This is a genomic window from Niallia laureatilytica (assembly GCF_046613985.1).
GTDB lineage: Bacteria > Bacillota > Bacilli > Bacillales > Cytobacillaceae > Niallia.
Map to the genome: position 1 here is coordinate 1 of NZ_JBKKHP010000001.1, position 57,671 is coordinate 57,671.

Consider the following 57,671-nt stretch of genomic DNA (forward strand, 5'->3'; position numbering starts at 1 on the left):
CTACCGCAGCCTTTTTCTTCATATTGTATTTCGGTAATAAAGGCACACCTGTCCTTATCATCGACAGTTTGCTTGGGAAGCTGGGAATAGCTGCAGTTGCTTTCGTTTTTCTGGCATCGTTTGCATGGTGGTCTAAATCATGGGCACCATTCATCCCATTAGTCGTCTATGTTCCAACATTTGCTGTCGAGTTTTTTCCCCTTTCAGTGGAGGAAAAAGCATTATATTCATCCATTATATTTGTTTTGCTTGCTGTAACGTATTTTCTGATTGTCTTTCTAAAAAGCAGAAAAGAAAAAGCAAAGACAGCATAAATTTAAACTGTAAAATGAGATGGCTAGGTAAGACGATCTAGCAGTGAAGCGACTTGACACTGCTTCCGCCAATAAAGCGGATAGTAATAATATTCCTTTTTTATCCCGAGAAAAAATTAAACTGTAAACACCTTTAAAAAGGTGTTTTTTTTAAAAACAACAATTGAATATTTATTAATAATATTGTATAAATATTATATAAAGAAACGTACTAAGGAGAATAACGATGGAATTCCATATATCCAATGAACTTCCGACATTTGAACAGTTTGCACAGCTCCATGAAGACAGCGGACTGCTTCAAAATAAAAAAGGAAATTATACACGAGAACAATTATTTGAAGCAGCGAAAGGCAGCTGGTTTTATACAGCGATTTATCATAATAATACATTAACAGCTTTCGGCAGAATGATTTCAGACGGAGTATATCAGGCACTTATATGTGATGTGATGGTAAGTCCTGATATGCAAGGACAAGGTTTGGGCAAAAAAGTCATAGAAGAGCTTTTACAAAAATGTAAGGACAGCGGGATTCAAACTGTTCAGCTTTTTTCGGCAAAAGGCAAGCATTCTTTTTATAAAAAATTAGGCTTTCAAGAACGAGATACAGATGCGCCTGGAATGACGATGTTAATTTAAAATCATATGAAAATATTGTAAAGTTTAACTAAATTATGCATATCAATCCTTAAATTGGTAACGATAGGGTTATACATATTAAGGAGTTGAAATGGATGGAAGAGAAGATGAATGAACCGACTGGCGAAGACTTGTTAACAAATCGCCAAGGTCATCCTGTAACAGACAACCAAAATGTAAGAACCGTTGGCAACCGAGGGCCAACCACATTGGAGAACTATGATTTTTTAGAAAAGATTACGCATTTTGACCGCGAAAAAATCCCTGAAAGGGTTGTTCATGCAAGAGGTGCTGGTGCACATGGTTATTTTGAGTCATACGGCACTGTTGGTGATGAACCTATTTCTAAATACACACGTGCAAAGATTTTCCAAGAAAAAGGCAAGCAGACACCGCTGTTTATCCGTTTTTCCACTGTAGTTCATGGAGTCCATTCTCCAGAGACATTGAGAGATCCACGTGGGTTTGCCATTAAGTTTTATACAGAAGATGGCAACTGGGATTTAGTCGGGAATAATTTAAAGATTTTCTTTATCCGCGATCCGCTTAAATTCCCAGATATGGTTCATTCCTTCCGACCAGATCCTGTTTCAGGATTGTCTGATCCTGAAAGAATGTTTGACTTCCTTGCATTGACACCAGAATCGATGCATATGATTACCTTTGTATTTTCACCATGGGGTATTCCTGCCAATTACCGGCAAATGCAAGGCTCTGGAGTGCATGCTTATAAATGGGTGAATGCAGAAGGCAAAGCTGTGCTTGTAAAATATCATTGGGAGCCTAAACAAGGTATCAGAAACTTAACGCAAAAAGAAGCAGATGAAGTTCAAGCGAAAAATTACAGCCATGCAACACAGGATTTATATGAAGCAATTGAAAAAGGCGATTATCCTGAATGGGAGCTTTATGTGCAAATCATGGAGGATGGAGAGCACCCAGAATTGGATTTTGATCCGCTTGATCCTACAAAGCTTTGGTATAAAGAGGACTACCCTTGGCTTCCAGTCGGCAAAATGGTCTTGAACAAAAATCCAGAGAACTACTTCACAGAAGTGGAACAATCGGCTTTTGGAACAGGCGTAATCGTCGACGGAATGGACTTTTCCGATGATAAGCTCCTGCAAGGCAGAACTTTCTCTTACTCCGATACACAGCGACACAGAGTGGGAACAAATTATCTGCAATTACCTATCAACAGACCGAAAAAACATGTTGCTACTAATCAAGAAGGCGGACAAATGGACTTCCGAACAGAATTCGGCAAACACCAAAATCCGCATATTAATTATGAGCCTTCTGTAATCGGCGGCTTAAAAGAAGCAGAAAATCCAGGCAAAGAGCATGAACCATATGTGGAAGGCAATGTAAAAAGGGAAAAAATCTCTCGTGAAAATAACTTTGGACAAGCTGGCGAAACTTACCGAAGATTTACAGATTTTGAAAGAGATGAGCTTATAAGCAACTTATCCTCCGCACTTGCAGCTTGCCGTACAGAAATTCAAGAGAAAATGATCGACATGTGTACAAAGTGTGATGAAGATTACGGAAAACGGATTGCAGAAGCAATCCAAAAAATAACAGAAACAAGAGTTGATCAAATGGAAGATGCTGTGCAAACAGCAGAAGATGTGTCACATCCTTCTGATCCTTATTAATATCATTGCCTGCTGTGTTTATGACAGCAGGCTTTTTCAATGTGTTGTTTTGTTGACATAATTCCAAATATATGGTATTAAATAATCGTTAGCACTCTGAAGCTTAAAGTGCTAAACTGGACTACATATTATTCTTACTTTTGAAAGGAGCTATTATTTAATGGTCGAAACAAAAGAATTTAAAGCCGAATCGAAAAGGCTGCTCGAAATGATGATTAACTCTATCTACTCACAAAGAGAGGTTTTCTTAAGAGAGCTGATTTCCAATGCCAGTGATGCAATTGATAAAATCTATTACAGAGCATTGTCAGATGAAGCCATTACCTTCCATAAAGAAGATTATTATATAAAGATAAAAGCAGATAAGCAAAATCGGACATTGACGATTACGGATACAGGCATCGGGATGACGAAGGAAGAATTGGAGAATAACTTAGGAACAATTGCTAAAAGCGGTTCTCTGGCCTTTAAAAATGCAAATGAGCTGAAAGACGGCCATGATATTATCGGCCAATTTGGAGTAGGTTTTTATGCGGCGTTTATGGTAGCAGATGTTGTCACAGTTACATCAAAATCCCTTGACAGTGACACTGCCTACAAGTGGCAATCAAAGGGTGCGGATGGCTACACAATCGAGGAAACGGCAAAAGAACAGGTTGGAACGGAAATTGTCTTATCATTGAAGGAAAACAGTGAAGATGACCAATACGACGAATTTTTAGAAGATTACCGTTTAAAGCAAATCATCAAAAAATATTCAGACTTTATCCGCTATCCAATAAAAATGGATGTGACTACATCTGCTCCAAAAGAAGGAACAGAGGATGAGTTCGATGAGTTTGTCGAAGAGCAAACTATCAACAGCATGGTGCCAATTTGGAGAAAAAACAAAAGTGAGCTTACAGACGAGGATTACCAGCGTTTCTATGAGGACAAACGTTATGGTTTTGACAAGCCTTTGTCACATCTGCATGTAAGTGTAGATGGATCGATTCGCTATAATGCTATTTTGTATATTCCAGAAAAGACTCCGTTTGACTATTACTCTAAAGAGTACGAAAAAGGACTTGAACTATATTCCAATGGCGTCTTAATCATGGAGAAGTGTGCCGATCTGCTCCCTGATTATTTCAGCTTTGTGAAAGGACTCGTAGATTCTGAGGATTTATCCTTGAATATATCACGAGAAATGCTGCAGCATGACAGACAGCTGAAAAAAATCGAAAAAAATATTACTAAAAAAATTAAAAGTCAATTAAAAGCGCTGCTAAAGGATGAGAGAGAACAATACGAAGCATTTTTCGAATCATTCGGAAGACAGCTTAAATATGGCGTGTACAGTGACTTTGGTGCCAACAAAGAAATGCTGCAGGATTTACTGCTGTTCTATTCTTCCACAGAGAAGAAGCTCGTATCCTTAGATGAATATCTATCGAGAATGCCAGAGGAGCAAAAATACATTTACTATGCAACGGGAGATTCTATCGACAGAATAAGCAAGCTTCCACAAACAGAAGCAGTAGCGGAAAAAGGCTATGAAATACTTTACTTCACAGATGATATTGATGAATTTTCCATCAAGATGCTGCGTGTTTTTAATGACAAAGAATTTAAATCCGTTTCTGCAAGTGATCTTGGGATTGATGAGGATAATAAAGACACAGCAGATGCTGAGGAAGAAAACAAACCATTGTTAGACTTTATGAAGGAAGCTCTTAGCGGCAAGGTCAAGGATGTTAAAATATCTACACGCCTTAAGTCTCATCCAGTCTGTTTATCAACAAGCGGCGAATTGACGATTGAAATGGAAAAGGTTCTTAACTTGATGCCCGACAGCCAAGGCGTCCAGGCAGAAAAGGTGCTTGAAATTAACAAGAACCACACTGTCTTTCAATCATTAAAAACAGCGTTAGAAGCAGATAAAGAGAAGCTTAGCCTTTATACGAATCTGCTGTATAATCAAGCATTGCTGATTGAAGGACTTCCAATTGAAGACCCAGTTGACTTCACTAATAATATTTGCAAAATCATGGATTAATATAAAGTTAAAAGCAGCCTGTCTTGCAGGCTGTTTTTAATGCATTAAATATTGACAAAATATTATTTTTGTGATATGATTAAATATTTTATATTTGACTGAATTCCCTGAATATACCATAATGAAATAGTAAAATAACGGTAAAGGGGAGAAAACAAGTGACTGTAAATTGGAATTTAAGAGCATTAGAGATTAATCTTGGCGGCTTTACTATTTTTCCTACACTGATTTGGAATGAAAAGACGGCGATATTAGTCGATACTGGGATGCCAGGCTTGCTTCCTGTATTTAAAAATGAAATGTCAAAACTAGATGTTCCTTTTGAAAGGCTGTCAGCAATTATCCTAACACATCAAGACCTAGACCATATCGGCAGTCTGCCTGAATTGACAACAGTAAACCCTAATTTGTCTGTATTTGCTCATGAAGTGGAAAAACCTTATATAGAAGGAGAACTCCCCCTTATTAAGATGAACGGTGAAAATATGACAGCAGAAAAATGGGCGGCTATTCCAGATGCTTTGAAGCCGTTTTATGAAAACCCGCCATCAGCGAAAGTGACAAATACTCTTGAAGACGGTGCTGAGGTAGAGGGATTTCCTGGCATTGAAGTCATTGCTACACCTGGTCATACACCTGGCCATGTGAGCCTTTATGTGAAACAAACAAAAACATTGATTGCTGGTGATGCACTGACTTGTTCGGACGGCAACTTACTAGGACCAGCACCTCAGCATACATTGAATATGGATGAAGCACTAGCATCTGTTGCAAAACTTTTAAACTATGATATTGAAACAGTCATCTGCTATCATGGCGGTATCGTATCAGGAAAAATATTGCAACAATTAACAGAAATTATAGGTAAGTAAAAAAACAGGACAGGAAAACATGTTTTCCTGTCCTGTTTTTATGTTATTGATATTTTTGCAGCGGTTTATCGGCAGGGCCTTCCAGCACTTCGCCATCATAAGAGAATCTCGAGCCGTGACACGGGCAATCCCATGATTTTTCCCCATTATTCCAAGCGACCTCACAGCCAAGATGGGTGCAGGTTGTATCAACCATATGAACATTGCCATCAGTGTCTTTATAACAGCCGATTTTTTTTCCGTTTATGCGGAGAATGGATGCTTCATCTGGAGACAATTCCTCCTCATCGCTGGCAGGTTTCAGCTTTCCGCCAATAAGATGCTTTGCAACATCTAAATTTATGCTGATGAATTTTCGCAAAGATGGGTCAGAATAAAAACGGGAAGGAGCATACAACTCCTCGTATGGATTTTGTTTACCTTCAACCATATCAACAAGCAACAAAGCTGCTGCTATCCCGTTTGTAATGCCCCATTTCCGATAGCCTGTGGCTACATAAATCGAGTCATGCCCCTTTTTAATAAGTCCTACATATGGGATCTTATCAAGTGTAATCAAGTCTTGTGCCGACCATTCATAATATACCTTTTCACTGTTAAGAACCTCTCGTCCAAACGCTTTAAGTGCTTCATAATGCTTAGTAGTATCTTCATCCTGTCCCGTTTTATGGCTGTCTCCGCTAATTAAAATTAATCTTTTGCCGTCATGTGACACCGGACGGAGCGATCTTGAAGGAGTATCAGCACTGTAGTACATACCGCCAGGATATTTATCTGCTTCCTCCACAGCAACGACATAAGATCTTTTTGGATACATACGGGCAAAATAAAAGCCATTTGCATCATAAAAGGGAAAGTGAGAGGCGCTGATTACCTTATCTGCATGTACCTTGTAGCCGTCCCTAGTAACTACTGCTTTTTTCTCCTGTTGTTCCTCCACATCTGTTGCTGTTGTCTGTTCAAATATTGTTACATTATCCATTTTATCTAGTAATTCTTTGAAAAACAGAAGTGGGTGGAATTGATACTGATTTTTCATTACTAATGCGGCCTTCACTTCAATTGGAAAAGGTATGGACTCACGCAGTTCACAATCTATGCCAATTTCTTTGTAGGCAGCATGCTCTTTCATTACCTTATTTTCATATTCATCAGATACTGCATAAAGGATAGCATCATGTTTCTCTAGTCCACAGTCGATATTTAATTGTTCAGCTGCTGTTTTTATAAATTCCATGGCGTTATGATTTGCTTCATAATAGAGCTTCGCTTTTTTTAATCCCATGTTTTGCTTCAATTCATCATAAATAAGTCCATGCTGCGCCGTAATTTTTGCTGTCGTGTATCCTGTTGTTCCACTCATCAAGCTATCAGCTTCCAGCAGTGTGACACGACGTCCTTTTTTTCCAAGTAAATAGGCGGCAGTTAAACCAGTAATACCTCCGCCGACAATACAAATCTCTGTTTCATGATCGTTAGTGAGCTTAGGAAAGGAAGGAAGTTTAACTGTATCCCTCCATAATGATTCATGCTTGTCCATAACCATCCATCTCCTTACTATGTCTTTTCCTTCTATGTTTCCCAAAATAGGAAATAAAAAACATTAATATCCTACCAGGAAATAAGTCGTATTCCTTGAAAGCTATACTGCTCCAAGTTATAGTAAAATAGCACTATTTTAGATTCATTATTTAAAGTTGATTAAATTAGAACGATAAACGACTAGACAAAGAGATGAACAGGAGGAAATGAATCGTGGTTTGTGATGTTTGTAAACCGAGTACTAAAGGCTATAGTGTCTTCTTTCCAGATGCTCACTCAATGAACGTGCTCCTTAAATATTTAAAGGGCAGCTCGCCTGATGCATTCAAAATCGTGAATACTTGCACAGTCTGGCTACTAGAACCAGTCTTTTTTTCTTTTGTCGATTACGCAGCTGTACACCTCGGCGAATACGGAATAACAGCTGCGGAAGCTGATATATGGAATCCGGATAAAAATAAGAGCAGAAAAAAACCAATTCATCTATTCACAGAAGAAAGGGAGGCTGCTTGGATAGATCAGGTTATAGAAGAAAACAGGATTATCACACATTATCAGCCAATTGTCCGGATAGAAGACAGCAAACCGATAATTTATGGACATGAGCTGTTATCAAGAGGACTTGATGAATACGGGGCAATAATTCCTCCTAATAAACTGTTTGAGGCAGCGAGCTTGCGCAACCGCGTATTTTCATTAGATCGAGCTTGCCGTCTCCAATCTGTCCGCAATGCAGGCGTTGTAAAAGATAAGCTTGTTTTTATTAACTTTATCCCGACAGCTATTTATGTACCGGAGCACTGTCTTGCAAGTACATTTGCTTTAATTAAGGAACTTGGTGTGAAGCCATCACAAGTAGTATTTGAAGTAGTTGAAACAGATGACGTGCAAAATCTCGATCATTTAAAGTCTATTCTTGCTTATTATCGAAAACATGGTTTTAAGTATGCACTTGACGATGTGGGAACAGGCTATAACCAGATAGACAAATTGGAAAAAATGGAACCTGACGTTGTGAAGCTTGCGATTGAATATGTAAATGGTGTGAGCAAAGATTCACAGAAGCAACAGTTAGCACAAGAGGTGCTAATTCGCAGCAAAAGAATCGGTGCGCTCGCGCTCGCTGAAGGTGTTGAGCATATGGAAGACTTTCACTTTCTACAGGAAATGGGTTATGATCTGTTTCAAGGTTATTTATTTTCAAAACCTGCACAAAAACCGATGAGTGACACAGAGCTGATAGAAACGTTAAAGGAGCATGAGAATATATTGACATTAACTTCATAATATGATTAAATAAAATCCAAATATTATATTTCAAAACTTATCCAGAGAGGTGGAGGGAACTGGCCCTATGAAACCTCGGCAGCGGGTTCATCTTACGAGATGAATACTGTGCCAATTCCAAGGACGCGATTATTCGGTCTTACAGATAAGAGGAAGAAATGCATGGTTGCACGAACTAAGTGTATGAATGATACAGTCCTCTTCTGTCAAGAAGAGGACTTTTTTATTTCCTTCCTATAAAAGACGAAAATCGAATAGTAACAGGAGGCAGAAATAATGGGGTTTGACAACGCTCAATATAGTGACGAAAAAGACTTGCTGATTGAAAAGCTGATTGGACTCGGTATATATAAGAAGGAATCACTGCACCTTTTTGAATTATCGGTCTCAGAGCTAGAAGAAGTGTATGAGAAAGCAGCTTGTGACAATCAGTGTTAAATATGCCAGGCATATCTGTTTCAACTTGTGCCTATAAAATAGTAGAATGGAACAGGATTAATAAAAAGGCTGGTGCCCAAAAATGAACAGGATGGCAAAATATATAACAGCAATCCTAATATGCATATTGATCGGATTATCTTCCAGATATACAGCCTTTTATCCGCAAGTGATCCAATCCCATCTTGGGGATGTGATCTGGGCTAGTATGATTTATTTTGGTTTAAGGCTCTTTGTTAAGAAAAATCATTATCTATTTTCCATCCTGCTCGCACTGTTATTTTGCTGGCTGATTGAATTTAGTCAATTATATCAAGGAGATTGGCTGGTTGAATTCCGTAATACATTGCTTGGTGGACTTATCCTTGGCAAGGGTTTTCTGTGGATTGATTTACTTCGTTACACAATCGGAGTAGCACTGGCATATTTGGTGGATCGGAATCTTTTGCAAAAGCAAGCTGCCTAGTTGATTCTTTTAAAAATTTGGCAGTTATTTTCTGATTTGTGTTTTCATTATTTTACGATATAATAGTGATTGAGTTTTTTAACAGTCAAAGGCATTATGCCGCTTAATATTAGATCGGAGAGGTTGTAGCCCCCCTCTTAAAAAAAACTAAGAAGAAGCAGCACTTCTATCTTGGAGTGCTGTTTTTTTTTGGTAATTGGGCATTAGTTGTAATGGTAGAAAGGGAGTATTTTTAATTATGTTAAGAGATGAAAAAGCAGTTGTTGTATTCAGCGGAGGCCAGGACAGCACTACATGCCTGTTTTGGGCTTTAGAAACATTCAAAGAGGTAGAAGCTGTTACCTTTAATTATAATCAAAGACACAAAGCAGAAATTCAATGTGCAATTGATATTGCTGCAGAGGTTGGTGTGAAACATCATATTCTAGATATGGAATTATTAAATCAGCTGGCACCGAACGCATTGACTCGAAGTGATATTGAAGTGAAAGAAGGCGAAAATGGGGAGCTTCCTTCTACATTTGTTCCAGGCAGAAATCTTGTCTTCTTGTCTTTTGCGGCTATTTTAGCAAGCCAAATTGGTGCAAAGCATATCATTACAGGCGTTTGTGAAACAGATTTCAGCGGATATCCTGATTGCCGTGATTCCTTCATTAAATCCCTTAATGTAACACTTAATCTTTCCATGGACACATCCTTTGTCATTCATACACCTTTAATGTGGCTGGATAAGGCGGAAACTTGGAAGCTTGCAGACGATTTAGGCAGACTGGACTATGTGAGAGAAAAGACGTTGACATGCTATGAAGGAGTAATCGGAGACGGCTGTGGAGAATGTCCTTCATGCTTGCTTAGAAAAGCAGGACTAGATAAATATCTTGAAGGAAAGAAAGAGGCACATGTATAATGGACACTAATTTCTTCGGCTTTCGAATTGTGGAGAACCTGCAGAAAATCGGCCAGGACATAAAAAAAGAAGAGTTGAATTATCATCAGAAAAGAGTGCTAATCTCCAAGGAATTTACTTTCGATGCTGCACACCATCTTCACTGTTATGAAGGAAAATGCAAAAATCTACATGGGCACACATATAAAGTTATTCTAGCAGTGAGCGGTTTAACAAATGATATCGGACTTGTCATTGACTTTGGTGATCTGAAAAACATTTGGAAGGAAAAAATAGAAGTATATCTCGACCACCGCTATCTAAATGAAACACTGCCGCATATGAATACAACTGCAGAAAACATGGTTGTGTGGATGTATGAAAAATTAAATGAAGAATTAAAACAATACAATAATGACAGCCAAAAGCTGAGAGTAGAGTATATCAAGCTATATGAGACACCTACGAGTTTTGCAGAAGCAAGAAGGGAATGGATGGGATGAGCAAAATACCGGTGCTAGAGATTTTCGGGCCGACAATCCAAGGAGAAGGGATGGTTGTGGGCAGGAAAACAATGTTTATCCGCACTGCCGGGTGCGATTATCGCTGTTCGTGGTGCGATTCTGCTTTCACATGGGATGGCACAGGAAAAGATGATATTATCCAAATGACAGCAGAGGAAATTTGGGAACGATTATCTGAATTAGGCGGAGATCGCTTCGACCATGTCACTATTTCAGGGGGAAATCCAGCCCTACTGACAAACCTTCGCCATTTCATTGAGCTGGCAAAGCAAAAAAATATCCAGTTGGCTTTAGAAACACAGGGAAGCAAATGGCAAGACTGGTTTGAGCAAATTGATGATCTGACCATTTCGCCTAAGCCGCCAAGCTCTGGAATGAAAACAAATTTTGCCATTTTAGATGACATCATCACGAAATTGTCAGATGCAAACAGCTTGTTCAGTTTGAAGGTGGTTGTTTTTGATGAAGCAGACTATGAATATGCTATTCATGTTCATCAACGCTACCCAAATGTGCCTTTTTATTTGCAAGTAGGCAATGATGACATTACAAATGGCAATAATGAAGAATTGCTGCAAAAGCTGTTAACGAAATATGAATGGCTGATTGACCTCACTATGAACACGAGTGAAATGAATGACGTTCGCGTTCTTCCGCAGCTTCATGCATTGGTTTGGGGAAATAAAAGAGGCGTTTAGACTATAAATATCTAGTTTTACTGATAAATATAAGGTTCAATATAACTATTAATATGGACAAATTTCCTTTTTTGGACACAATATTATCTTACTATCGGAGGAATTTGTAGAATATAATCGAAAAAAAGCGGGAAACGATGTATAATAAATTATTAGAATAGTAGATTCTAACAAGAGGGAGGATCTGATAAGTAATGGAATGGACTTTAGCCATTTTATTTATTGCTGCAGTGGTGCTGTTATTTGCTTCCACAATCAGAAGCCGTAAAACAGCAAAAGCAGAACAAAGGGAAATCGATATGATTCACCTTTCTGTTACGGAAGAGCTGACACAGCTGCAGACACAAGTTCGCAATCTAGAGCTCGATATAGAGATCATTGAAAAAGAATCTGGCGTTCGATTAGCATTAGCTGATCGCGTTAAATTAAGAGAAGTTTTAGACTTGCACCGTCGCAAATATTCCATTGAAACAATTGCCGGCCAAAAAAAGCTGTCAGTTGAACAAGTGGAAAAAATGCTTGCTCCTTATATTATGGAGAAAGAAGAAAGGAGATCTGTTGTAAATGAAGCCTAGTACCATAAGCAGTTTTGCAGCAGGTTTACTTTTAGCGGCAGCCATTAGCAGTGTTGCCTATTATGTGACTAAGGAAGATACACCAAAAGCAGCAGAACCTGCAACAACTGCTGTGACAGAGGATACAAATACAGAAGCGGTTAAAACACCGACTGTTGAAGAGATGGAAGAACTACTCGCTTCTTCCGGCTATGTTGTACAAACAAAAGAAGAAGCTGAAAAGACAGAAACGCAATGGCAGGAAAAAGTCGATGCTGCTAAAAAATCAGCAAGTGAAGATACAGAGAGCAATGGTGATGTTGTCTATCGCACTAGCATTTATGTATCAAACGGGATGACAAGTATTGATGTTGGAAACGCCTTGAAAGATGCTGATATCATTAAAATGAGCGGCTTCGAATTTTCTAAAGAAGTAGAAAAAAAAGGTGTCGAAAAATACTTGAAGCCTGGCTCATATAAAATCGACAGCTCCATGTCTACAAATAAAATTATATCTACTATTTTCCAAAAACAATAAAAGCAAAAAAATCACTTATGCATACAGCATAAGTGATTTTTTTATTGCCATAGGTGGGAAGCCAAACCGTTTTCGTTCCATTCCATAAAATGCTAGGAGGAAGCTTTATTATGGAAGGTGAAAAGATGAAAAGAAATAAAAGGAGCAGGGGATTTTGCCTGCCAGGCGGTTATCGATACTGTGGCCCAGGCTGCAGCGGCCCAGGAGCGCCAATCAACTACGTAGATTCATGCTGTAAAAAACATGATGATTGTGTAGCAAGATACGGCTCAAGCTGCAGATGTGACGAGCTGTTAATTGAATGCGTGCAAAGAAAAACGAATGAAAGAACACACGAAGGAAGCACTGCCAGACTTATCTCTGGCTTCATGAAACTGCGCACTGATTTGAATTGTGCAAAGCCAAGACGGACACAACGCCGAAGATAACGGCGTTGTGTTATTTTTGAATTGGAAAAGAAAACATTTCCTGTAAATGCTGCTTATCCCGGTAAGAGCGATAAGCAACAAGGATTTGGTCATCCATCGAAGCATCCAACTGAAGAATATAGTCACTTTTTTTCTCTAAATAATAATGTATTCCCTCTGCCTCTAAAACATAAAAATGATAAAAATCTCCTAATAAGAATTGAGTGGCTTTTTTTGTATCTTGATGTGTTTCAATATAGTCTGCTAAGCCGATGACAGATATAGTTGCACCTTCTTTGTTTGCAAGTATGCTGTTGCGTACCGTTTCTGCTGTCTGCGTCAATGTATTTTTAGCTTTAGCGAACATAGTTCCTAAAATATTACTCATTGTCTGCCTCCAAAAATAATAGTAGTAAGGATAGTATGCACGCTATAAATTACTGTTATCCTTGCAGCAAGCAGTTTAAAGCGGAAACAAAAAAAGGGCCTTACATAGCCCTTTTTTTAAGAAAAATTAAATGTAAATAAAACGAAAGCAAATGCTGCGACCCAAATAATAGGAATTAAGTTAATAATAATGGCAGTTTTTTTTCGTTTGTTTCTGAATATCCACGAAAGAATCGTACAGACAATAAAGGCAACTGGATACAAGCTGACAATTAAGACAAATAGAATATTATAAAAGCTGAATCCTCCATCAAAGCTCATAAAAGAAAGTCCCCATATCGGCAGCCAAGGTATGAGACATAGTAAATAAATAACTTGTAAAATGACCAAATAAATTTTCATATTTCCCCCTGTGTTTTTATGTCTATTACTCCTCATTATAGGAAGGAGCGCGGTGTTTCACATCATTCAAAAGGCTCGTGTTTCAAACAGCCCTAACATGCCTTAAGACTCTAGTATGATTACGATTTGTTGATAGGCTTGATGGGTGGAACGCACACCTTCTGAGAAGACTTTTTATTTTTTTCATCTAGTGCATCATACGGCTTGAGCTGCTTTTGTTTTGCGTGCTCGTTTTAGATGGATCAAGATATCCTCTTGAGTGCCTTTTTTTAGAAATGGCCAAAAATTTTAGCAGCTAAAGCTAGCTGTTGGAAGTACTCACTATATGCTGTATTCTATCGTAGCTTATAATAATTAGGTAAAATAGTCTATATAATTCCATGAAAAATTGGTATGTTACAGGTAAGTAAGTCCTGTAACATACCAGTATTTGATTATGCGCTCCACAATACTTCTGTTAATTTGCTGTCAAACAGGTTTGTGTCAATATTACAGGTTTCAGCATTTATTCCATACTGCCAGCCGTATGCCAACGATCCTTCAGGTGCGTCGACATCAAAATCAGGTGCTTCTTGTTCTGTGGTGATACCGATGCTTGGCGATGCTGACCAAATAAAGGTATCATCCTTTACTTCTTGTTTATTTTGAGCAGCTTCGTTGAAGGAATCTACTAAATCACTGCCATTGTCAAACACGCCATATATGGCTGGCTCGAAATTAGAAGCAGTTATTTCATCATACCACCCTTCAATAAAGGCAGCATCGACTGGGTAAGTCGGTTCAATATCTGCAAATATTGCTACTCCATCTGGTGTTCCTAATTCATTTGCAAGATCAATCGCTTCCTTCGCTTCATTGACTCCATTATCATATCCTGTTGCATCAGTAAAGCCGTTGTGTATAAGCAAAACGTCTGCATCCTTTTCATGAATTAAGTCGATTTGCTCATTTGTTAAACCAGCAGAAACCCCTTCATTGTGGCCCAAATAGCGGGCTACCACTTTAGGATTACCGAAGTTCTCATTCACACAAGCATAGAATTCATCTGTAGATGCACTGGCAGAGTCTATGCCCCAAATATAGGCAGGTTTTTCCTTTGAAGAACTTGCATTATTATTAGCTGATTCTTCCTCGCTTCCTGCATTTTCGTTATCGTTATTCTCCTTGCTGTCGTTTTCTGCGTTTGTCTCTTTGCCTGATGTTGTAATACCATTTGTAACTTCGACATTAACTTGAAGCTGAATATTGTTTATCAGATTATTTTCAATGGTTGTTGGCCCAGTACTGTTTACCTCATTGTTGATTGTATTATTTAAAGTACCTGTTAAGCTGCCGTTTAAGAGACTCTCCAGTTTATTTGTCAGTTTCACTTCTGCTTCATCGCTGATAGAGTTAGTTATATTGTTTTTAATATTTGCGTCTTTATTTTCCACTTCATTCTGAATCGAACTCTCAATTTCCGCTTTAGCTTGGCCGCTTACATTGTTTTCAATATTATTAGAAACTGAAAGACTAGAGCTGCTTTCTGCTTCGTTTTGTTGCTCTGACTCAGTTGCAGAGCTATTATTAGCCTTTGTTTCAGAGCTATCAGCCACTGCAGCACTATTAGAATTTTCATATATAAATGCACCGATGCCCATTAACAAAATCAATAAAGCTGAAGCTGTAATGATTAAATATCTTTTCCAATTCATCGTATCACACCTTCCTTTATCCCTCTTAACTACAATATGTTGAATTACAACCATTTGTTCGGGCTTGTCCAGGAAGAAAGTTATCGATTATTCACAAAGCCTCTCGTATAGGATAAAGCGAAAGGGGGAAGCTAAAAAAAATATCTAGTAGGTGAAAAAAATGCTGTTTTCTATTTTTTTCTTTTTTGCATGGCTAATCACGGCCATCTTTTATCTGCAAAAAAAGGTGATATCAAAAGGGGAAAATATGATTATTTTTCTAATCATGCTTGTTGTCAGCATCCATTGGAATTGGATTATTTACGAGGAGCTTGTTTTAGTGAAAATTGCGGATACAACACAAGCATATACGGCTTTTTTGTTGTTTCGGACGATAATTACACCAGTAGCGGCAATTATTTATATAAACATCATCCTGACAAAAACGACTAGATTAAAAACCATTTTCGTTACATTAGGAGGAGCGATGTGTTTATTCGCTTTTATTTTGTTGGCACTCGCAGGTAATTTGATTGAAACAAAGCAGTGGAATCTAAGTCTTGATTATATTTATTTTGTCCTTTATTTTTGCGGTGCTTTAGTAATTCATTATTTCTACCAGTCCATTATTCAAAAAGAAGGTAAAACGGTATGAAATTAATCGGAACATTTGATATGAATGAAATTGCTTTGCTGATTTTCGTCGGAGTCACATACGCGATTATGGTTATCTTGCCAAAGGTGCTGTCAACAGAACTGACTATATTAAGTATTGTTTGGGGGTTCACAATCGGGGTGGTGTTCGATTTCACCATCGGTGGCGGCCGGCTTGATTATTATAGAGTGAATGATATTAATCATTATGAGCTGTTTGACTTTGTGTACTATATGCTGTTTGTACCGTTCGGTTATTGCTATAATTACTTCTATGAAGTGCTGCGGATACGGGGTCTATTTAGCATTTTGTATATTGTCGTTTGGGCAGGTATTGGTATTGGAGCACAATTTGTATTTAGCCTGCTGCATATTATCACCTTGCAAAATGGCTATAAACTTGTCCATTCTCTTCCCGTTTTTCTGATTATCCAAACTGTCACCGCATTTATTTATGCTTATATAAAAAAGGAAGAGCAGAAAAGCAAAAGCAAGGAAAATGAATAGGGGGTAGTTTGTTAAACTTTTCGAAGATATCCAATTGGATATCTTTTTTTTATAAAAACAATAATTTAAACAGTAAATATGCCGTTAGCAACTGTTCTTTTCTTGTCTAGAAGCCCTTCATCACTAATTTTCACAAAAATTTCAAATAATCATATATTAATATTAGTCGATCGGTAAAAGAAAAGAGTCGTTATAACTATATTACTTATTTTATTATTTGGAAACATGAATGCCTTTTCTTCTGTGCTGATCCATACTCGCTAATTCTAAAAAGGAGATGGTTAGTATGACAAAAATATTTATTGATCCAGGGCATGGCGGATCTGATCCTGGTGCCGTCGGTAATGGGCTGCAGGAAAAGGACTTAACGTTAAAGATTGCTAAAAAGATACAAGCTTTGTTGAAGGACTACGAAGATGTTGAGGTGAAAATGAGCCGCACAACAGACAAATTTTTGAGTCTTGATCAGCGGACAGATGCTGCTAACAGCTGGAATGCTGACTTTTTTCTGTCTGTGCATATCAATGCGGGCGGCGGAACAGGCTATGAAGATTACCGCTACAACACACTTGCAATCTCAAGCAGAACCGGTAAGGTTCATGCAGCCATTCATAATGCAATCATGGATGAACTTGAATCTTATAATGTAGTCGACAGGGGGACAAAAGCATCCGATCTGCATGTATTGAGAGAATCTGATATGGCTGCAATTTTGACAGAAAGCTTATTCATCGACACTCGCAAGGATGCTAACCTTTTAAAGAATGATGACTTCCTTGATGCAGTTGCATTAGGACATGTTAAAGGGCTTGAGCGAGCCTTTAACTTAAAGAAAAAAGCCGCTTCCACAACGTATAAAATTAAAGCAGGAGACACGTTTTGGGATATAGAAGAACGTTTAAATATCAAGCATGGAACATTAAAAAATCTTAATCCTAATGTTAATGCGACTGAACTGAAGGTTGGTCAAAGTATCCGTATTAAATAAAAAAGGAAAACCCTGCTGTTAAGCAGGGTTTCTTAATAAAAAGCAATCACATAGTATGTTATCAACTGGGTATAATATGGGAATACCTAACCCTTTTGAGGTGATTGTTTTTGGTGATGGAACGCTTGATTTTAGCAGGCATACTTATTATCAGCTTTGTGATTGCATGGCGATTCATCCCAGCTGAGAAAGCAAGGGATGCTTTTATTCTTTTTTTGTCTATTCAATTCTTTTCATGGCCGATTGGATTATTTGTCGTAGAAATGAAGTGGATTGAATATCCGGTGCAATTGTTTCCTAATGATAATAATGATTACAGATCAAGTTTATATTTTGAATTCTTCTTGTTTCCAATAACAGCTATTTTGTTTAATTTGTATTATCCATCATCAAGAAGAGTTATTCCTAAGTTGTTCTATTATTTGTTGATTGCCGGCTTTTTTACCTGCATAGAGTTCATACTCGAAAGATTTACAAAGTTGGTGGATTATCATAAATGGCAATGGTATTGGAGTTATTTTAGTGTCATGCTCATATTATATTTGAGCCATAAGTATTACAAATGGTTTAAAAGAGGATTAAGGTGAGACACCATGCATAAAGAATTTTGGATATTAATGATTATATGGGCTGCTGTACCGATTATTATATTTCTGAACATACGTAATAGCAATAAACGGGTGGCACAAATCACATTCTTGTTTTCCCAGTCCATTGCATGGCTTTATGAATTTGTACAAATAAAAATGCAATTAGTCGCATTTCCGTATCGTGAATTTCCGAACGCGACGAAATTAAGCTTTACCCTTCATTACTTGCTTTTTCCAACGATCGGTATGCTGTTTATCTTGTATTATCCAAAAAAGGGCCGGTATGTAAAAACTCTGTTTTATTTTCTTCTGTTTGGAACGATTGCCCCAACTTACAGTGTTATTGTAGAAAGAACTACTTCTCTTGTCGAGTACCATCATTGGAATTGGGCACTTGGATTTGTATCAAGCATCATCATGCTCTCAATCTTAAAAGTATTTGTATTTTGGTTCGAAAAGGGAATGCTGATGCGAGAAGAATAAGCAGCTATATGAGATAAAAAAGCCATTCAGCACGGAGTGCTGTATGGCTTTTAGTGCTTATGGCCAAAAATTTGTCAATGACAGTCCGTTATAGACCTCGTCCCAAATAGAATCATTATTCGGCTCTTCAATTGGCACCTGAACAGCGCATATTCCCGGATATGGCCAGTACATTTCCTGCATTCCTTTTATTCCGTTTACTGGCAGCATGAGCAGTAAATTGAAATCCCCTTTTACTAATGTTGAGAGGGCAGCATGAAGGGCGAGCGCTTCTTCTTGGGTAGCAAAACCCCATCTCACAAATAAAATTTTCGGGCTGTATTCTAGCTTTTCAAACAGATTAGCAATCCGTTTTTGCAGCTTTTCCTTGTAAGCTGGATACGTTACAGTCCAATCTTGTCCAGGGACGATTGGGAAATCATGCACAGATGTTATATTATATACTGTATCGTAAATGAAATGGGCATTAACTGGTTCTGTTCCGCCTTGTGCTGGCATGACAGCTACTCCATCATCAAGGGAACTGGAGGTTCCTTCTGTAAGTACGAGATTTGGAAAATCCATAAATCCTTGAAAGCGGTTGTTGATTAATCTTGTCACATCAGCAACGGAGTTGGAAACCATCCAATCAAGGGGAAAGGCAAATCTGCGCAAATTATGTCTTCTTAAATTCAAGGAAGGACCACACCAGCTGCCGATTCCGAGCATTAAATCATAAGGGCCTTTTATTTCTTGTAAATTCACCATAATCATTCCTTTGCTCTGGCATTATAGTATATTGAATGATGAGTGACAGGTAATTGCTTGGACAAACGGCATTTTTTTTAACATAGTTGCATGTAATGTTTAGGCTTTTTTAAGATTTCTCCCTTAATATATAAGCATCAAATGACAGGAGGACACGACTTTGACTTTAACGAGCTTTTTATTATATCTAATTGTGGCGGTAATTTTTCTGCATATTCCCGTGCTCGGAAGATATGTTGCTGTTATTCAAACATTAATTCATGAAGTCGGCCATGGGCTTGCGGCGATAATATGTGGCGGAAAGGTACGTAAAATTCATTTATTCGCAAATACTGAAGGACTGGCTTTCACCGAACATGCCAACTGGTTCAGCAGGTTTGTAACAACACTGTCTGGCTATCTATTTGCTTCTGCCTTTTCCTTCTTTTCAATCTGGCTGATAACAATTGGGGCATTTGAGCTCTTGCTGTACATTTATGCAGGTATTTGTTTAACAGCACTTGTATTGTGGATACGCAATTTATATGGTATCTTGTGGATTATTTGTGCGAGCAGCTTTTTTCTTTGGCTGACCGTTTACGGCAGCATGTTACTGAAAGTACATACATTACAGCTGTTAACATGTATTATTTTTATACAGTCAATAAAAAGCGCCTTTATTGTGCTTCATTTAAGCTTTAAAAAACCGATGACTGCAGGAGATGCTACAAGTCTTGCCAAGATGACAAAAATCATTCCCGCCTTTATCTGGGGCATTTTATTTTTCGGTCAGGCCCTTTATTTCGGCTATTTAGGTGTAAGTTTTGTCATCCAGTAAAACAGGCTACCGGCCTGTTTTTTTATGTAGTAAAGGGGGAATGTTATAGTAAGAAAAGGGATGGTTGGGAAAGATACGCAAAAGGAAGCTAGACTAAAAGGGGCTGTTTTTAGGTGATTCAAATCATTGGCGTTACTGAAGATAATCGATTGGATCTGAATGTTTCTATCAATGACTTAAATATATCCGCATATAAATGGTATTGGGTCGACTTTAACGGTCCGACAGAAGAGGAAATTACCAAACTGATTGATGTCTTTCATTTTCACCCACTGGCGGTCGAGGACTGTGTCCACCGGCTCCAGCGTCCGAAGCTTGACTATTATGACAATCATGCCTTCTATGTAACACATATTCTTCGCAAAGAAGAGGGTGAACTCATGAAGGAGGAATTAGATTTTTTTGTGGGAGATAATTTTATCGTCACCTTTCATTCTTCACCTGCAATCGAAGTATCTCAAGTGTGGACAATCCTTCTTTCTCACAAGAAAATAGAAAAATGGGACACCTATTATGTGTTTTATCAAATCCTTGATAAAATAGTCGATAACTATTTTCCTCTCCTCTATAGTTTAGAGGATGACTTAGACAAAATAGAAGATAATACCCAGAATAAATCAATGAATGCCTTAATGGAAGAGCTTTTTGATGCAAGATATTCCCTCTTAAACTTACGGCATACTGTCCATCCCATGCGTGATTTGCTGTATCGCATGCTCAACTCCCATCATCTAAAGGGAATCAATGCGAGAAGGGAGTATTTCTCCGATATATATGACCATCTGCTTAAGCTGTCGGAAATGGTTATGTCCAACCGTGAAATCACAGCAGATATTAGAGACAGCTATTTATCTCTTAATTCCCATCAGACGAATAATGTCATGAAAGTGCTGACAATCATCACTTCGATTTTTTCGCCGCTTACTTTTATCGCTGGGATATACGGCATGAATTTTGAACATATGCCTGAGCTGTCTTGGCGCTATGGCTATTTGTTTTCCCTAACTTTTATGATTGTTTTAGGGGTCATCATGATCCTTTGGTTTAAGCGAAAAGGATGGTTCAAATAAAAAACGATGCACTGCATAGATGATGCAGGCATCTTTTTTTATAAACAAATGTTTGCTTCTAGTCTTCTGGTTTTTAAAAAGGATAACTATTTTATGGTAGAATTTCCTTATTATTTGCTAGTATCTTTCAAATACTGGGAGAAGTGCTTTATAATAATAGCAGACAGCAAAGTAAATCGGCCAGGCTTTCTGTTAGCAAATCACTGATTATTAAACATGAATGTCTGTTTTTTTGCACTTCTTGGCGGTCATAATTCATTAAACTAAAAGGAGGAATGAAAGCGCTTAAATAAATAAGATGGATGATGGAGGGATTACTATGTATCATTTCGTCACAAATGGTATCTATCGTTTTTGTGAATGGGTGACAAGGCTTGCCTATCTAAATTTATTATGGGCATTCTTTACTGCTGTCGGGTTCATTGTATTTGGAATTGGACCATCAACGGTTGCTATGTATACGGTCACGCGAAAATGGCTGCAAGGGCACACGGATATACCTGTTTATCGCACATTTATGCATGCTTATAAGCGGGAATTCTGGCGCGCCAATAAATTAAGCTGGATTTTATTAACGGTAATGGCTGTTTTTTATGTTGATTTTGTTATATTCGGCTGGATGGGCCAAGAAACATCCGTTTTTGCGTTAATTTTTATGATTCTGCTGCTCATTTTTACCATTGTGTTCTTAATGGTGTTTCCCGTGTACGTACACTATGATATTCCGTTATCAAAAACATTTAAGTATGCAGTTCTAATTGGCTTTTCTAGACCATTTTACACGATTGGAATGTTGGCAGGAGCAGTTGGTGCCATTTTAATCAGTCTGATCCACGTAACGGTGATTATATTTTTCAGTGGAAGCTTATTTGCATTGGTTGTCACTGCTTTTGCTATGAAGGCATTTAGCAGCATGGACAAAGGTACAGCTAAGGAACAAGTCTTGCAGTAAAGGAGATAAGACAATAAAGGAGTACTTTCGTTCTATGAGAAAAACATGGGCATCAATCATCACAATCTATCAAAATACGAAACTGAATGGAAAGCTCTTTATTCGCATCACACTTCTTATGGTCGTTACTCTTGCGCTCGTATTAATTTGTCTCCAATATGCTTTTAGCCTATATGATGAACAAATATATGCAAAATCATCACAGGTATTAATGATGTCATCCAATACCATTGAAGAAGAGCTGGAACGCATCGAGGAGGTAAGCTTTAATATTGCCGTTGATCCGCAAATACAATCAGCTTTGCTGGAGCTGCAGGGAGAGGTTACTGGCTATGATATTTACCGGCTCGAGCAAAAGCTGGAGGAGGAGTTAGCCAATTACGTCGGCTCGGAAAGGTATATCCATTCTATCTATCTTTATGATTCTTCAGGGAGAGAATTCTTAGCGGGCTCAAGCTCTAAACCGCTTGGCGAAAAGGAAAAGCGCATTGCTATGTACAGCGCTGACAGGTATGAAGGCAAAAATTATTGGATGGAAATAGACGGTGTGGATGAATTTTTGACTTCTGTACGCCTGCTGCGCTCGTATGAGAATTTAAACTTTGACAGAATTGGCAAGCTGATGATTCGGGTCAACCTTGATAAAATCGTTGCCGGTCTGCCGCTTACACAAGGAGAGGTCGGCGGTAATATCGTTATCTCTAACAGCAGCCAAGTTTTTTACTCACAAAAGGGTACCCATGATTTAGGTGATTTTGATTTCATCACAAAGAAGGGGCAAGGCTATGGTATTGAGAAAATAAACGGCGAAAGATATTTCGTAAATCATATTGCCACAAATTTTGAGGACTGGACATATTGGAATATCATCCCCTTTCATGCGATGTTTTCCAAAATTACAGCAGTCAAATACTCGATGGTGCTATTATTCACGTTTTTATTTATCCTGCTGATTTCAATTGGTTTTGGATTTTTAAAGAGAATTACCAATCCGATCGAGGAGCTGGCCTCCACCATGCAGGAGGTGCAAAAAGGTAACTTTTTAGCTGTGCAATCACTTAAGGTAGATGAAATGCCAGAGGATGAGGTTGGAACGCTATATCGAAATTTTAAGACAATGGTTCAGCGTATTGATGAATTGATCAAGGAAAATTTCTCTAAACAGCTGTTAGTCAAAGAAACCGAGTTCAAAGCACTGCAAGCACAAATTAATCCGCATTTTCTATACAATACGTTAGAATCGGTCAACTGGCTGGCGAAAACGAATAAGCAGCAGCAAATCTCCAGCATGGTGGAAGCACTTGGCCATCTCATGCGTAATTCTATTAATTTTAATGAAGATATTATTACAGTGGAAAAGGAGCTGGACATTGTCCAAAGCTATTTGACGATTCAAAACTATCGGTTTGCCGATCGGCTTGATTTTCAAATGGATATACCTGCTTCTGTGCTGCACCATCATATCCCGAAACTAACACTTCAGCCGCTTTTAGAAAATTCTTTTCAGCACGCAGTGGAGCCTGCTCTTGATGTCTCTACTATTAAACTATCAGCAGTAGAGACTGAACAATTACTGTATATCCGAGTGGAGGATAACGGACCTGGTATTGATCCAAATACACTACTATACATAAAAAAAGGCATTATTAAACCAAAAGGAACCGGGATTGGCCTAAATAATATTGATCAGCGCATAAAGCTCGGTTTTGGTGAGCAATATGGTTTGGAAATTGAGAATCTCGCTGGAAAAGGCACAGCTGTAACAGTCATTTTACCAATTCAAAGGGGTGGTATCAGATGACCTATAAAGTATTGCTGGCTGATGATGAAAGAATTATCGTGGAAGGAATTTCAAGCGTCATCAACTGGAGCATGCTCCATACAGAGCTTGTGGCTACGGCGCGAAATGGCGTCGATGCGTATGAAAAAATTGTCTTACATCAACCGGATATCGTAATCAGTGATATAAAGATGCCAGGAATGGATGGTATTGCCTTAGCTAAAAAAGTGTATGAAGAGTTTCCTGCTACAAGCTTTATTCTCTTGTCAGGCTTTGGAGAATTTGAATATGCAAGACAGGCAATGCAATATGGTGTCAAAAACTACTTGCTCAAACCTTGCAATGAAGAGAAAATCACTGCTGCCTTGCAAGACATCATTAAGGAGTTGGAGGCAAAAAAACAGCAGAATAAAAAATTCCTCCTTCTCGAAGAGAATTTAGAGAAAATTCAGCCATATATGAAGGCACAGCTGTTAACAGAGCTTTTTGCAGGCAAAGAGACTAATCATGATTTTACGCGGTATGAACACTTATTTGACATAAAAGACAGACATAAGCAAGTCATGCTTGCTCTTTTGGAAGTGGAGGGCGAGGATTCTAATGAATATTTAACCTACCTTGCAGAAATGGCTGCGGAGCTTGTGCCTGAACTTGTGCTGTCAACAGTTATCGGGAAACAGGCCATCATTGTAGTGGAATCAAGGCAGGATGTAATACATTTTGTGACAGACATACAGTCCCAGTTTTCTTCGAAATACAATGTGCAAACAACTGCTGCATTAAGCGAATCTGGCGCTCTCAAAGAAATAAAGAAACTGTATAAGCAAACTTGTGAATTTATCGGACATAAATTCTATATCGGCACAGGCAAGCTGATTACAGCTGCCAATATTACACCTGTTAGAAATCAAACATGTAGCGAACCGTTTTCCTTGGATGAGCAGGAAATAACTTTAAGAATCAAGTCTGGAAACAAAGAGGAGGCACTAGGTGTGCTTGACAGTCTGTTTGCCACTATGGCGAATCAACGGCTTGGCATCCACCGGACAAAATCTCATTGTATTCAGCTTTATAAGGAAATAATTAAAGCCGATAAAGACGAAGAGCTAGACTTGCATACTGGTACAACAGAATTGCTGGCAATGGAGACTGTTCAGCAGATGAAGGATTATCTGAAGGATTGTGCAGCACAGCTGTCGGAAATATATAGTGCGCGGCTTGTGACAAAGCAATCATCTGTAATCAGCAAGGTGATTGATATAATTGAAACCCATTTTTCCAATCCAGATCTATCCTTAAAGCTGGTCGCAAATGAGATGCTGTATATGAACCCTGACTATCTTGGAAAATTATTTAAACAAGAAACAGGGGAGCGCTTTTCTGCTTATTTGACGAAATGGAGAATTGAAAAAGCAATCGCTTATATAACGGAAAATGATGATGTCAAAATGGTGACATTGGCAGATATGATAGGGTTTGGGGATAATCCGCAATATTTCAGCCAAGTGTTTAAAAAGTATACCGGTTATACACCGTCAGATTATCGCAAAGCTCAAAACCTTGTTTGAAAGCGTTTTATTTATATCTGTTTTTTGCACATTCATATCTGTTTTTTCCATTACAGAGAAAGTAAAAATGCATTAAATTAAGGATGTAAGCACTTTCAATAAAGGAGGGCAATATATGAAAAAGCTAGGCCTTATCACTTTAAGTTTTCTTTTACTTTTTTCTTTAGCAGCCTGCAGTTCTAGCGGCAAAGAGACTTCAGGAGGCAAAGATGAAAAAATTACTTTGCGTGTAGCATGGTGGGGCGGACAGCCAAGGCATGATTACACAATGAAGGTAATTGAAATGTATGAGAAGGCGAATCCGAATGTTGAAATTGAAGCAGAGTTCGCCAACTTTGATGATTATTGGAAGAAGCTAGCACCTATGGCAGCTGCCAACCAGCTTCCTGACATTATTCAGATGGATACAGCCTATCTTTCCCAATACGGGGAAAAAGGCCAGCTGGAAGACTTAACAAAATATACGGAGGATGGAAGCATTGATGTGAGCTCGATTGATGAAAATACTTTATCAGGCGGTAAAATCGGCGATAGCATGTACGGTTTTAATTTAGGCTCCAATGTTCTGTCTGTTATTACAAATGATGACATGCTTAAAAGCTCTGGTGTTGACCTGAATGATGAAAATTGGACTTGGGAAGACTTCGTGCAGATGGCAACAGATGTTCAAAAATCAACAGACAAGTACGGTACGAACGGGATGAACCCGGCAGACGTATTTTTCCCTTACTATTTAAGAACACAGGGAGAGCGCTTCTATAACCAAGAAGGCAACGGATTAGCTTATACAGATGACAAGTTATTTGTAGATTACTTTAACTTACAGCTTGAGCTCCTTGCTAATAACGCATTCCCAACACCTGATGTTCAAGCACAGGTTAAAGGACTTGAGGATGACTTTATCGTAAAAGGCAATGCTGCGATGACTTGGAACTGGTCTAACCAATATTTAGGGTTTGCTCAATTGACAGACTCTCCGCTTACTCTTAATCTACCGCCAGAGCAATCAGCAGAAACAGCTTTATTCTTAAAGCCAAGTATGTATTTCTCTGTTCCAAAAAGCTCTGAGCATAAAAAAGAAGCTGCGAAATTCATTGATTTCTTTGTAAACGATGTAGAGGCAAACAAATTGATTAAAGGCGACAGAGGTGTTCCAGTTTCTTCTAAGGTTATTGAAGCCATCAAGCCTGAATTAACAGAAGAAGAAACGAAAATCTTCGAATATGTGGAAAGAGCTTCACAGAATGCAAGCCAGGCAGATCCTCCTGATCCACTTGGAAGTGCGGAAGTAATGAAAGCATTGAAGGATGTTTCAGAACAAATTCTGTTTAAGAAAATTACACCAGAAGAAGGCGCAAAAACGTTCCGAGCACAAGCTGAAGAAATTTTGGGCAGAAACAAGTAAAACTAGAAAGGAGGAAAGCTTTTCCTCCTTTTAGTTTCTTAAAGGCCCGCAGAGGAGTTGAACGGCATGAAAAAGCGGCAGTTAAGTGAAAATTTAGCAGGCTATGCATTTATATCCCCATTCATCATCGGTTTTATGGCATTTACCATCATCCCAATGGCCGTTTCCTTGTACTTATCCTTTACAAGCTACGATTTATTTTCCACCCCTGTGTGGGTTGGTCTCGATAATTTCAAGGAAATGTTCACAGGTGATGATAAGTTTTGGCAATCGTTGAAGGTAACCTTTACGTATGTGTTTGCAGGAGTACCGCTCAGACTGATATTCGCGTTAATTGTGGCAATGCTTTTGAATAAAGCATCCAGAGCAGTCGGTCTGTACCGAACATTGTTCTACTTGCCTTCCATCATTGGCGGAAGCGTTGCAGTAGCAATCATGTGGAGAAATATTTTCGGCAATGAAGGTACATTGAATGCCTTGTTGTTTTTCTTTGGAATCGATAAAAAAATCCTTTGGTATCAAGATCCGACTAAAGCGTTATGGACATTGATTTTTCTTGCGATCTGGCAATTCGGCTCATCCATGCTGATATTTTTGGCAGGCTTGAAAAACATACCGCCTTCCTACCATGAAGCAGCGAATGTTGACGGCGCCAACAGATTTCAAGTTTTCTTTAAAATCACCTTGCCGCTGTTAAGTCCGATAATATTCTTTAACCTAGTAATGCAGACTATTTCAGCCTTTATGACATTCACCCCAGCGTATATTATCACAAAAGGGGAAGGCGGACCGCTTGATGGCACGCTTCTGTATTCCCTGTATATATTCCAAAAAGCGTTCAATTTCTTCCAGATGGGCTATGCCTCTGCCATGGCATGGGTGCTTCTCGTTATTGTCGGTATTTTGACGCTGATCTTATTCAAAACGTCTAAATTTTGGGTTCATTACGAATCGAAGGAGGATTGATTTACATGAAAACCGCCACTAAAGATACAGGCCCGCTAATGCCAAATACGGGTGTATCATATAAAAATCCTCGTTTGAAGGCAAAAAAGTGGATTTACCATCTTGTAACAGGCGGATTCGCCTTGGTGATGCTATATCCGATTATCTGGCTGTTAATGAGCTCCTTTAAAGAAAGCTCACAAGTGTTCATCACCGCCCATTCTCTGATACCAAAACCGTTTATTTTAAGCAATTACGCAGCAGGTTGGGAAGGGATTGCCGGACAGTCTTTTGGCGTATTTATTAAAAACTCCCTTGTGATTGTTGTATTATCTACAATCGGAGCGGTTGCATCATCCGCATTGATAGCCTACGGTTTTGCCAGAATTCAATTTAAATGGAAGGCATTTTGGTTTGCTTGCATGATGGTAACGATGATGCTTCCACACGAAATTATCATGATTCCGCAATATATTATTTTTGCGAAGTTAGGCTGGCTCAATTCTATTAAGCCGATTGTTGTTCCTCAGTATTTCGGGCATGCATTCTTTATCTTCTTAATGGTCCAGTTTATCCGCAATATCCCGATGGAGCTTGATGAAGCTGCAAGAATCGATGGCTGCGGAAGATTCAGCATTTTCTACCGCATTATTTTGCCGTTAATCACACCAGCTCTGGCGACTGCAGGTATCTTCTCTTTTTACTGGAAATGGGAAGACTTAATCAATCCTGTTCTGTATTTAAACAGTCCAGAGAAATATCCTGTGTCACTTGCCTTAAAGCTTTTCCTAGATTCGGAAACAGCCTCCAACTGGGGCGGAATGTTTGCTATGAGTGTTGTGTCCCTGCTGCCTGTAGTACTTATTTTCTTCTTGTTCCAAAAGTATATTGTTGAAGGTATCAGCACAAGCGGATTGAAATAATGGAAGGAGTGAAATTATGCCAGCACTTGTTTTTGATGAAAGCAGCATTCTTGATGCGATAGATGCTGTAGTGAATAAGACGTTTCAAATGGACTTTAATTGGGATTGGCCAGGAGGAGTTGCCTTTTATGGAGTGGCCGAAGCATATGAGGTAACTGGCAAGGAGGAATATCTTCATTTATTGAAAAACTGGATGGACGAAAGATTAGAGGATGGATTACCTAAGCTGTCTGTTAACGGTGTTTCCATGGGTCATGCTCTGCTGAGCTTATATGCCGGCACAAATGATCAACGCTATTTAGACACAGCGATCCAACTAGCAGAATACTTGAGGAATGACGCGGAGCGCTTCGGTGACGGAATTCTCCAGCATACTGTGAATTCGACTACGTATGTGTTCCATGAACAAGCATGGGTCGATACGATGATGATGGCTGGACTTTTCCTGCTGCGGATTGGCAAGCTAACAGAAAACAAGGAATATTTCGAGGATGGGCTTAAGCAGTTTCATGGTCATGAAGAACTGCTTCAAGATCCAGTTACTGATCTTTATTACCATGGTTGGGATAATATGGCGAAAAACCATATGTCCAGTATTTATTGGGGCCGAGGTAATGGCTGGGCCGCTCTGACGATGGCTAGAGCGCTTGAACTAATTGATGTGACACATCCATCCTTTATGATCATTGACGGCTCTTTAAGGGATCAGCTGAGTGCGTTAGCAAGACTGCAGGATGATCAATCAGGTTTGTGGCACACCGTTTTGACAGACAGCACTTCTTATTTAGAAGTGTCAGGCAGCTGTGGTATTGCAGCAGCGCTTTTGTCAAGAGGCTCTCTTTATAACAAATACACACAGAAATCAATTGCATCCATCCTTGAACACATAACAGAAGACGGAAAGGTAATGAATGTCTCTGCAGGAACTGCTGTTATGGATGATATAGACGGCTACAAAGGAGTACCGTTCAAACGGATCCATGGCTGGGGACAAGGCCTTGCACTTGTGTACCTTTCCCAGTTAATAAAAAGCACGAATCGTGTTTACGCATAAAATCGGAGTAGTTTGAATCTCTTAAAAATAGGAGGCAGCAAAGCGTGAAGGATAAGAGTATCCGCTTGTTTATAGCAGGTGACTCAACAGCAGCCACCTGTCCAGCATTTGAAGCCCCGATGGCAGGCTGGGGACAAATGCTGCAGGATTTTTTTACAGAGGAAATCGAAGTCTGCAATGAAGCGATGGGTGGCAGAAGCTCTAACAGCTTCATAGAGGAAGGCAGGCTTCTTTCGATTCAAGACAGAATCCAGCCTGGTGATTACTTATTTATTCAGTTCGGCCATAATGATCAAAAGTCATATGGAACCGAGCCATATACCTCTTATCAGGCTTGTCTGGCCGAATATGCGGCCTTGGCACATACGAAGAACGCGTTTCCGGTGTTTTTAACATCTGTAAACAGACGGAAGTTCAGCGAAGATGGAACACTGCTTGATACGCTGGGGGATTATCCAGACGCTATGCGGCAATTGGCGAAAAGATTAGCGGTTCCTTTGATTGATATGCATATTAAAACGAAAGGACTGTATGAATCTCTCGGTCCAGAAGCGTCAAAGGAACTATTTGTCTGGCTGACTGCAGGCGAGCATCCAAATTATCCAAGCGGGTTGCAAGATGACACGCATTTTCACTCGTCAGGTGCTGTGGAAATATGCAGACTCCTTATAGAGGGTATCATGGAATTACCGCTGGAGCTAAAAAACTTCATTAAAAAGACGGAGATTAGATTGGAGAGATAGCTAAGATGGCGAAAAAACTGTATCATGGCGCGGCTTATTACCCAGAGCTTTGGGATGAAAAGACGATAGCAGAAGATATTGTGCTTATGAAAGAAGCTGGCATCAATGTCGTTCGAATCGGTGAATTTGCTTGGTCAAAAATGGAGCCGACCGAAGGAGCAATTGACTTGAGTTTCTTTCAAAACATCATTGCACGTCTGTATGACAATGGTATTGAGACGGTAATGTGTACACCGACTGCAACACCGCCGATTTGGATGTCTTATGAACACCCTGAGCGCATGTATGTCGAGCAAAATGGGCAAACAATGATTCATGGCTCTCGCCAGCATGTTTGCACCAATAATCTATACTTCAGACAACGAGCAGCCATTCTCACAAAGAAAATCGCAGAAGCACTTGGCGGGATGCCTGGGCTGATCGGCTGGCAGCTTGATAATGAGTTTAAATGCCATGTAGCAGAATGTATGTGTGACAGTTGCAGACAGCTTTGGCATCAGTGGCTTGAGCAGCGCTATGGTTCGATTGAGTGCTTAAATCACGATTGGGGAACACATGTTTGGAGTGAGTATTATCACAGCTTTGCCCAAGTTCCGCAGCCTGGACCCGTGCCATTTTTGCATAATTCATCATTAAAGACGATGTATCAAATCTTCTCAACGGAAGCAATTGCCGAATTTGCAGAAGAACAAGCAGCAATTATCCGCGAGCATTCACAAGCACCAATCACCCATAACAGCACCGTCATGTTCGCTGTCGACAATGAACGCCTCTTTCAAAACCTTGATTTTGCTTCCTTTGACACATATGCGCCAGCCAATTCGTATTACTCATATTTGTTCAATTGTGATCTATGGCGAAACCTGAAAAAAGGCAAGGAGTTTTGGATTATGGAAACAAGTCCCTCCTACAGTGCATCGCTTGAAAGCTATGCGAAGCCCCACCCAAAAGGTTATTTAAAAGCAGAAGCAGTGGCTGCCTACGCATTAGGCGGAGAAGCTTTCTGCTATTGGTTGTGGCGTCAGCAAAGAGCAGGCTGCGAACAGCCCCATGGTTCTGTCATCAGCGCCTGGGGGAAACCAACGGTCGGGTATGAAGAAGTTTTGGAAACAGAAACGGCAAGGCGCACCATTGAACCAATCTTGACAGAAACATCCCCAATGCAGGCAGAAATTGCGCTTACTTATTCCGATAAAGCCAAGATATTCTTCAACACAGAACCGCATAAAGGCTTGCACTATAAGGAATTAATCACGGATTTCTACAAGTATATTTTAGCATCAGGCCTCCACCGCGACCTTTTGCCGGAAGGAGCTGAGCTGGACGGCTATAAACTGTTGGTTACTCCTTTTGTTCATCATCTCTCAGATGAATTTATTAAGAAAGCACAAGCATTTGTTGAAGCGGGAGGTATATGGATTGTCGGCCCGTTGAGCGGCGGCAGAACAGAGCATCATACGATACATACAGATGCAGCTTTAGGAAGTCTTGAGAAGCTGGCAGGAGTAGAGACAGCCTTCACCTTCCCGATTGAAGATACTGGTTCTGTTGGAGAAGCCTTCGGTCATACTGCGCCACTAGGGCTGTGGAGCTCTGTTTTTGATGTACAGGAAGCAAAGGCTGTCGGTGTTATAAAGGGCGGGCTAGTTTCAGGGAAAGCTTTTTTGACAGAAAGACAACTCGGCAAAGGCATGATAGTGATGCTCGGTTCCTTGCCGCTCGGTGATGCGGGGAGTAGGATGCTGACAGAAATCATCACAACATATGCACGCCTCGCTGGAGTACAGCAAGAGATAACCGCTTCAGAAGGAACAATTATCGCTCCAAGAGACCAGAATGGCAAAAAATATTGGGTTATTGTCAATATGGACGGCAACGGAGGGACTGTCAGCATTCCTCAAAAAGCAGTCGACTGCCTTACACAAGAGGAAATACTTGCAGGTGAATGGAAGCTCGGAAACTATGAATATCGAATTCTGCAATTGTATTAAAGGAGGAATTACAAATGGATAAACTACAGGCCGATGATATTAAAATAGCCTATATTGGAGGAGGCTCGCAAGGCTGGGCCAGAAGATTGATGTATGATCTTGCCCTCGAGTCAAGAATATCAGGAACAGTGGCCCTTTATGATCTTAATCTCGAAGCTGCAAAAACAAATGAAAAAATCGGCACCTATATAACGAATCATCCTGATGCAACTGGCAAATGGAAGTACGAAGCAGTACCTGCAATCGAGGAAGCTCTTACGGGAGCAGATTTCGTGATTATCTCAATCCTGCCAGGGACTTTTGAAGATATGGCAAAGGATGTTCACCTTCCAGAGAAGTACGGAATATACCAGTCTGTTGGGGACACGGTTGGACCAGGCGGTATTAGACGCGCTGTCAGAACGATTCCAATGTTTGTGGAAATCGCTGCCGAAATACGTAAGCATTGTCCGGATGCTTGGGTAATCAATTATACAAACCCGATGAGCTTATGCACCCGCACTTTATATGAGGTGTTTCCAGCAATTAAAGCGATCGGCTGCTGCCATGAAGTGTTTGAAACACAGCATTTGCTAGCAGATATGGTTGGTGAAATGCTAAATGTTAACGTGAAAAACCGCAAAGACATCCAAGTGAGTGTAACAGGCATCAATCACTTTACATGGCTTAATGAGGCCGCTTATCAAAATATTGACTTATTCCCCCTATATAAGCAGTTTGCTGAGAAGTATGCCGAAACAGGATACGAAAAAGAACAAGGAAAATGGGAGGAAAGTGTATTCAGCTCAAGCAATCGTGTGAAATTTGACTTATTTAAAAAATACGGACTTATTGCAGCAGCAGGCGATCGTCATCTTGCCGAATTTATGCCGCCAGTTTATTTAAAGAATCCTGAAACAGTTCATGACTGGAAGTTCCATTTAACGTCTGTCGATTTTCGCGTAAAAGACCAAGCGCGGAAAATAACCGAAAATGAACAAGCTTTTACTGGTGATACAAAAGTCGTCCTAGAGCCGTCTGGTGAAGAAGGGGTGGAAATTCTCCTTGCTTTGCTTGGATTGGAGGAACTAGTGACAAACGTCAACTTTCCGAATCTAGGTCAAATTCCAAATCTGCCTAATCATGCTATCGTCGAAACAAATGCTCTAATCCGCAGAAACAGCGTCCAGCCTGTTTTAACAAAAGACCTGCCACTTGATGTTGCCAATATGGTTAACAGGCATGTTCATAACCAAGAAGCAGTCCTAAAGGCGGTGTTAACAATGGACAATCAGCTCCTCTTTAATGCCTTTATTCAAGATCCATTGGTTGCAGCCATTCCTTATGAACAGGCAGCAGCATTATTTGAGGAAATGGGCATTTTGCAGCAAAATCAGTAAAGGAGATGGTCAAATGGCAAATATTACAGCAGCAGATAAAAAACAGGTGACAGAAACAATCCAGCTGTTAATGAACAATTTAACGAAAATACAGGATGATACTGGTGAATATTTACTGAATTTCGATGGATTAATCGTTGATGATAAAAGCTGGCATGTTTGGAATTGGCCGCAGGGAGTCGGCTTATATGGTATCTATCAATATTGGAAGCTGACTAGTGACGAAAAAGCATTGCAGATTATTCATGACTGGTTTACTGCAAGATTCACAGAGGGAGTCCCGCCGAAAAACGTCAATACGATGGCACCACTATTAACACTTGCTTGTTTATATGAAGATACGAAAAATCAAGACTACTTGCCTCATTTGCAAGAATGGGCTGATTGGGTCATGAAGGAGATGCCGCGGACGAAGGAAGATGGACTGCAGCATATGACATACGGGCCTGAAAACAAAAATCAGCTTTGGGATGATACGCTGATGATGACCGTGCTGCCCCTTGCGAAAATCGGCATGCTCTTAAACAGACAAGATTATATCGAGGAAGCAAAAAAGCAATTTCTCATTCATATTAAATACTTAGCAGACAGACGAACTGGTCTTTGGTTTCACGGATGGACGTTTGAGGGCAATCATCATTATGCAGAAGCGCTGTGGGGAAGGGGAAACTGCTGGATCACCATTGCTATCCCAGAATTAATTGATATTCTCGGGCTGCAGGAAGATGATTTTTTCTCATCCTTTCTTCTAGAGACTTTACAAAGACAAATTGAAGCATTGCACCATTGGCAAAATGAGGGTGGGCTGTGGCATACGTTAATTGATGACAACAGCTCTTATCTAGAAGCGTCTGCTTCTGCAGGGTTTGCCTATGGCATTTTAAAGGCTGTTCATAAGGGCTATGTGTCTGAAATGTACAGAGAAACTGCTTATAAGGCGATTGAAGCACTCAGAGGAGAAATAAACAGCGAGGGAGTGCTGCAAAAAGTTTCTGTCGGCACTGGAATGGGAGATACGCTCCAGTTTTATAAGGATATTCGAATTACCGCGATGCCGTATGGTCAATCTTTAGCTATTCTTTGTCTCGCAGAATTTTTGCAAGATTGTCAGTAATAGATTTTAATAGGGGGCCTTGTTCGTATGCAAGGTTCTTCCTTTAAAATAAAATGAAAAGGTTTACAAAAAAATTAAAAAGAGGTGTAGCTTATGTCTTGGAAAGGTTCTTCTTATATGAGAAAGGCACTTTGTGCTGCAGCGGTGCTGCCGCTGCTTTTTGTTGATACAAGCAGTGTTTTTGCTCACAAATCTACAGATACTTCTTCTAAAGTGCAATTAGAATACTTAGACAGAGGCTTAACAGCAGCGCAAACTTCTGAAGGCAACTTCCTCAGCTGGAGACTTTTAAGAATAGAGGTGACAGGCTACACAAAAAATGGGATGAAGGGAGCATCCTTCCATGTATACCGCGATAACAAAAAAATCGCAACCGTTAGTGACAGCACCAATTTTCTCGACAAAACTGGTAGTGCTTCGTCTGCTTATGAGGTAAGGGCAGTCGTGAACGGGAAAGAAGTCGATGAAAGTGCTTCAGTCCGTCCATGGGCTGACCAGTTTTATGATATTCCCTTGCAAAAACCAGCGGACGGGGTAACGCCTGCAGGCGAAACATACACATATTCTGCCAATGATATGAGTGTGGGTGATGTCGATGGCGACGGGCAATATGAATATTTCGTAAAATGGGATCCGTCTAATTCTAAAGATGTCTCTCAAAAAGGGTATACAGGCAATGTGTATATCGACTCTTATACGATGGATGGCACGCTGCTGTACAGAATTGACCTTGGTGTGAACATAAGAGCAGGAGCGCATTATACACAAATGTCGGTGTATGATTTTGATGGCGACGGCAAAGCAGAGTTAATGTTTAAGACTGCTCCGGGAACGAAAGTCATTCGTTATGATAAAAACGGCAATATTACATCAGAAAAATACATTACGATGCCTAAAAGCGATATAAAGGCAGGCTACAGCAATAAAGATGATTATCGCATGAGTGCTGCAGATTATTATGATCATTTAGTAAAAATGTTTAGAAACTGGCATCAGCATGAAGAAGTTGTTAATGGCAATTGGCCTAAAAGCTTAGAAGAGGCCTTTGGCATCGAAAAGAAATACAGTTATCCACTATCAAAACAGGACGCAGAAAGTCTTGTTGATTATTTCATGGATGTTTACGCACCAAGCAGAAGCACACGTAATGATTTAAGGACTTTTGAAGGGTTCATTCTTGAAGGCCCTGAATATTTGTCTGTATTTGAAGGAGCTACAGGGAAGGAATTGGAAACCATCCATTATGAAACAGACCGCCATGATGACGGCTTAATGTGGGGCGATTATGCGATGGCGCGCATTGAGCCTGGCAACCGTGTGGACCGCTTTCTTGCTGGAGTAGCTTATCTTGACGGTAAAAAGCCATATGCTGTGTTTGCTAGAGGCTATTATACAAGAACAACGCTTGTTTCCTACAGCTGGGATGGGAAGCATTTGAAGAAGAAATGGGATGTCGACTCCGGCTGGACACCAATGTCTAACCCGTTCAATGACAGTCCTCATGGCAAGGATGGCACCAATAAAGAATTCGGCACATTAACAACACAAGGGGCCCATTCTCTGGAAATGGCTGATGTGGACTCAGACGGCAAGCAGGAAATTGTCTATGGGGCAGCAACGATTGACGATAACGGCTCTTTACTGTACAGCTCTACAGATGTAATGCCTGAAGGAAGTGCTTCACCTGGAACAACGGCAAGACTCGGACACGGTGACGCTCTTCATGTCACCGATATCGATCCTGAGCGTCCTGGTTTGGAAATATACATGGTGCATGAAGGGGCAACGAGTGCACCGTACGGTTACACTTTAAGGGATGCTAAGACAGGTGAAGTTATTTATGGCGGTTATACAGGTAAAGATACAGGCAGAGGGATGATTGGTGATATCGACCCAACAAAGCCTGGGCTTGAGACATGGGCCAACACAGGTGTCGGCTTATATACGGCAAAAGGAGAAAAAATCGGAGATGCTGGACCAGGTACGAATATGAGTATTAAATGGGCAGGCAATATGACAACTCAAATAGTCGACGGAGCTCTTGAAGTGACACCGACCATTGAAGACTGGAAGAATGGCAGACTTCTGACACTAGAAGGAACGAGAACGAATAATGGCACAAAGGGGAATCCATCGCTTGTAGCTGACATATTTGGCGACTGGCGTGAGGAATTGCTAGTCCGCACAACAGACAGCTCTGCGATCAGAATCTATCAAAGCACAGAAGTGACTGACAGAAAGCTTTATACACTAATGCATGATGTTCAATACCGCACAGGTGTAGCTAGACAAAGCACAACCTATAATCAGCCTACTTATACTAGCTTCTATTTTGCAAGTGATACAGATTGGTCACAAGTGCCAGTGCCAACGTTCACAACACCTGGTTTAGAAGCTTTGCTTAGTCAGTTAATGAAGGATTATAAAGATAAGGGAGAACTATCAGGCAAGCTGTACGGACAGTTAGAAAACAGCTATACGCAGGCTATAAAACACAAGGAAAAAAGCAATAAGAAGCAAGCAGTTAAAGCATTGGAGAAATATAAGGACCAGATAGAGAAGGGCGTAAAAGCTAAAAATATTTCAGATGAGGCAGCAAAAAATTTAACGAAGCATGCTGACTTACTGATCAATTCGTGGAAATAGCAAACATAGGACAACAGCCGCTAGCATTAGTAGCGGCTGTTGTCTTTTTTAAAAGTCTCAGACCAGCCAGCAAGCTCTTCCATGAGTCTAGCTTTTTCCTGTATAAGCTGCTTTAAACGGTGACCATTTGCACCAGAAGGGTGAGGGAAGCCGGAAAGATACGGCTGCTTAATCTTATTAGCTGACACTAGCTTCTTCATCATCTCCTCAACCTTTTTTCCTAACGGAATGATTAAAGAGCTCTGAGGCAGCTGCTGTAATTCCTCCGGAAACACAGTGTTAATATAAGGATGAAGGAGCTTAGCATGTGTCATTGATGGATTATGGCCAGTATAATTTTGCTCTTTATAAAATACTGGATATTTAAGAAGGGAGGTAGTATGAAGCAAATTCCGTTTTTCTGCAAACAGCTCAGCAGTACTGCTTAAGCCTAGTTCCGTTTGCAGTCCGATTTCATCGAGCATATTAATTAAATTGATGCGCATCGATCCACTAAAGCTTGCATATTCCTTCGTCAGCTTTAGTTGTTCCGTTAAGCTCATTTGTTCGTACGAAAGGAAAGCTTCATAAGCGTTTTTCATTTGAAGCCAGCCAGGAGTAATTCCGACAATAATAATAATCGCTTGCTTGTTTACATAATCATTATGTGGTGCATAATACATGACAAGATCATTTTCAGCACCAATTTGGAATGAAGCTGTCAATAAATCTTGTTTTGTAAGTGATTGATGAACAGAAAGCCTTTTGATGGCAGGTAGAAATTTATGTATTAGCATGTATAAACTCCTTGGTGAAAGTTGTATTGTTATTAGTATGCCAGAAGAGAAGATATAAAAGCATCTTAAAATAATGAAAAGCCAGTTTTCTTTTTTTATTTTTTCTAGTTTACATAATATATATTATAACAAGCAATTACAATTATGAAAAATTCTGTCTCAAATTAAAGTATACTTTAGATAGTGAGACAGAATAAAAATTTTTACTTATAGTTTCTTAAATTATTTCTACTGTTTTTATATATAATTGTTTGTTTGTGCTAAATTTTAATTTAATTTTAGCTGATCATTTATTTTTATTTTAATTGTTTCTATAATATTGTCTTTAGCATAGATTCATTGCATCATTTATTTTATTTTTCTAGTTAAATTACATGTTTAAACGAATCTTATTGATTCACTTTTTTATATAATGAAAGCGCTTCTCATAAACAAAAAAACTAGACATAAATTTTAATGTCTAGTTGCTGTTAACTATTTTATAACTACTTTTGCTGCCTGCCTTCTTTCCACAAACAGGAAAACTTTCCTCATAATAAGCGGGACTATAAATAATATAAACAAAAGCCTGAACAATTGATATGTGGTAATAATCGTCAAATCGGCTTTAACTGCCTGCCCGAGCAAGGCCATTTCCGCCATTCCTCCTGGAGCAAGGCCGATAAATGCGGTTAATAGCGATATATTCTCTTCTATCCCCAGTAAAATGGCGGACAGAACGAAGGAAAAACCAACAAGTACGATCGAAGAAATAATTGAAATGGCTAAGAATCGCGGTTTATTCTCGATTTCGCCGAATTTCATCTGCATGCCTAAATCAATGCCCATCATTACCTGTGCTGCAGCAATGACTGGCACTGGAATTGCCGGTACATCCATGCCAATAAGCAAAAGACCAGCAATGATGATAAGCGGTCCTAGCATATAGGGAGTTGGAAATTTGCATTTTTTTGCAACTGCCCCAGCTGCATATGAAATGACTAGAAAGAACAGAAACAGCCAGTTTACGCCTTCTGCATTTGCACTTGCTACTGCTGTGCTTCCTGCATGGAAAATCGGACTATAAACGATAAAAGGAACTAGCATAACCACTGTCATGATACGGCTGACTTGAATGATAGTTACGACAGTAAGATCTATGCCCTTAATTTCTGAGCTGATCGCCACCATTTGTGTTAATCCTCCAGGGATACTGCCTGCAATCGTTGATTTCAGGTTGCTGTGTGTGAGTTTATTCGTCACAACTGCAAGCAGCAGACTGAACAGAATTAAACATATGGTCAATACCAGCATAGATGGCAGATGTGTAACCATATCCATAAGTGTTTGTTTATTGAAATTTTCTCCGATTGTATAACCGATTGGAATCAGTGCATAAGTGCGAAAGGAGAAAGGAAGTTTTGGAGTTTGCTTGGTGAGTTTAATAAAGGCTATTGTGCCGATCATCGCTCCGAGAAGCCATGCTAACGGCAGATGAAGCAATTGAAAAAGTGTTCCGCCAATAATAGCTGACACTAACATTTGATAAAATGACATTCTATATCCCTTCTTGCTAATTTATTAGATGTATATATAATATACTATCATAAAAATTAGTTTGGGTTTCGAAAGATTATTTTTTGCGTATAAAAAACTGTTCATCCACCCTCCCTTTTCGGATGAACAGTTCTCTGTTATTTTTTGCTGATTTCTTTTACTTTTATTTTTTCTAATTTCCAAGTGTTATCTTTGTTCGTCCACACTGTCTCCAAATATGCTATTTTATCGACAGGTGCTATGCCGCTAATCATTTGCTTGCCTTCTAGTGTTAATTTTTGTTTATAGCTCGAAGGCTTTAATTGGGAGAACGGACTGATAATCAGCTCTGTAGACTCATTCAAATGCCCATTTTGATATAAGCCTAATTGTTCATATGTATTTTTTCGCTCATATAAATCAAAATTATAGGTTTTTATCCCTTCAATCACTAGCTCTGCTTTATAATCTTCCTTAAAGCTGCTTGTCATCACAGGTAATTCTGGAATGGAAGCTTCCCTTATCTTCGTGCCGTCGTAATCATAAATCGCAAATCTCTTTTTGCTGCCTCGTTCATTTTCAGCTAGTGTTAAGAACATTTCATCCGTTCCATCACCATCCAAATCGATCAGTTCTAACTGTGGGTTGAATCCGCCATCTACCTCCTGTACTGACTTTTGCTCCTTGCTGTCAGTTATTTGAATCGTTAGTCTTGTATAAAAGTCATTCTCTTCCTCTGAAAGAATTCCGTTTAAGCCAATAGTTTCCTGTTTTCCATCACCATTTATGTCTTTTGTTTCTTGAAGCACATTCTTTTCCTGCTCTTCATTTTCCAATGCGTAGGCCCCTGTGATCGCACTTAGTGACATGAAAAAAAATGCGGTGAAGGCGAACAATAGTTCTTTTCTCAATTTAATCCCTCCTGGCGTAATCCTGTTAGTAAATATCATCTCCAATAATGGAAAAAAGATGTAAAGGAGGAAGAAAAAAATCCTTCACCATTTTGGTGAAGGATTATCTTTTTAAGATTCTACCGGTTTTTTTAACCAAGCTAATATAACTTTGCCTGCATCAGATTCATCAATGACAAATGATCCGTTTGAATAACGGTCATTGAATCGGATTGATTCCACCTGCACTTCTTCGACTAGTCCTTTTTCTGTTTGCAGATGAACGGTATCTGCTTTACCTGCAATAAACATGCTGACAATGCGATGTGGATTAGCTTTAAGCTCTCTCAGCATCACAACGCCGCGTTTCGCTCTACCGCCATTCTCAAATTCTGCTAACTTCATTTTCTTCACAGAACCACGCTGTGTCATAATAACAACCGATTCATTGGCTTCATCCGTAATGATTTGACCGGAGACAACATAGTCATCTTCTTTTAAGCTTATGCCTTTCACACCAGCTGCCCTTGCTCCGACAATATTGACTTCTTCTTCATGGAAGCGAAGTGCATAGCCGAAATGAGTGGCGATGATAACACCTTTATTGCCGTCTGTCACTACGACATCGACTACCTCGTCTTCCCCTTTCAGATTTAGTGCAACAAGAGGCTTGCTGTAGCGCTGTGCTTTATAGCTTGTCAATTCGGTCTTTTTCGCCATGCCATTTTTCGTGAAGAACAGCAAATACTTGCCTTCCTCAAAGCTCTTAACTGGTATTGCATGAATAATGCTTTCATTTCTATCGATTGGAATAATGTTAGAAATATGCTGTCCAAGATCCTTCCAGCGGATATCTGGGAGCTCATGGACTGGGCAATATAAATAATTTCCTTTATTCGTAAACAGCAATACAACTTCAGTTGTATTAACATCCAATTTAGCTAAGATACGGTCTGAATCCTTCATGCCGAAGTCCTGACCATTACTTGCCGCATAGGAGCGCTGGCTAGTCCGCTTCACATAGCCTTCTTTTGTTACTGTTACGATAACATCCTCACTGCCGACAAGAACTTCGAGGTTGATTTTGATTTCCTCAATTTCAGCCTGAATCGCCGTTCTTCTGTCAGAAACAAAGCGTTTTTTAACATCTTTCAGCTCTTTTTTGATAACAGCAAGAAGTTTTTTCTCACTGGAAAGAATCGCTGTCCACTCTTCGATTTTCTTCGCCAGTTCTTCTGCTTCTGCAGTAAGCGCCGTGATATCCGTATTTGTAAGTCTGTATAGCTGCAAGGACACAATCGCTTCCGCTTGAGCTTCAGAGAATTGGAAGGATGCAATTAAATTATCCTTCGCATCTCGTTTATCCTTAGACGCACGGATTGTGGAGATAACTTCATCTAAAATAGACAGTGCCTTTATCAGACCATCAACGATATGCTGTCTTTCTTTCGCTTTTTGCAGATCATATTGCGACCTTTTTGTCACAACATCCTTCTGATGCTCAATATAAGCATCCAATAGCTCAATAATGCCCATCAGCTTCGGACGTTTATTATGAATGGCAACCATATTGAAGCTGTAAGTAATTTGCAGATCTGTATTCTTGTATAAATAATGGAGAATACCAGACGCGTCTGCATCTTTCTTCAGCTCTATGACAATGCGCAAGCCTGTCCGGTCTGTTTCATCACGGACCTCTGAAATCCCTTCGACTTTTCGATCAAGCCTGATTTCATCCATTTTCTTCACTAGATTGCTTTTATTTATTTCATAAGGTATTTCTGTTACGACAATTTGCTGTCTCCCGCCGCGAATATCTTCAATATCCGCTTTGCCTCTGACAATAATTTTGCCTTTGCCTGTTTCGTAGGCTTTTTTAATACCGTCTACCCCTTGAATAATGCCCCCTGTTGGGAAATCAGGGCCCTTGATATGCTTCATGATATCTTCTACGGTTGCTTTTGGGTTATCCATTCTTTCGATAACACCATCAATCACCTCACCTAAGTGATGGGGTGGAATGTCTGTTGCATAACCAGCCGAAATCCCTGTTGAACCGTTCACAAGCAAGTTCGGGAACTTTGCCGGCAGAACAGTCGGTTCTGTTGATGTGTCATCAAAGTTCGGAATGAAATCGACCGTTTTTTTATCAATATCCTTCAGCAGTTCTGATGATATTGCAGAAAGTCTTGCTTCTGTATAACGCATTGCCGCAGGAGGGTCACCATCAATACTTCCGTTATTACCGTGCATTTCAATTAGCAGATTTCTGACCTTCCATTCCTGGCTCATCCGCACCATCGCTTCGTACACAGAGCTGTCTCCGTGAGGATGGTAGTTACCGATAACGTTACCGACTGTCTTCGCAGATTTTCTGAAGTTCTTGTCATGAACATTACCATCAACATGCATCGCATATAAAATCCGACGCTGAACCGGCTTCAAGCCGTCGCGGGCATCTGGCAGCGCCCGCTCTTGAATGATGTATTTACTATAACGTCCAAAGCGATCACCGAGAACGTCCTCTAAAGGCAAATCACGAAATTGTTCCGTTGAACTTGAACTCATGATTCATCCCCCTCCTCTGCAACCACAATATTTTCATTTTCTAATATATTGCCTTCCTCTTCGAGTCCGAACGCAACATTTGACTCAATCCATTTCCGTCTAGGTTCTACCTTATCACCCATCAGTGTTGTGATGCGGCGTTCCGCTCGTGCGATATCATCGATCTTAACACGGATTAATGTTCTTGTTTCAGGATTCATCGTTGTATCCCAAAGCTGATCTGCATTCATCTCGCCTAATCCTTTATAACGCTGTAGCACATAGCCCTTACCGACCTTTTTGATAGCGTCCTGCAGGTCATCGTCGCTCCATGAATACTCAATAACCTCTTTTTTTCCTGAGCCTCTGCTTACCTTGTATAACGGCGGTAGTGCGATATACACTTTTCCTGCTTCCACAAGCGGCTTCATATAACGATAGAAGAATGTGAGCAGCAGCACTTGAATATGCGCGCCATCCGTATCAGCATCTGTCATGATGATAACTTTGTCATAATTGGAATCATCGATATTGAAATCCGCTCCGACACCTGCTCCAACCGCATGAATAATAGTGTTGATTTCTTCATTTTTAAAGATATCAGACAGCTTTGCTTTTTCTGTGTTGATAACCTTACCTCTTAATGGCAGAACGGCTTGGAAGCGTCTGTCTCTTCCTTGTTTAGCAGAGCCGCCTGCAGAATCACCTTCAACTAGATACAATTCGTTTTTCTGCGGGTTTTTTGACTGTGCCGGTGTCAGCTTGCCTGATAGCACTGTTTCGCCGCGCTTTCTTTTTTTGCCGCTTCTGGCCTCTTCCCGAGCCTTTCGCGCCGCTTCCCTTGCTTGGTATGCTTTAATGGCTTTTTTGATTAGCAGTGTGCTCGTATCAGGATTTTCCTCAAAGAAGTAGGAAATATGCTCGGAAACGACTGCATCGACAGCGCTTCTTGCTTCACTTGTACCAAGCTTGCCTTTCGTTTGTCCTTCAAATTGCAGAAGGCTTTCCGGTACGCGGACAGAAACAATCGCAGACAAACCTTCTCGTATGTCTGATCCGTCTAAGTTCTTATCTTTATCCTTAAGCAGGCCGACCTTGCGGGCATATTCATTAAACATTCTCGTCATTGCTGTCTTGCTGCCCGCTTCATGTGTTCCGCCGTCCTTTGTGCGGACGTTGTTAACGAAGGAGAGAACATTTTCTGAATAGCCGTCATTAAATTGGAAAGCGAATTCTACTTCAATCCCGTTGCTTTCCCCTTCTAGGCTAACAACCGGGTGCAGAGTATCCTTCTCTTCATTCAAGTACTCAACGAAAGCTTCAATTCCGTTGTCATAATGAAAGACAGCATGGACATCATTGCGCTCATCTATTAATTCGATTTTAAGTCCTTTTAATAAAAAGGCTGACTCTCTCAGCCTCTCTGAAAGCGTTTCAAAATTATAAGTAGTTGTAGAGAAGATGGAAGGATCCGGCTTAAAGTGAATAGTCGTGCCAGTTTGATTTGTTTTGCCTAGCTTTTCAAGCGTAGTAACTGGCTTTCCTCCATCTTCAAAACGCTGTTCATAGATAAAACCGTCTCTTTTTATTTTAACGACAACCCACTCGCTCAAGGCGTTGACAACTGACGCACCTACACCATGCAGACCGCCGCTCGTCTTGTATCCGCCTTGTCCGAACTTTCCGCCTGCGTGCAGGATCGTAAAGATTACTTCAGGTGTCGGCTTGCCGATTTTGTGCATCCCTGTCGGAAGTCCTCTTCCTTTATCCTGTACACTGATAGAATTATCTTTATGGATTTTTACAATGATTTCTTCACCGAATCCGGCTAATGCTTCATCGACAGCATTATCTACTATTTCATATACAAGATGATGCAACCCTCTTGAATCTGTGCTGCCTATATACATACCGGGACGCTTTCTTACAGCTTCCAGTCCTTCCAGCACCTGTATGGCATCATCGTTATAGTCAAATGGTTGTTGATTTTTCGCCACAGACATACCCCTTTCACCTCAAAAACACGACATATTATCTTTTTATGTAGCATGTCGAACAATTGTTTATGTATTCGTCTATAATTTCATTTATCCTCTTTGTTTGCAGGATTATTTTTTCTTTATCTTTTTGCCATCTATAGTGGACGAAGCACACTATTTTATGCATTTGATAAAAAAACACTAAAATTAGAACGTTTGTTCTTATCATATAATAGCAGCATTTTTTCTACAAGCATATTGATATATCGAGTTACTCACAAAATAATCGATTAAATTCAATATTAAACCAAGAAAGCTAAAAGAGAAAAGCTTTTTTTAATAGGTTTCGTTTATGCATCTTAATTATGTTAACACATATTTCTTATAAAAAAAACGCTAACTACCGTTTCTCTGACGGGCTATCCTCATAATAGCGCAGGGAGAAAATAAAAAAACGGATGCAAATAAGGTGCTTTTAAGACCGCTTCTTATGAGGGTCAAGTTACCTTATTGCATCCATATTTTATAGTTATTTCGTTAGAGCATGTTCTACTTTAATACAGCGGTCCATGATAACCGTATAGCCTTTTTCTTTTAAAGAGTGAAAAGTTTCTTCATGAACAAGTCCTTGCTGTGCCCAAAAAACATCAGCATCGATTTTTTCAAATTCCGCCGCAACTTCTGGAAGAAATTCAGATCTTCTAAATACATTGACAATATCAACATGTTCTTTAATATCTGTCAGGCTTTTATATGCTTTCATTCCTAAAACTTCATCTACTGTAGGATTGACGGGGATGATGCTATAGCCTGCTTTCATCATGGCTTCTGCAATCATATAAGAAGTTCTTTCTGGATTATCACTTAAACCGACAACTGCGATTTTTTTTGCCTTTTTTAATAGTTTGCCGATTTCTTCCCTGCTTGGGTTTTCGATTGCCATAGTATTGTTCCTCCTTTAATTAACCTTTATTTCTACTTTTATACTAGTGGACGTGTATCTGTTGATGCAACTAATATGAACTAGGCTTTGCTTACTCTGATTCCTTATCCTTGTCCTTTTTTTCCTTCTTTTCAGGCATTGCTCTGTAGATTTGCGTATGCATGCTGTTTTGTTCTATATTTTGCAAAAAGAACTCACCAATCAGCTTTTGATAGTCTTCATCCTCATTCATCTTTTTGCCTTGCAATTCCATTTCAGCCAATCCTTCGTACTCCGTTAAAAGGGCATATGTATGATCATTGCCTGAGATAGGCGTCAATATTTCTACTTTGTGTGAGTAATTTTCATTACTAAACTTTTTCAGCTCACGCAAATTTTCCAATCCTTCTTTGAATTTATCTTGCTTGAGTGAAAATGTTTGATATACATAAACGGTCATTTTTAAATTACCTCCAAAAAGTCAATTATGATATATTAACATTCCCTAAACAGCAAAAAAAATTCTAATCAATAACTAAGGAGCAACTGCTGTGCTCCTTAGTTATATTTATCTTTCCAATGCATTTAAGCGCTGATTAACTCTTTGCAAACTGCGCTCAAGCTGGTCAATATCTCTTTGCTGCTGGTTATTCTCCCGCTCTAGCTGATTTATTCTCCGTTCCAGCTGATCAATACGGCGATCCTGAGCTTCAATCCGTCTTTCTAACTGATTAAGCCTCCGCTCAAACTGTCTCCACTGTGGCTGTTGAAAAAGCTGTGACAGCTGGATTTGTCTGTTCGGATCTTCGTAATATCCTTGCGGGTATTGGTAATCATATTGAGTTTGTGGATAAGCGTAATTTACATAAGGGTACATATAGGCAACTCTCCTTTTTTTATGTCACCCATAAAGTATGCAAACTTCTTTTTTAGTGATATAGGCAAATGCCTAAATTGCCGTTTGTTAACTTGGCTTTTTTCATGGGACTATATATTTTTTCCTGACGATAGTCATATAGTACCTTAAAAGACGTAAAAACGGAGGCAAATCGATGAACCATATTGTTAAGCCCGGGGAGACTTTAACCCAAATCTCAAAAGACTATCGCATTCCATTAGCCAGTATATTAACAGCAAACCCAACAATCCAGCCAAACAGCATCTTCCCCGGACAAATAATCATCATACCCGGCTTACCGTCCCCTGAGAGTATTCCTTATCGAATAGATGTTTCGATAGGTAATAAAATATTGCGCTTGTTTAGAGGCGGTGTTTTGCAAAAGCAGTATCCGATTGCAGTAGGCAGAATGCTGTTTAGCACACCTGTAGGCAATTTTGTTATCATCAATAAAGCGCCGAATCCTGGAGGTCCATTCGGTACAATGTGGATGAGTCTTTCTAAAGAGCATTATGGTATCCATGGTACAAATGATCCTAGCTCCATTGGCAAAGCTGTATCAAGAGGATGTATTAGAATGCAAAACAAGGATGTGGAGGAATTAGCAAGCATTGCTCCTATTGGCACAGCTGTAGCCATTCATCCATAAACCTTATTAAATATAGTCTACAAATTCACGGACTGGCTTTCGGTATCCGCGCGGCTGTCTGCTGTCTGTTTTCTCCTTGCCAATGGTAATCATCAGCACCACCTCTTCCTGATCGGGAATCTGCAGTATTTCACGAACCTGCTTGTCATCAAATCCAATCATCGGGCAAGTGTCCCAGCCTTGATTCTTTGCTGCGAGCATAAACAGCATGGCAGAAAGTGAAGCATTACGAATTGCTTCTTCTTTTTGGAAGGTGTCACCTCTGTCTTCATAAAAGGAAGTTGTATCCTGAACTAAATGGTCATATTCCTGCTTGTTTACAATTCCGAGCATCTGCAGACCTTCATAGATTTCTGGTGCTTGTTTATAAGCAAGTTTGTTCCCAACTACCAATATAACAGCAGCAGCGCTTTTTACTTTGTATTGACCGTTTGCGGCATTTCTTATTTCAGCTTTTTTCTCATCATCTATAACGGCAATATACCTTGTATGCTGTAAATTAAAAGCAGATGGTGCTAGCTTAACCGTTTCAAAAATACTATTTAACTCTTCTGTTGAAATCGGGTTTCCTTCCAAAAAGTTGCTCGCAGAGCGTCGTGATTTAACTAGATCTAAAAATTCAGCCATGATTTGTTTCTCCTTCGATTTTATCTTCATTTGATATATCTTGAATTAAAGATATATTAAATGAAGTCCTTTGTAAAGCTTTTTACTTCCTGTTTTGCCAATAAAAAAACTGCCATTAGAGGCAGCTTTTTTTATGAGAAGCGTTTAATAGAAAAAGGTGAGATATTATATTCTGTCTTCCCCTTTGTTGCTAAGTCACTTAAAATTTTCCCGACCACACTGCTGAATTTAAAGCCATGGCCTGAAAAACCTGCCGCAATGGCGACATTGGCGTAATCAGGATGAAGATCAATTATAAAGTCTTCATCAGGTGTCAATGTATATGTGCAAGTTTTGCCAAACTTCAGCTCATCTGTTAATGGCATATAAGTGGAAAGAAACTGCCCTACATCTCCCTCATCCTCGGCAAGCTCACCAAATGGGCTGATTGACTGGCCTGGTTGTATTTCAACACCGCCGCCGTCATGTCTGCCTATTTTCAAACCAGCTTGTTCGATGCTTGGAAAGCCGTAATACATGCCTTTTTCCGTTTCAAAGGAAAAGGCCGGAAAGTTTTCACTAGAATAAATGGTTTCATCAGCATGGAACCAAGCAAACGTCTTCCTTGTCGGTTTTAATGGCAGCGTTAAACCTAGAGTAGCTAACAGCTTGCCTGCTGATGCGCCGCCGCAAATGATAAGAGCGTCTCCATAATAGTTATTGGTTGCCGTTTTTACGATTGCCTTCCCATTATCCATCTGCAATTCTAGTACTTCTGTATATGTAAGAAGATCTGCTCCCTTTTTAATAGCCTGCTCTTTATATGCTTCAATACAAGTCTCGCTTTTAAGCACTCCTGACGATTTTTCAAAGCAGCCGATATAATCAGCCGGTAGCTTAATGCCAGACCACCGCTCCATTACTTCACTTGCTTGCAGCACTTCCACTGGCAGGTTATATGTTTTCGCGCTATATATTATGTTTTTCATAAATGGTGAATCTGCTTTGCCGACATTTAATACACCTGTCTGCAAAAACAGCTGCTTGCCTGATACCTCTTCAAGCTCGCCCCAAAGCTCCTGTGCTTTTAACGCCAAAGGAACATACTCAGCACCTTCCCCGTATGCATGACGGATAATTCTTGTTTCGCCATGGTGGCTTCCATGTGCATGAGGAGGGTCATAGGCATCAATTAACAATGTCTTTTTTCCTTGTTCCGCTAAATAATAGCCTGCTGCCATCCCCATGGAACCGGCACCGATGATAATCGCATCATATTTTGTCAAAATATTTCCTCCTTCTCTTCCCCTAAACGTTAACTCTCTTTTTTTATATAGCCAATCATACCATTGTTGCACAGCTTGAAAAATAAAAATTTTCTAATAAGAGTTAATAATTGGGCTTCTTCTTAAAAAAAGTAGATAAGCTCATTAACAGCAAGCCGACATACCCTATACAGAAAACTCGCAACGGAAGGTGATTACATGCAATTTGGACCATATCAACCTAATTTCCCTTGGGGGCAAGGTCAACAAAGCTATCCATACGGCGGCTGGCAGCAAGGTCAGCAGAACTATCCGTTTGGTGGCTGGCAGCAACAAGGCTATCCATACGGCGGTTATCATCAATATCCTGGAGGGTATTATCAAGGTTTTCATGACGATTATCCATACGGATGGCATAAACCCCACCAAGATTGGCATAAGCCATACTACCCGCAAGATTCATGGAAAAAAGGCTACCATCATCCACAAGGTCATTGGGATGACTGGCATAAGCAATATCCACAAAGATAGTCACGATAAAAGAGGTGAGTGATCTCCTCTTTTTTCTATCTCACACTAAAAAAAGAGGAAGCGTCATTTAAGGAGGATCATGAGAATGGAACATAACGAACGTCCGCAGCATTTAGCATGGCATGAAACATTAGAAATACATGAATTAACAGCATCACAATCAGTAGCATTAATGAAATTGAAACTCGCACTTCCAACGGTGACAGACCCAGAACTAAAAAGGCTGTACACAAAGGCTATTGAAGGTTTAACAGCTAATATAAAAGACTTGCTTGAATTCTATCCGTTAGCACCGAGAGAGGAAGACGAGGAAGAGGACTTGCGCAATCAAGCATTAACACCTTTTCTGGCAGGAGATTTGCTTGGTCTATTTAAATCAAGTGTCAAAAATTATGCGGTTGCCATTACTGAAACAGCTACACCTGAATTAAGAAAGGTGTTAAAAACACATATAAACAAAGCGATTGATTCACATGAGGAAGTATTCCACTATATGTATAAAAAGGGGTATTACCCAGCTTATGATTTAAAGAGTCTGCTGCAAAATGACGTTAATCTTGCCAAAAAAGCGCTTAATAAATAGTCATTCGTTTTAGATGTGAAAAAAGTAAACACCCCTCTTATAAGGATAAGAGGGGTCTGTTATTATGCTTGATTAGATTTCGTTTTTAATACTGCCACTGGTCTTGTTGCCAATGATACAACCGTAAGGACAACTAAGTTAATAATCAAGGCAATAATACCAACGTTGAAGTCCTTAATTGCTTGCGGCAAAAATGGGAACAATGTTCCGACAGTCGTGCCTGAAACTGTCACATAAGTAACCGTGGCAACACCTGCGATAATACCAGAAAACGCTCCTTGTTTCGTAACAAAATTATGTTTCATTAAGCTGAACAATAAGGTCGGAAACAATTGTGTTACAAGGCTGTATCCCATTAACAGCAAAGCAACAAGCGTTCCGCCGCCATTAAATGTAACGATTACGGAAATGAGTGCCACAACAGGTACAAGATAACGGGCCATGCTTGTGACTTGCTTGTCTGTTGCACTTGGTCGTAACACTTTATAAACGTTTTTCGCAAGCAAGGTTGCTGCTGCCATAAGAATCATCGAGCCAGGAACAAGAGCAGTCAAAATACCTGCCGCACCGATAATTCCTACCACCCATGGATCAAATGTCTGGATAGACAAACGAAGCAGTGCTAAATCCGTATCTGCTCCAGTTAATGTTGGCACTTGCAGAATCGCTGCAAAGCCTACGAAGAATACGAATAAAAGGACTAATTGATATAATGGCATGAAAATAGCATTTTTTCGGAAGGCTTTCTCTCCTTGAGAGGAATAAATGGAACCGAATGTATGCGGCCACATATAAAAGCCTAATGCTGTAAGTAAAACAGTTGTTACAAACCAAGAAGAGCTTTGTCCTGAATCAGGCAATGATAAAAAGCCTGCCTTCGCTGTGTCAATTGCTTCAAACATTGGCTGAATCCCGCCATAATAATGGTGCGGAAGATAAATTCCCAAAAATAAGACCACAACAAGAATAAGAATATCCTTCGCAACAGCAGTCCACGCAGAGCCGTGAATACCTGAGACCATTACATAGACGGTTACAACGATAATGCCGATCCAAATCGCCACAGTTGGTGAAATATGGCCATAAGAAGCCTCTGATACAATAATTCCAAGCCCTTTCAGCTGCAGAACAAAATAAGGAATCATCGCAACAAACCCTACAAGCGAAACAAGAATTCCTAAATACGGGCTGTTGTATTTGCTGACGAAAAAGTCTGATTGAGACACAAGCTTGTTGTCTTTTGCGTAGCGCCAGATTTTCGGCAGCAAAAAGTATGACATAATATAAGCAAGAGCACCGTATGAAATAATATAATAGGTTGGGCCGCCTTTACTATATGCCCAGCCGCTTCCTCCAAGGAAGGTGAAGGTTGTATAAATTTCCCCTGCCATCAGCACGAATACTAAAACGGAACCGAAGCCTCTTCCTCCTACAGACCATTGTTCTAAATCCATGTCTTTTCCTTTTTTTGCCCGAATACCTAAAAAGATAGATAGTAGCATCGTAGCAAAAATAATTACTAATGCAGCATTCATTCTGTTTCACCTTCTTTATTTTTTGGATCGATTTTATAGATAATTGCCATAATGACAGATGTCAGGACTGTCCATAATACACACCAAAACAGCAGAAATGGCATTCCTAGTACGTATGGTGTCACTTGATTGAATACATAGGCTCCGCCCAGCATGAAAACGAACGGAATCAGCGCCAATACTTTAATCATTTGCTTCCCTTCCTTCTGCTGCTTCTAACAGCTTTAATGCACTGTAAACAAATAAGTTTACGCCCTTTTCAAGGGAGTCTTCATCGATTTCAAAGCGGGCATGGTGATGAGGAAAGTCAGCCCCTTTTTGCGGGTTTCCGGCACCTATATAGAAGAATGATCCTTCTGCTACTTGCTGGAATGCAGAAAAATCTTCTCCGCCCATATTTGGCTTCATTCTGTCGATCGCATCGTTGCCATACACTTCTAACACTGTTGCTTCTAACACCTCTGTAACGCGGGCATCATTGATGACAGGTCTGTAGCCGAACTCATATTTAAAGTCGTAAGTCGCTCCATGTGCGTCCGTAATACCTTTGATGACTCTTTCCATTAGCTTTGGAACTTCCTTGCGCAAGTCTGGATCAAAGCTGCGAACTGTTCCGCATATCTCAACAGAACCTGGAATTACATTATGCGTTGTGCCTCCGACGAACTTTGTCACAGACAAAACGAGATTATCAAGAGGATCTGTGTTTCGTGAAACGATATGCTGCAGGTTTGTGACCACTTGAGAAGCAATCGCAATCGAATCAACTGTTTGATGAGGAAGAGCAGCATGTCCTCCTTTGCCGTTGACATTAAGATAGAAGGTATCAGGTGATGCCATCATCGGTCCATAAACGATTCCGATTTTGCCGATTTCAAGTGGAGACCATAAATGGGCGCCAATTACTGTATCAACCCCGTCCATTACTCCTGCTTGGACCATTTCCTCTGCTCCACCTGGGAACAATTCTTCTGCATGCTGGAATAACAAACGGATTTCTCCTTCGATATGGCTTTTAAGGGAGGATAATACCTTTGCTGCACCTAAAAGCATGGCTGTATGTCCATCATGACCGCAAGCATGCATCACGCCAGGATTTTGGGAAGCATATTCACTTTCGTTTTCTTCTTGTATCGGAAGTGCATCCATATCAGCGCGAATGGCAATAACTTTGCCAGGTAGAGCTCCGATAATTCGGCCAACTACACTGGTTTTTGTCGGGCGGGTTAGTTCAATATTGCCAAATGATTTTAATTGGTCATATATATATTGAGACGTTTTTTCCTCTTCAAAGCTTAATTCTGGATGTTGGTGAAGATGGCGGCGCCATGTGACAACCTCTTCCTTCACTGCATCTATGCTTGCTTGTATAAAAGATTTTGTTGCTTCCATTATGTATCACTCCTTTTAGTTTTCATCCAGGCTTTCAATCATGTTTTTCAATACATGCACAGATTGAACACAATCACTAAGCGTTGTCCATTCCTCGGGATTATGGCTAATCCCTTTTCTGCTGCGAGCAAAAATCATCGCAGATGGTACATGCCTTCCTAGAACCATCGCATCATGACCAGCACCGCTTGGTAAAAAGTACGGCTTAATGGCCATTTTTTGCAGTGATTGCTCAAGCAGTTCTTTTATGTCATCTTGTACGAGCATCGGTGAAACTTTCAATGTTTGTTCAAACGTAGTCTTGATTCCATAGCTTTCGGAAATAGCTGCAGCTTTTTCAATTGTAAGAGCAACAAGCGCATCTACTTTGTCTTCATAAATGTCACGAATATCAACAAACAACTCAACTCTGCCGGGAATAACATTGACTCCATTCGGATGAACATGCAGCTTCCCGACTGTCGCAACCGCGGTGGAGCTTACCATTTTAGGCAAGGCAGGAATTGCCGCAAGAAGTTCACCTGCTGCTACTAACGCATCCTTTCTGTCATCCATCGGAGTGTTTCCTGCATGGCCGGCTTCTCCTGATAAAGTGATTTTCAGCCAGCTTGGACCTGCTATTCCCGAAACAATTCCGACTGGAAGATTCTCTTTTTCGAGCCGTTTTCCTTGCTCAATATGGACCTCCACATATGCTTTGATTTTAGATAAGTCCCGTTTCGCTTGAAAGAATGTATCAAGTGACAAGCCGTTATTTTCAATAACTGTTTGAAAATTGGCTCCCTCGCTGTCAACTAAGCTGAGTTGATTTTCAACATCTATGTCACCAGTCATTGCTCTGCTTCCAGTCAGACCGCCATTAAATCTTGCTCCCTCTTCATCTGAGAAGATAATCACTTCGTATGGATGAGTCGGTTTGAACCCAGTTTCCCGCCATGCTTCCACTACCTCTAACGCCGCAAGAACACCTAACGGCCCATCAAAATGCCCCCCGTTTGGAACACTGTCAACATGGGAACCAGATAGAATTGCTGGAAGCTCCTCGTCATTACCTGCCAATCTGCCGATGATATTGCCAGCTTCGTCTTGTTTGACAGATAAACCTGCCTCTGTCATCCAGTTAGCAACAAGCTGTTTTGCTAACTTTTCCTCTGCAGAGAAACCGATTCGGTAAGAACCGTTTTCGTCTGTCAAACCAATCTTTGATAATTCATACAGCCTTTGCGCTATTCTTTTACCTGATATGCCCCCATGATCAAGTGTGTGATCATAGTCAGATAACAGAAGTTCGTCCAGCCTGCTTGCTGCTGTTGTATCCATGCTGTACCCCCTCATAATATGTATCATTATTTAGAAATTGTAGAATAGTTTGACAATTATTAATATATCTAAAGCAGACAAATTAATCGTAAGCTTTTTGTCTGCTTTAGATAATGCATCTTAAAAAATAGCGAATTTTTACAACTTTTAGACTAGTGTTTGCCGATGCCTTTCTTTAAATAGTCAAACAAATAAATAGCAAGCTGCAGTTCAAACATTTCCTTGCCTTCAAGGTGTATTCCTAAAATCTCTTTCACGTTTTGCAGTCTGTACTTAATCGTATTTAAATGCACAAAGCACTGCTTCGCTGTTAACGTCATATTTTGTTTATTCTCCATATATACCGCTAATGTAGACAACAAGTCAGTTCCATTTGTTTTATCATAATCAATTAGCGGACCAATCGTGCTTTTTACATATTCACGAATCTCTTCTGGCTCCTGTTTAATAAACAAGCGATAGATGCCAAGCGATTTATAGGAAAGCACTAGTAAATCCTTACTGTTCGTTTTAATATAGTCGGAACAAATCTTTGCTTCTCTGTAGGAGCTTTGAATCTCCTTAATTTTTAAGAATAGCCTGCCGATGCCGACATGGAAGTCAAAGGATATACTTTCAACAAGTTTATCCTTTAACCCATTAAAGAATAGGCTAAACAGTTCTGTTATTTCCTCTTCTGTTTTTCGGTCATGAATCATAACTAACACATCATATTCCATGTTCTTTTCCGAAACTAATACTTTGTAGGGCAGCTTTTTGATTTCCCGAAACAATAAACGATGAAAATGCTGCTTCTTTCGATTTAATTCCTCAAACTCAAGGAGCTGGTTAGGAATTTGGATATTAATGCATATATATCGATAGTTGTCAGACAGGCCGACAATGCTTTTTTGCGGTCCGGAAAATGAATCCAGCTTCTGACTTAAAAGCTGATCTAATAAGTACCCCTCATATTTATAATAATCAGAGAGCAATCTTTCCTGGCCGATAATTTCCCGCGCGAAAATATTATTGGCAAGGTCAATAGCAAGCAAGTCTAGTGTATCAAGAGAAGCTCGTTCGACGTTAAAGATTGCCAGAATGCCAATAACAATTCTGGCATCTGTTTTAATGGGAATCAGCTTTATTCTCTCTTCTTTACAATACAAACTCCCCTCATTTTGCACCTCATCATTATAAACAGTCATAATCACGTTTCTTTTAGCCGTCCCCATTGCCTCAGCCTGTGTCGAGGAAGAAGAAATAATCTCAAAAAACTCATTATAAACACAAACCTCTTCTTTAATAAGCTGTGTGAGCGTGCCTGTAATTTCTTCTAGACCTTTTTGGTTGATCGAAGCGGTAGCCAATTCAGCATGAATTTTCTTCGATCGCTCTGTATCAGCAAAAAATTTTGCATTTTCAATCGCAATACTGGCCTGTGCGGCGAATGTTTCGAGCAGGAGAAGATGATGGTTTGTGAAATGCACGTTTTCAGAAAAACTGTCAATCGTCAATACACCAATACATTCCTCTTTAGATAATAGGGGAGCACAAATGGTACTGACAGGATGATAGCGGAATGCGCCAACAGCCTTTTGAAACAGACTTTTATTATCACCTCTAATATTCTCCATCCCTCTCTCTGTTTCTTTTACATGACTGAATATTTGTCCTTTTTTGCTCAAGAATGTTTTGCCTGTCATGCCTTCCCCAGGATGAAGTTTAATTTCCTGCAAGTATGCTAGTTCAACTCCGACACCATTTTTGGCTATAAGCCTGCCTGTCCGTTTATCATATACAAACAGCAATATAGCATCTGCACCATCTATTACATTTAACGTTTCTTTAATCAGCTGCTGGAGCACCTTGTCCAAATCTAATGTAGATGTTAAGACTTGCGCAGCATTTATTAAGCTCAGTAATTGTTTGTCTTTATTCATGATGATGTATCCTCCAACCATAGCGCTAACTTTGTAAAGCACTAGTTCCTTCTATTATTTTAGAATACATATAGGTTTTCTTACAATATGCTGTTAAAGTAAAAACCGCCTTTTATCTGCCAAGACGGTTTTTTACAAACTAATTATTTTTGAAAGAAGCCAACAAACTGACTAAAGGATACTGCATCCCCAGTAAGCTGAAAACCTGCATTATTTGCCGCATCATTTGGATTTAGAATACCTAATATAATCTCCTTCCAAATAGATGAACTTGTTGCTACCGTTATATCCGGGTTTGTTAAACATCCTTCCTGAATATCGATAATGCCATTGCGGATGACTAAAATATGCTGCTTCTGATCGTCTGTATTGGTAAGGCTTATGGAAAGCGCTCGATGCTCGCATTTTTCAGGCTGTAGAAGAATCGTCATTTGCTGAAAGAACGCGCGAATGGGCATTTTTTCAGCATAAGCGGAGTGGTTGCTTCGATTGTTTAAAAATGGCACACCGTTTTGCAGCTCTTTCGCTTGAGATAGATAATAAGAACGATTATTCGAGTTATAAGATCTTAGTCCAAGCTCTGTTAACGCACGAATCTTAACTTGCAACGCTTGATCATTTTCAGGCAATAAAGACAGCAGCATGTCCGCTAATTGTGCTG

The 57,671-nt window shown here is 39.8% G+C and carries 57 protein-coding genes and 1 riboswitch (1 of these 58 running past the window's edge); of the genes, 36 read left to right on the top strand and 21 right to left on the bottom strand.

Annotation, left to right across the window (positions count from 1 at the left end):
- The 5 genes from ACLIJJ_RS00005 to ACLIJJ_RS00025 all read left to right on the top strand — a co-directional run.
- Nucleotides 1–314: hypothetical protein (locus tag ACLIJJ_RS00005; protein ID WP_411410391.1), on the top strand; the 314-nt coding region annotated here is incomplete at its 5' end.
- Nucleotides 315–540: 226 nt separating this feature from the next.
- Nucleotides 541–954, top strand: coding sequence for a GNAT family N-acetyltransferase (locus ACLIJJ_RS00010; protein WP_233313862.1), 414 nt, complete (start codon nucleotides 541–543; stop codon nucleotides 952–954).
- Between the two features lie 95 nt (nucleotides 955–1,049).
- Nucleotides 1,050–2,612 carry a catalase gene (locus ACLIJJ_RS00015; RefSeq protein ID WP_233313861.1) on the top strand — a complete coding sequence of 521 codons (1,563 nt, stop codon included), beginning with the start codon at nucleotides 1,050–1,052 and terminating at the stop codon, nucleotides 2,610–2,612.
- A gap of 160 nt (nucleotides 2,613–2,772) precedes the next feature.
- A complete protein-coding gene (gene htpG / locus ACLIJJ_RS00020; RefSeq protein ID WP_233313860.1) occupies nucleotides 2,773–4,650 on the top strand; it encodes a molecular chaperone HtpG in 1,878 nt (625 codons plus the stop codon).
- A 158-nt stretch (nucleotides 4,651–4,808) separates the two neighbouring features.
- Complete coding sequence (locus ACLIJJ_RS00025; RefSeq protein ID WP_411410392.1) at nucleotides 4,809–5,522, top strand: MBL fold metallo-hydrolase; 714 nt, start codon at nucleotides 4,809–4,811, stop codon at nucleotides 5,520–5,522.
- Nucleotides 5,523–5,565: 43 nt separating this feature from the next.
- Here ACLIJJ_RS00025 and ACLIJJ_RS00030 read toward each other — a convergent pair whose 3' ends face one another.
- A complete protein-coding gene (locus ACLIJJ_RS00030; protein ID WP_341076830.1) occupies nucleotides 5,566–7,062 on the bottom strand; it encodes an FAD-dependent oxidoreductase in 1,497 nt (498 codons plus the stop codon).
- Between the two features lie 215 nt (nucleotides 7,063–7,277).
- Between ACLIJJ_RS00030 and ACLIJJ_RS00035 the strand changes: the two genes are divergently transcribed.
- The 9 genes from ACLIJJ_RS00035 to ACLIJJ_RS00075 all read left to right on the top strand — a co-directional run bounded on the left by ACLIJJ_RS00035 (nucleotide 7,278) and on the right by ACLIJJ_RS00075 (nucleotide 12,883).
- The gene (locus ACLIJJ_RS00035; RefSeq protein WP_237941424.1) at nucleotides 7,278–8,351 is read left to right on the top strand and encodes an EAL domain-containing protein; all 1,074 of its coding nucleotides are present in this window, start codon (nucleotides 7,278–7,280) and stop codon (nucleotides 8,349–8,351) included.
- Nucleotides 8,352–8,385: 34 nt separating this feature from the next.
- A riboswitch (SAM riboswitch) is annotated at nucleotides 8,386–8,503 on the top strand.
- A 124-nt stretch (nucleotides 8,504–8,627) separates the two neighbouring features.
- Nucleotides 8,628–8,789: a Fur-regulated basic protein FbpA gene (locus tag ACLIJJ_RS00040; RefSeq protein WP_411410393.1), complete on the top strand. Its 162-nt coding sequence runs from the start codon at nucleotides 8,628–8,630 to the stop codon at nucleotides 8,787–8,789.
- Between the two features lie 91 nt (nucleotides 8,790–8,880).
- On the top strand, nucleotides 8,881–9,255 hold the full coding sequence (locus tag ACLIJJ_RS00045) for a ribosomal maturation YjgA family protein (protein WP_411410394.1): 375 nt from the start codon (nucleotides 8,881–8,883) through the stop codon (nucleotides 9,253–9,255).
- A gap of 238 nt (nucleotides 9,256–9,493) precedes the next feature.
- Nucleotides 9,494–10,162: a 7-cyano-7-deazaguanine synthase QueC gene (queC, locus tag ACLIJJ_RS00050; protein ID WP_233313854.1), complete on the top strand. Its 669-nt coding sequence runs from the start codon at nucleotides 9,494–9,496 to the stop codon at nucleotides 10,160–10,162.
- Nucleotides 10,162–10,644, top strand: coding sequence for a 6-carboxytetrahydropterin synthase QueD (gene queD / locus ACLIJJ_RS00055; protein ID WP_233313853.1), 483 nt, complete (start codon nucleotides 10,162–10,164; stop codon nucleotides 10,642–10,644). The genes queC and queD overlap by 1 nt, the downstream gene beginning before the upstream one ends.
- Nucleotides 10,641–11,363, top strand: a complete 723-nt coding sequence (gene queE, locus ACLIJJ_RS00060; RefSeq protein ID WP_233313852.1) for a 7-carboxy-7-deazaguanine synthase QueE — start codon at nucleotides 10,641–10,643, stop codon at nucleotides 11,361–11,363. Before queD ends, queE begins: the two co-directional genes overlap by 4 nt.
- Before the next feature lie 194 nt (nucleotides 11,364–11,557).
- Nucleotides 11,558–11,938, top strand: coding sequence for a hypothetical protein (locus ACLIJJ_RS00065; RefSeq protein WP_233313851.1), 381 nt, complete (start codon nucleotides 11,558–11,560; stop codon nucleotides 11,936–11,938).
- On the top strand, nucleotides 11,928–12,455 hold the full coding sequence (locus tag ACLIJJ_RS00070) for an endolytic transglycosylase MltG (RefSeq protein WP_233313850.1): 528 nt from the start codon (nucleotides 11,928–11,930) through the stop codon (nucleotides 12,453–12,455). The genes ACLIJJ_RS00065 and ACLIJJ_RS00070 overlap by 11 nt, the downstream gene beginning before the upstream one ends.
- A gap of 110 nt (nucleotides 12,456–12,565) precedes the next feature.
- A complete protein-coding gene (locus ACLIJJ_RS00075; RefSeq protein ID WP_233313849.1) occupies nucleotides 12,566–12,883 on the top strand; it encodes a phospholipase A2 family protein in 318 nt (105 codons plus the stop codon).
- 10 nt (nucleotides 12,884–12,893) lie between these two features.
- Here ACLIJJ_RS00075 and ACLIJJ_RS00080 read toward each other — a convergent pair whose 3' ends face one another.
- The 3 genes from ACLIJJ_RS00080 to ACLIJJ_RS00090 form a co-directional block, all read right to left on the bottom strand.
- Nucleotides 12,894–13,250, bottom strand: coding sequence for a hypothetical protein (locus ACLIJJ_RS00080; RefSeq protein WP_411410395.1), 357 nt, complete (start codon nucleotides 13,248–13,250; stop codon nucleotides 12,894–12,896).
- Nucleotides 13,251–13,366: 116 nt separating this feature from the next.
- Nucleotides 13,367–13,651, bottom strand: a complete 285-nt coding sequence (locus ACLIJJ_RS00085) for a hypothetical protein (RefSeq protein WP_233313847.1) — start codon at nucleotides 13,649–13,651, stop codon at nucleotides 13,367–13,369.
- A 434-nt stretch (nucleotides 13,652–14,085) separates the two neighbouring features.
- On the bottom strand, nucleotides 14,086–15,345 hold the full coding sequence (locus ACLIJJ_RS00090) for a glycoside hydrolase domain-containing protein (protein WP_411410396.1): 1,260 nt from the start codon (nucleotides 15,343–15,345) through the stop codon (nucleotides 14,086–14,088).
- A 151-nt stretch (nucleotides 15,346–15,496) separates the two neighbouring features.
- Between ACLIJJ_RS00090 and ACLIJJ_RS00095 the strand changes: the two genes are divergently transcribed.
- The 5 genes from ACLIJJ_RS00095 (at nucleotide 15,497) to ACLIJJ_RS00115 (ending at nucleotide 18,546) form a co-directional block, all read left to right on the top strand.
- Nucleotides 15,497–15,979, top strand: a complete 483-nt coding sequence (locus tag ACLIJJ_RS00095) for a hypothetical protein (RefSeq protein ID WP_411410397.1) — start codon at nucleotides 15,497–15,499, stop codon at nucleotides 15,977–15,979.
- The gene (locus ACLIJJ_RS00100) at nucleotides 15,976–16,485 is read left to right on the top strand and encodes a hypothetical protein (protein WP_411410398.1); all 510 of its coding nucleotides are present in this window, start codon (nucleotides 15,976–15,978) and stop codon (nucleotides 16,483–16,485) included. The genes ACLIJJ_RS00095 and ACLIJJ_RS00100 overlap by 4 nt, the downstream gene beginning before the upstream one ends.
- Before the next feature lie 286 nt (nucleotides 16,486–16,771).
- Nucleotides 16,772–17,473, top strand: coding sequence for an N-acetylmuramoyl-L-alanine amidase (locus ACLIJJ_RS00105; RefSeq protein ID WP_233313843.1), 702 nt, complete (start codon nucleotides 16,772–16,774; stop codon nucleotides 17,471–17,473).
- Nucleotides 17,474–17,589: 116 nt separating this feature from the next.
- A complete protein-coding gene (locus ACLIJJ_RS00110) occupies nucleotides 17,590–18,060 on the top strand; it encodes a CBO0543 family protein (RefSeq protein WP_282581433.1) in 471 nt (156 codons plus the stop codon).
- Nucleotides 18,061–18,066: 6 nt separating this feature from the next.
- Entirely contained in the window at nucleotides 18,067–18,546 is a 480-nt protein-coding gene (locus ACLIJJ_RS00115) for a CBO0543 family protein (protein ID WP_411410399.1), read from the top strand.
- Between the two features lie 57 nt (nucleotides 18,547–18,603).
- Here the strand turns inward: ACLIJJ_RS00115 and ACLIJJ_RS00120 are convergent, their stop codons facing one another.
- A complete protein-coding gene (locus ACLIJJ_RS00120; RefSeq protein WP_237941431.1) occupies nucleotides 18,604–19,293 on the bottom strand; it encodes a DUF1796 family putative cysteine peptidase in 690 nt (229 codons plus the stop codon).
- A gap of 160 nt (nucleotides 19,294–19,453) precedes the next feature.
- Between ACLIJJ_RS00120 and ACLIJJ_RS00125 the strand changes: the two genes are divergently transcribed.
- From ACLIJJ_RS00125 to ACLIJJ_RS00190, 14 genes are all read left to right on the top strand, one after another.
- Complete coding sequence (locus tag ACLIJJ_RS00125) at nucleotides 19,454–20,110, top strand: M50 family metallopeptidase (RefSeq protein ID WP_411410400.1); 657 nt, start codon at nucleotides 19,454–19,456, stop codon at nucleotides 20,108–20,110.
- A 113-nt stretch (nucleotides 20,111–20,223) separates the two neighbouring features.
- Complete coding sequence (corA, locus tag ACLIJJ_RS00130; protein WP_233313838.1) at nucleotides 20,224–21,180, top strand: magnesium/cobalt transporter CorA; 957 nt, start codon at nucleotides 20,224–20,226, stop codon at nucleotides 21,178–21,180.
- Between the two features lie 319 nt (nucleotides 21,181–21,499).
- A complete protein-coding gene (locus ACLIJJ_RS00135) occupies nucleotides 21,500–22,132 on the top strand; it encodes a YesL family protein (RefSeq protein WP_233313837.1) in 633 nt (210 codons plus the stop codon).
- 34 nt (nucleotides 22,133–22,166) lie between these two features.
- Nucleotides 22,167–23,933: a sensor histidine kinase gene (locus tag ACLIJJ_RS00140; RefSeq protein WP_237941433.1), complete on the top strand. Its 1,767-nt coding sequence runs from the start codon at nucleotides 22,167–22,169 to the stop codon at nucleotides 23,931–23,933.
- Entirely contained in the window at nucleotides 23,930–25,480 is a 1,551-nt protein-coding gene (locus tag ACLIJJ_RS00145) for a response regulator (RefSeq protein ID WP_411410402.1), read from the top strand. The genes ACLIJJ_RS00140 and ACLIJJ_RS00145 overlap by 4 nt, the downstream gene beginning before the upstream one ends.
- A 115-nt stretch (nucleotides 25,481–25,595) precedes the next feature.
- Nucleotides 25,596–26,885, top strand: a complete 1,290-nt coding sequence (locus ACLIJJ_RS00150) for an ABC transporter substrate-binding protein (RefSeq protein ID WP_233313835.1) — start codon at nucleotides 25,596–25,598, stop codon at nucleotides 26,883–26,885.
- Nucleotides 26,886–26,951: 66 nt separating this feature from the next.
- On the top strand, nucleotides 26,952–27,851 hold the full coding sequence (locus tag ACLIJJ_RS00155) for a carbohydrate ABC transporter permease (protein ID WP_233313834.1): 900 nt from the start codon (nucleotides 26,952–26,954) through the stop codon (nucleotides 27,849–27,851).
- A gap of 128 nt (nucleotides 27,852–27,979) precedes the next feature.
- Nucleotides 27,980–28,753, top strand: a complete 774-nt coding sequence (locus tag ACLIJJ_RS00160; RefSeq protein ID WP_396953809.1) for a carbohydrate ABC transporter permease — start codon at nucleotides 27,980–27,982, stop codon at nucleotides 28,751–28,753.
- A gap of 16 nt (nucleotides 28,754–28,769) precedes the next feature.
- Nucleotides 28,770–29,807 (top strand): glycoside hydrolase family 88/105 protein, encoded by a 1,038-nt coding sequence (locus ACLIJJ_RS00165; RefSeq protein WP_233313833.1) that lies wholly within the window; start codon nucleotides 28,770–28,772, stop codon nucleotides 29,805–29,807.
- A gap of 44 nt (nucleotides 29,808–29,851) precedes the next feature.
- Nucleotides 29,852–30,550: a rhamnogalacturonan acetylesterase gene (locus tag ACLIJJ_RS00170; RefSeq protein ID WP_411410403.1), complete on the top strand. Its 699-nt coding sequence runs from the start codon at nucleotides 29,852–29,854 to the stop codon at nucleotides 30,548–30,550.
- Between the two features lie 5 nt (nucleotides 30,551–30,555).
- Nucleotides 30,556–32,541 carry a beta-galactosidase gene (locus tag ACLIJJ_RS00175; protein WP_411410404.1) on the top strand — a complete coding sequence of 662 codons (1,986 nt, stop codon included), beginning with the start codon at nucleotides 30,556–30,558 and terminating at the stop codon, nucleotides 32,539–32,541.
- Nucleotides 32,542–32,555: 14 nt separating this feature from the next.
- Complete coding sequence (locus tag ACLIJJ_RS00180) at nucleotides 32,556–33,920, top strand: family 4 glycosyl hydrolase (protein ID WP_285854778.1); 1,365 nt, start codon at nucleotides 32,556–32,558, stop codon at nucleotides 33,918–33,920.
- A 13-nt stretch (nucleotides 33,921–33,933) separates the two neighbouring features.
- Nucleotides 33,934–35,034 (top strand): beta-galactosidase BglB, encoded by a 1,101-nt coding sequence (gene bglB, locus ACLIJJ_RS00185; RefSeq protein WP_341076878.1) that lies wholly within the window; start codon nucleotides 33,934–33,936, stop codon nucleotides 35,032–35,034.
- 93 nt (nucleotides 35,035–35,127) lie between these two features.
- Nucleotides 35,128–37,680 (top strand): rhamnogalacturonan lyase, encoded by a 2,553-nt coding sequence (locus tag ACLIJJ_RS00190; RefSeq protein WP_411410405.1) that lies wholly within the window; start codon nucleotides 35,128–35,130, stop codon nucleotides 37,678–37,680.
- 26 nt (nucleotides 37,681–37,706) lie between these two features.
- Here the strand turns inward: ACLIJJ_RS00190 and ACLIJJ_RS00195 are convergent, their stop codons facing one another.
- From ACLIJJ_RS00195 to ACLIJJ_RS00230, 8 genes are all read right to left on the bottom strand, one after another.
- Nucleotides 37,707–38,456: a hypothetical protein gene (locus ACLIJJ_RS00195; RefSeq protein ID WP_251646059.1), complete on the bottom strand. Its 750-nt coding sequence runs from the start codon at nucleotides 38,454–38,456 to the stop codon at nucleotides 37,707–37,709.
- Nucleotides 38,457–38,930: 474 nt separating this feature from the next.
- Nucleotides 38,931–39,992 (bottom strand): AbrB family transcriptional regulator, encoded by a 1,062-nt coding sequence (locus ACLIJJ_RS00200; RefSeq protein WP_411228685.1) that lies wholly within the window; start codon nucleotides 39,990–39,992, stop codon nucleotides 38,931–38,933.
- A 137-nt stretch (nucleotides 39,993–40,129) separates the two neighbouring features.
- Nucleotides 40,130–40,882 (bottom strand): NopRA1 domain-containing protein, encoded by a 753-nt coding sequence (locus tag ACLIJJ_RS00205; protein WP_251646057.1) that lies wholly within the window; start codon nucleotides 40,880–40,882, stop codon nucleotides 40,130–40,132.
- A 111-nt stretch (nucleotides 40,883–40,993) separates the two neighbouring features.
- Nucleotides 40,994–43,429 carry a DNA topoisomerase IV subunit A gene (gene parC / locus ACLIJJ_RS00210; RefSeq protein ID WP_411410406.1) on the bottom strand — a complete coding sequence of 812 codons (2,436 nt, stop codon included), beginning with the start codon at nucleotides 43,427–43,429 and terminating at the stop codon, nucleotides 40,994–40,996.
- Nucleotides 43,426–45,405, bottom strand: coding sequence for a DNA topoisomerase IV subunit B (gene parE / locus ACLIJJ_RS00215; RefSeq protein WP_237942292.1), 1,980 nt, complete (start codon nucleotides 45,403–45,405; stop codon nucleotides 43,426–43,428). The genes parC and parE overlap by 4 nt, the downstream gene beginning before the upstream one ends.
- Before the next feature lie 511 nt (nucleotides 45,406–45,916).
- Nucleotides 45,917–46,330 carry a CoA-binding protein gene (locus ACLIJJ_RS00220; protein WP_233313823.1) on the bottom strand — a complete coding sequence of 138 codons (414 nt, stop codon included), beginning with the start codon at nucleotides 46,328–46,330 and terminating at the stop codon, nucleotides 45,917–45,919.
- Between the two features lie 91 nt (nucleotides 46,331–46,421).
- On the bottom strand, nucleotides 46,422–46,769 hold the full coding sequence (locus ACLIJJ_RS00225; RefSeq protein ID WP_233313822.1) for a hypothetical protein: 348 nt from the start codon (nucleotides 46,767–46,769) through the stop codon (nucleotides 46,422–46,424).
- Nucleotides 46,770–46,877: 108 nt separating this feature from the next.
- Nucleotides 46,878–47,186, bottom strand: a complete 309-nt coding sequence (locus tag ACLIJJ_RS00230) for a hypothetical protein (protein WP_233313821.1) — start codon at nucleotides 47,184–47,186, stop codon at nucleotides 46,878–46,880.
- Nucleotides 47,187–47,361: 175 nt separating this feature from the next.
- On the opposite strand from ACLIJJ_RS00230, the gene ACLIJJ_RS00235 reads away from it, so the two are divergent.
- Nucleotides 47,362–47,856, top strand: coding sequence for a L,D-transpeptidase family protein (locus ACLIJJ_RS00235; protein ID WP_233313820.1), 495 nt, complete (start codon nucleotides 47,362–47,364; stop codon nucleotides 47,854–47,856).
- A 6-nt stretch (nucleotides 47,857–47,862) separates the two neighbouring features.
- On the opposite strand, the gene ACLIJJ_RS00240 is transcribed toward ACLIJJ_RS00235, so the two are convergent.
- Nucleotides 47,863–48,483: a nitroreductase family protein gene (locus tag ACLIJJ_RS00240; protein WP_237941441.1), complete on the bottom strand. Its 621-nt coding sequence runs from the start codon at nucleotides 48,481–48,483 to the stop codon at nucleotides 47,863–47,865.
- 131 nt (nucleotides 48,484–48,614) lie between these two features.
- Nucleotides 48,615–49,748, bottom strand: coding sequence for an N-methyl-L-tryptophan oxidase (gene solA, locus ACLIJJ_RS00245; RefSeq protein ID WP_233313818.1), 1,134 nt, complete (start codon nucleotides 49,746–49,748; stop codon nucleotides 48,615–48,617).
- Between the two features lie 198 nt (nucleotides 49,749–49,946).
- On the opposite strand from solA, the gene ACLIJJ_RS00250 reads away from it, so the two are divergent.
- Both ACLIJJ_RS00250 and ACLIJJ_RS00255 read left to right on the top strand, forming a co-directional pair.
- Nucleotides 49,947–50,258 (top strand): hypothetical protein, encoded by a 312-nt coding sequence (locus ACLIJJ_RS00250; protein ID WP_411410407.1) that lies wholly within the window; start codon nucleotides 49,947–49,949, stop codon nucleotides 50,256–50,258.
- Nucleotides 50,259–50,337: 79 nt separating this feature from the next.
- The gene (locus ACLIJJ_RS00255) at nucleotides 50,338–50,841 is read left to right on the top strand and encodes a spore coat protein (protein ID WP_411410408.1); all 504 of its coding nucleotides are present in this window, start codon (nucleotides 50,338–50,340) and stop codon (nucleotides 50,839–50,841) included.
- A 62-nt stretch (nucleotides 50,842–50,903) separates the two neighbouring features.
- Here the strand turns inward: ACLIJJ_RS00255 and ACLIJJ_RS00260 are convergent, their stop codons facing one another.
- The 6 genes from ACLIJJ_RS00260 to ACLIJJ_RS00285 all read right to left on the bottom strand — a co-directional run.
- Complete coding sequence (locus ACLIJJ_RS00260) at nucleotides 50,904–52,376, bottom strand: sodium:solute symporter family protein (protein ID WP_411410409.1); 1,473 nt, start codon at nucleotides 52,374–52,376, stop codon at nucleotides 50,904–50,906.
- Nucleotides 52,373–52,567 (bottom strand): DUF3311 domain-containing protein, encoded by a 195-nt coding sequence (locus ACLIJJ_RS00265; RefSeq protein ID WP_233313814.1) that lies wholly within the window; start codon nucleotides 52,565–52,567, stop codon nucleotides 52,373–52,375. Before ACLIJJ_RS00265 ends, ACLIJJ_RS00260 begins: the two co-directional genes overlap by 4 nt.
- Entirely contained in the window at nucleotides 52,560–53,768 is a 1,209-nt protein-coding gene (locus ACLIJJ_RS00270) for a M20 family metallopeptidase (RefSeq protein WP_251646041.1), read from the bottom strand. Before ACLIJJ_RS00270 ends, ACLIJJ_RS00265 begins: the two co-directional genes overlap by 8 nt.
- Nucleotides 53,769–53,783: 15 nt before the next feature.
- A complete protein-coding gene (locus ACLIJJ_RS00275; protein ID WP_411410410.1) occupies nucleotides 53,784–55,088 on the bottom strand; it encodes a Zn-dependent hydrolase in 1,305 nt (434 codons plus the stop codon).
- A gap of 152 nt (nucleotides 55,089–55,240) precedes the next feature.
- Nucleotides 55,241–57,010: a helix-turn-helix domain-containing protein gene (locus ACLIJJ_RS00280; protein WP_237941445.1), complete on the bottom strand. Its 1,770-nt coding sequence runs from the start codon at nucleotides 57,008–57,010 to the stop codon at nucleotides 55,241–55,243.
- A 143-nt stretch (nucleotides 57,011–57,153) separates the two neighbouring features.
- Nucleotides 57,154–57,671: the 3' end of an alkyl sulfatase dimerization domain-containing protein gene (locus ACLIJJ_RS00285; protein ID WP_411410411.1), read on the bottom strand. 1,126 nt of this gene lie beyond the right edge of the window; only the last 518 of its 1,644 coding nucleotides appear in the window; its start codon lies beyond the right edge, outside the window — the gene reads right to left on this strand; the stop codon is at nucleotides 57,154–57,156.

Bases quoted from the DNA above. Each gene is read 5' to 3' on its own strand.
- ACLIJJ_RS00010 (WP_233313862.1), top strand. From the start codon at position 541: ATGGAATTCCATATATCCAATGAACTTCCGACATTTGAACAGTTTGCA.
- ACLIJJ_RS00015 (WP_233313861.1), top strand. From the start codon at position 1,050: ATGGAAGAGAAGATGAATGAACCGACTGGCGAAGACTTGTTAACAAAT.
- htpG (WP_233313860.1), top strand. From the start codon at position 2,773: ATGGTCGAAACAAAAGAATTTAAAGCCGAATCGAAAAGGCTGCTCGAA.
- ACLIJJ_RS00030 (WP_341076830.1), bottom strand. From the start codon at position 7,062: ATGGACAAGCATGAATCATTATGGAGGGATACAGTTAAACTTCCTTCC.
- ACLIJJ_RS00040 (WP_411410393.1), top strand. From the start codon at position 8,628: ATGGGGTTTGACAACGCTCAATATAGTGACGAAAAAGACTTGCTGATT.
- ACLIJJ_RS00045 (WP_411410394.1), top strand. From the start codon at position 8,881: ATGGCAAAATATATAACAGCAATCCTAATATGCATATTGATCGGATTA.
- queC (WP_233313854.1), top strand. From the start codon at position 9,494: ATGTTAAGAGATGAAAAAGCAGTTGTTGTATTCAGCGGAGGCCAGGAC.
- queD (WP_233313853.1), top strand. From the start codon at position 10,162: ATGGACACTAATTTCTTCGGCTTTCGAATTGTGGAGAACCTGCAGAAA.
- queE (WP_233313852.1), top strand. From the start codon at position 10,641: ATGAGCAAAATACCGGTGCTAGAGATTTTCGGGCCGACAATCCAAGGA.
- ACLIJJ_RS00065 (WP_233313851.1), top strand. From the start codon at position 11,558: ATGGAATGGACTTTAGCCATTTTATTTATTGCTGCAGTGGTGCTGTTA.
- ACLIJJ_RS00070 (WP_233313850.1), top strand. From the start codon at position 11,928: ATGAAGCCTAGTACCATAAGCAGTTTTGCAGCAGGTTTACTTTTAGCG.
- ACLIJJ_RS00075 (WP_233313849.1), top strand. From the start codon at position 12,566: ATGGAAGGTGAAAAGATGAAAAGAAATAAAAGGAGCAGGGGATTTTGC.
- ACLIJJ_RS00080 (WP_411410395.1), bottom strand. From the start codon at position 13,250: ATGAGTAATATTTTAGGAACTATGTTCGCTAAAGCTAAAAATACATTG.
- ACLIJJ_RS00085 (WP_233313847.1), bottom strand. From the start codon at position 13,651: ATGAAAATTTATTTGGTCATTTTACAAGTTATTTATTTACTATGTCTC.
- ACLIJJ_RS00090 (WP_411410396.1), bottom strand. From the start codon at position 15,345: ATGAATTGGAAAAGATATTTAATCATTACAGCTTCAGCTTTATTGATT.
- ACLIJJ_RS00100 (WP_411410398.1), top strand. From the start codon at position 15,976: ATGAAATTAATCGGAACATTTGATATGAATGAAATTGCTTTGCTGATT.
- ACLIJJ_RS00105 (WP_233313843.1), top strand. From the start codon at position 16,772: ATGACAAAAATATTTATTGATCCAGGGCATGGCGGATCTGATCCTGGT.
- ACLIJJ_RS00110 (WP_282581433.1), top strand. From the start codon at position 17,590: ATGGAACGCTTGATTTTAGCAGGCATACTTATTATCAGCTTTGTGATT.
- ACLIJJ_RS00115 (WP_411410399.1), top strand. From the start codon at position 18,067: ATGCATAAAGAATTTTGGATATTAATGATTATATGGGCTGCTGTACCG.
- ACLIJJ_RS00120 (WP_237941431.1), bottom strand. From the start codon at position 19,293: ATGGTGAATTTACAAGAAATAAAAGGCCCTTATGATTTAATGCTCGGA.
- ACLIJJ_RS00135 (WP_233313837.1), top strand. From the start codon at position 21,500: ATGTATCATTTCGTCACAAATGGTATCTATCGTTTTTGTGAATGGGTG.
- ACLIJJ_RS00140 (WP_237941433.1), top strand. From the start codon at position 22,167: ATGAGAAAAACATGGGCATCAATCATCACAATCTATCAAAATACGAAA.
- ACLIJJ_RS00145 (WP_411410402.1), top strand. From the start codon at position 23,930: ATGACCTATAAAGTATTGCTGGCTGATGATGAAAGAATTATCGTGGAA.
- ACLIJJ_RS00150 (WP_233313835.1), top strand. From the start codon at position 25,596: ATGAAAAAGCTAGGCCTTATCACTTTAAGTTTTCTTTTACTTTTTTCT.
- ACLIJJ_RS00155 (WP_233313834.1), top strand. From the start codon at position 26,952: ATGAAAAAGCGGCAGTTAAGTGAAAATTTAGCAGGCTATGCATTTATA.
- ACLIJJ_RS00160 (WP_396953809.1), top strand. From the start codon at position 27,980: ATGCTATATCCGATTATCTGGCTGTTAATGAGCTCCTTTAAAGAAAGC.
- ACLIJJ_RS00165 (WP_233313833.1), top strand. From the start codon at position 28,770: ATGCCAGCACTTGTTTTTGATGAAAGCAGCATTCTTGATGCGATAGAT.
- ACLIJJ_RS00175 (WP_411410404.1), top strand. From the start codon at position 30,556: ATGGCGAAAAAACTGTATCATGGCGCGGCTTATTACCCAGAGCTTTGG.
- ACLIJJ_RS00180 (WP_285854778.1), top strand. From the start codon at position 32,556: ATGGATAAACTACAGGCCGATGATATTAAAATAGCCTATATTGGAGGA.
- bglB (WP_341076878.1), top strand. From the start codon at position 33,934: ATGGCAAATATTACAGCAGCAGATAAAAAACAGGTGACAGAAACAATC.
- ACLIJJ_RS00190 (WP_411410405.1), top strand. From the start codon at position 35,128: ATGTCTTGGAAAGGTTCTTCTTATATGAGAAAGGCACTTTGTGCTGCA.
- ACLIJJ_RS00195 (WP_251646059.1), bottom strand. From the start codon at position 38,456: ATGCTAATACATAAATTTCTACCTGCCATCAAAAGGCTTTCTGTTCAT.
- ACLIJJ_RS00200 (WP_411228685.1), bottom strand. From the start codon at position 39,992: ATGTCATTTTATCAAATGTTAGTGTCAGCTATTATTGGCGGAACACTT.
- parC (WP_411410406.1), bottom strand. From the start codon at position 43,429: ATGAGTTCAAGTTCAACGGAACAATTTCGTGATTTGCCTTTAGAGGAC.
- ACLIJJ_RS00220 (WP_233313823.1), bottom strand. From the start codon at position 46,330: ATGGCAATCGAAAACCCAAGCAGGGAAGAAATCGGCAAACTATTAAAA.
- ACLIJJ_RS00225 (WP_233313822.1), bottom strand. From the start codon at position 46,769: ATGACCGTTTATGTATATCAAACATTTTCACTCAAGCAAGATAAATTC.
- ACLIJJ_RS00230 (WP_233313821.1), bottom strand. From the start codon at position 47,186: ATGTACCCTTATGTAAATTACGCTTATCCACAAACTCAATATGATTAC.
- ACLIJJ_RS00235 (WP_233313820.1), top strand. From the start codon at position 47,362: ATGAACCATATTGTTAAGCCCGGGGAGACTTTAACCCAAATCTCAAAA.
- ACLIJJ_RS00240 (WP_237941441.1), bottom strand. From the start codon at position 48,483: ATGGCTGAATTTTTAGATCTAGTTAAATCACGACGCTCTGCGAGCAAC.
- ACLIJJ_RS00250 (WP_411410407.1), top strand. From the start codon at position 49,947: ATGCAATTTGGACCATATCAACCTAATTTCCCTTGGGGGCAAGGTCAA.
- ACLIJJ_RS00255 (WP_411410408.1), top strand. From the start codon at position 50,338: ATGAGAATGGAACATAACGAACGTCCGCAGCATTTAGCATGGCATGAA.
- ACLIJJ_RS00260 (WP_411410409.1), bottom strand. From the start codon at position 52,376: ATGAATGCTGCATTAGTAATTATTTTTGCTACGATGCTACTATCTATC.
- ACLIJJ_RS00265 (WP_233313814.1), bottom strand. From the start codon at position 52,567: ATGATTAAAGTATTGGCGCTGATTCCGTTCGTTTTCATGCTGGGCGGA.
- ACLIJJ_RS00270 (WP_251646041.1), bottom strand. From the start codon at position 53,768: ATGGAAGCAACAAAATCTTTTATACAAGCAAGCATAGATGCAGTGAAG.
- ACLIJJ_RS00275 (WP_411410410.1), bottom strand. From the start codon at position 55,088: ATGGATACAACAGCAGCAAGCAGGCTGGACGAACTTCTGTTATCTGAC.
- ACLIJJ_RS00280 (WP_237941445.1), bottom strand. From the start codon at position 57,010: ATGAATAAAGACAAACAATTACTGAGCTTAATAAATGCTGCGCAAGTC.